Consider the following 57,671-nt stretch of genomic DNA (forward strand, 5'->3'; position numbering starts at 1 on the left):
TCATCGTGATGACTCCGTTCGAGGATTCGGTAGAAGGTTGACTCGAAGGATCACGCGGTGGCCGCACCCACGTCCACGACCGGGACGAGCTGGGCAACCGCGCTACACCACTCTAAGGGGCACTACTGCCGCCAGAGCCGACAACAGCCGACAAATGCTGACAAGAGCCGACAGGGCCGACAGGGCCGACAGGGTGGGCAGAGTGGGCAGACCGGGTCGATCACGCCGCGCCGGTCGGCCTGCTCAGGATGTCCGCCGGCGACGAACCCACCCGTTCGAGGAAGGCTGTCGCCTCGGGTCCGACAACGCTTCACGGCCACCCTCCGGGCCCGGCGCGCGTGAGCCGAGGCGATGATGAGACCGATCTCGCCGCCCGCCGCCCGACACCGGATGCAGCATCCCCGGCCCGGCGTGGCCGTCGATGTCCCAACGACATGCGCATCCCATCGTTTCACGTGGAACACGGGAACGTCGGTCCTGCACCGTAGACTGAGCGCAGCCACACAAAGGGAGAAGCGGGTGACCATATCGAGCGAGGAAGACCGACGTCGCGCTCTCATTGATGCGATTCCACAGGCGGACGAGAGCACGCCGCTGGCGGCACAGCTGGCCGAAGACGCTCGACGCCGCATCACCCTCTCCGGACAGCGCTTCCCAGCGCCGGAGCAGACTCGTGTCTTCACGATCGCGAACCAGAAGGGCGGCGTCGGGAAGACGACGACCTCCGTCAACCTGGCGGCGGCCCTCGCCACGGCAGGCCTCCAGGTGCTGGTGATCGACAACGATCCGCAGGGGAACGCCTCGACGGCGCTCGACATCGATCACCCCTCGGGAACGCCCTCCACCTACGACGTCCTCATCAACGACGCGCCGATGGCCGAGGTCGTCCAGAGAAACGAGCACATCGACAATCTCCACGTGGTGCCGTCCACGATCGACCTCTCCGGCGCCGAGATCGAACTCGTCTCCCTCGTCGCCCGGGAGAACAGGCTGCGGAACGCACTCGCCGAATACCTGCGCCACCGCTCCCGCATGGGGGAGCCACGCCTCGACTATGTATTCATCGACTGCCCGCCGAGCCTCGGACTGCTCACGGTCAACGCCTTCGTTGCCGCCCGTGAGGTGCTCATCCCGATCCAGACCGAGTACTACGCACTAGAGGGTTTGAGCCAACTGCTCAACAACATCGCCCTGATCCAGGCGCATCTCAACCCCGCACTGCACGTCTCGACGATCATCCTCACGATGTACGACGGTCGCACGAACCTCGCTCGCCAGGTCGTCGAGGAGGTGCGTGAGCACTTCCCGGGCGAGACGCTCCGCGCGACCATCCCGCGATCGGTGCGGATTTCCGAGGCGCCGGGCCACGGCCAGACCGTGCTCACCTACGACCCCGGATCCACGGGAGCGCTCGCGTACCTCGAGGCTGCCCGTGAGATCTGCCGGCGCTCGCACCCGCGAACGCCCGCCGGCGGCGCGCCGCACCCCACCGAAGGAGAAGCTCATGAGTGAACGCCGCAAGGCTCTCGGACGTGGCCTCGGCGCCCTCATCCCGACGGCGGGAGAACGGTCCTCCCAGGGTCGTCCGGTCGACGTGTTCTTCCCGGCGGCCCACCCGTATCCAACAGGCCCAGCGGAGCCGGCAGTCGCAGTGGACGCAGCGGACCCAGCAGACGCAGCGGACCCGACGGAACCGGTGGCCGCCACGGACCGGGCGGACCAGGCGGAGGTGGACCGGGCGAACCGGGCGAAGGTGGACCCGGCGACGGCGGACCGGGCGACGGCGGACCGGGCGACGGCGGACCGGGCGGACCAGGCGGTGAACGACGCGGGCTGGACAGGCCCCGCCCCCGAGGTCGCAGGACAGGTCGCGGGTCAGCGCGCAGGGGGCCCGATTCAGCGCAGGGAACCCACCGACACGACCGACCTTCGTGCCGTAGGGCCCGGCGGCATCACCACCGAAGCCCGTCGCGCTGCGACGGAGGGGGCCCTGGAGACCGGTGAGGACGCACTCACTGCTCTCGATGGGCAGGTCGCCGCATCGAGTGGCAAGCCCGGTGACGCCGAGGATGTGGACGGGGCCCTGCGGCCCGTTCCGGGTGCGACCTTCGCCCGAATCCCCATCGACGACATCGCACCGAACCGGGCACAGCCACGCACGGTCTTCGCCGAGGAGGAGCTCGTCGAGCTGTCGGCCTCGATCGCGGAGGTCGGCGTGCTCCAGCCGATCGTCGTGCGTCCCCGGCCCGATCCGCAGGACGGGGACGCCCCCTACGAACTCATCATGGGCGAGCGACGCTGGCGGGCCGCCCGTGAGGCCGGGCTGCCGGACATCCCGACGATCGTCCGTTCGACCACCGACGACGACCTCCTCCGAGACGCCCTGCTCGAGAACCTCCATCGGGTCCAGCTCAACCCACTCGAGGAGGCGGCCGCCTACCGGCAGCTGCTCGACGACTTCGGGTGCACCCACGAGGAGCTGTCGACCAGGATCGCCCGCTCCCGCCCCCAGATCTCCAATACGCTGCGGCTGCTGCGGCTTCCGCCGCTCGTGCAGCGCCGTGTCGCCGCGGGCGTCCTCTCCGCGGGCCACGCCCGTGCACTCCTCGGCCTGACGAATATGGCCGCGATGGAGCGCCTCGCGCAACGGATCGTGGCCGAGGGATTGAGCGTGCGTGCGACGGAGGAGGCGGTCGCCCTCGGCGAGGATCACGCGGAACCGGCGCGCCGTCGTCCGCGCGCGGGGGGGAGCAGCCCCGCCCTGGAGGATCTCGCCTCGCGCCTGGCCGACCGGCTCGACACGAAGGTCAAGGTCAACCTAGGGCAGCGTAAAGGCCGGATCTCGATCGAGTTCGCGTCGGTTCAAGACCTCAATCGGATCCTCGGTACCCTCGCACCGGAGGACCCGGGGATCTTCCGGGCCCCGGACGCAAGCGAGGCATAGCACCGCTCCGTGGAGCTCGGAACGGACACGACGGCCGGGCCACCCGATGCGGGTGGCCCGGCCGTCGTCGCGGGGGCCCGAGCGGGACGATCAGCCCAGGTAGGGCTCCAGTTCGGCGATGAGCTTCTTCTTCGGCTTGGCACCGATGATCGTGCCGGCGACCTCGCCACCCACGTAGACGTTCATCGTGGGGATCGAGATGACGCCGTACTTGCCGGCCGTGGCGGGATTCTCGTCGACGTTGAGCTTGAGGATGGTCAGGGAGTCCGCGTACTCGGCCGCCAACTCCTCGAGGATGGGTGCGATCTGGAGGCAGGGGCCGCACCAGGGCGCCCAGAAGTCGACGAGCACGGGCCCGGGAGCCGCGAGCACGTCCTGGTCGAAGGTGGCGTCGGTCGTTGCACCGAGAGTCATGAGATTCCTTCCGTGGCGAGCAGCGAGGCATCCGCCTCGGTCAGTGGGGGGTGATCGAGGGCGGCGAGGAACCGCTCCGCGTCCAGGGCCGCGGCACAGCCCGTGCCCGCGGCCGTGATGGCCTGGCGGTACTGGTCGTCGACGACGTCCCCGGCGGCGAACACGCCGGGCAGGTTCGTGCGGGTCGAGGGGTGGTCCACCGTGACGTAGCCCGCGGGGCTCAGGTCCACCTGACCCTGGACGAGCTCGGTGCGCGGCAGGTGCCCGATGGCCACGAACAGGCCGGTCGCATCGAGGTCACGCTCGGAACCGTCCACCGTGTCACGCAGGCGCACACCGCTCACCTTCTCCTCCCCGTGGATCGCGACGATCTCGCTGTTCCACGCGAAGGAGATCTTGGGGTCGTTCAACGCCCGCTCCGCCATGATCTTGGACGCCCGCAGCTCGTCGCGGCGGTGCACCACGGTGACGGACTCGCCGAATCGGGCGAGGAAGAGGGCCTCCTCCATGGCGGAGTCGCCACCGCCGGCGACGAGGATCGGCTGGTCCTTGAAGAAGAAGCCGTCGCACGTCGCACACCAGCTCACCCCGCGCCCGGACAGCCTCTTCTCGTCGGGCAGGCCGAGCTCCTTATAGGCCGATCCCATGGCGAGGATGACCGCGCGGGCGCGGATCTCCTCCTCGTCGGTGCGGATGACCTTGATCGGGCCGGCGAGATCGACGGACACGACGTCGTCATAACGGATGTCGGCCCCGAAACGCTCGGCCTGCTCCCGCATCTTCTCCATGAGGTCGGGTCCCATGATCCCGGTGGGAAATCCCGGGAAGTTCTCGACGTCGGTCGTGTTCATGAGGGCGCCGCCGGCGGTGATCGAGCCCGCGTACACCACCGGGTCCAGGCCGGCGCGAGCCGCATAGACCGCGGCGGTGTAGCCGGTGGGTCCGGAGCCGATGATGACGACGTTGCGAACGGTATCGGTCACTGTGAATTCCTTGCAGTCGGAAGGAGGGTCTGTCAGGGAGAACGACGGCGGGGCCCGCGGTGTTCCCCGGGGGTCAGCGCACCTGGACCTCGGCCAGTTCGATGCGGTTGCGCCCGTCGCTGTCGGCGACGGGAAGTTCGGTGAACCACAGGGAGATCGAATCGGTCTCCACGGGAGTGTCGAAGTCGAACACCGTCTCGGGACCGACCGGCCCCTCGGCCAACACGGTGCCCTCGTTCGGGGCGTCGGCGGAGGCGGCGCGGATCTGCACGTTCCCGCCCTTGCCCAGCACGTCGACGACGACCTCACTCACGGAGCTCGTACGGTCCAGTTCGACCGTGTAACCGAGCCCGGCCTTCATCCCGTAGGTCGGGCTGTTGTATCGGAGCGAGCGCCAGAAGGTGGAGCGGTCGTTGTCGTAGGCGTAATAGGCCAGGTCCTGGTTCTCCCCACCGGAGGCGGTCGGGTCGAACGTCACGCCGTCGACGATCCGGATCGGCTCAGCGGAGGAGGGGGACGGGGTGGTGGTCGGCAACGCTCCCGGCGCCGTCGCCCCCTCGCTCGGCTCCTCGCTCTGGCCCAGGGGCCAGGTGGGCGCCGGATCGGGTTCGGACGGGCCCGCGAACGGGTCGCGCAACGCGTTGATCGCCAGCACCACCCCGAAGACCAGCACGGCGAGCATGACGAGCAGGATGACTCCGCTCGACCGATGCCAGGGCCTGGACGGCGTGGCCTCGCCTGGGGTGTCGCGCGTTGCCGGGCTCGTGGGCCGGCCCGCGCGGGTGGCGGGGCCGTCGATGGTCGTCGGCGCCCCCGAGGCTCCCGAGGCCGGAGCCGACGAGCCGGGTACGGACGAGCCGGGTACGGACGAGCCGGGTACGGACGAGCCGGGCGCGAAATGACGGGTCGGCGCGGGACCGAGGCTCGAGACGCCCTCCTGCGGCCCCGGAGCGCCCCCGGTCCCGGCTGCCGACGGCGCGGCGGCTCCACCCCGTGCCCGGCCACCGGCGGCCTCGCCGCGCACGGACGAACGCGCAGGGACGCCCGCGGGCAGGTCCCAGCCGCCCGCGCCGGCAGGCTGCCCGGCGGCCTGGGTGGTTCGGGCGGCCTGTGTGGCCTGGGTGACCCGTGTGGTTCGGGTGGCCTGGTTGGCCTGGTTGGCCTGGTTGGCCCGTGTGGCCTGGTTGGCCTGGTTGGGCCGGGTGGCTTGGTTGGGCCGGTTGGCACGGCCGGACGGTTCGGCAGGTTCGGACGGCTCGGCAGGCTCAGCACGACCCTCCGATGCGCCTGTCGTGCCCGCGGAGCCCCTTGTTCCGACAGAGCCCGCAGAGCCCGTAGAGCCTGCGGAGCCCGCTGTGCCGGCCGGGCCCATGGTGCTCACAGTGCCCGGGCCGCGTCGACCGCCGGCTGCCGGGGCGAGGTCGTCGGCGGGCCCGCCGCCCGGAGCCGCGACCGAGGCGGTGTGGGTGCGGGGCCCGGCGTGTCGCGCGGGAACCGCACGCCCCGAGTCGTCGGCCTCGGCCGCATCGTCGCCCGCGAGGAGCTGATCGAAGGGCCGGTCGCCGGTGGCCGCGCCGGTCGGGTCGAGCTGCGGCACCCAGCGATCACCCGTGCGCGGGTGATCGCCGGGCACGTCGGGCTGGTCGGGCACCCCGGTGGGAACGGCGGCGAACTCCCCGGTCTGCGGATCCTCGGCGATGATCGTGCCGGCCGGGGCCACGGGAGCGGGCGAGGCCGCGCCCGGAGCCTCAATGCCCGGACGCTCAGGGCCGGTGATACCGCCACTGCTGTCGGTTCCGTCGGTACCGTCGGTACCAGTGGGGCCGTCGGTACCAGTGGGGCCGCCGATGCTGTCGGCGCCGCCACGAGCCTGGTTGCTGCCGGCCAGAACGGTGCTCGGGCCATCCTGCTCGCCGTGCTCAGCGAGCTCAGCGAGCTCAGTGTGCTCAGCGTGCCCTGCGCCGCCTGCGCCGCCCGAGCCGCCCGAGCCGCCAGCGCCGCCAGAGTCACTCGAGCCGCCCGAGCCGCTGGGGCTACTGGAGCCGCCCGAGCTGCGGGGACGCGGAAGTGCGGGGGGAGCCGGGGGGATCTGCGGCCAGGGAGCGAGTTCCTCGGCCACCGCGCCGGCGGTGAACGGGCCGTCTCCGTGCGGGCTGAACGTCACGGCGCACAGGGTGTCGAGTTCGGTGGGCACCTCGACGAGGTCGCCCAGGGGCGTCGGGATCCCCCCGGGTGTCGCCGCGACGGGCAGCGAACCCGCCCGGTCGGCCTCCCCGGGCCACGTGGCGGTGAGCGCGGCGTAGAGGAGCCGCACGAGGGCGACGGCGTCGGTCCGTGAATTCGCCACGGCATCCCCGGCGGTGATCCCGAGGCCGGCGCGCGCGAACCCGAGGCCCAGCACGCGGACCTGCCCTGTCGTGGTCACGCCGATCGAGGCCGGGCCGAGTGCGAGGTGATGGACCCCCCGTCGGCGCGCCGTCGCGAGGGCGGCGGCGGCCTCCCCGATGATCGCGCGGGCGTGGTCGACTGGGAGGGGACCATCGGCGAGCAGGTGGTCGAGACGGGAGCCGTCGAAGCACTCCGTGATCACGAACGCCCGGGTTCCGCCCTCGACGGGACTCGTGCCCACCCGGTGCACCCGCGGCAGCCGCGGATCGGTCACGAGGGCCGAGCGTCGCGCCGCGTTGAGCGCCTCCTCCTGATGACCCGGGGGAAGGAAGACGATCCGCACGTCCCGCGCGAGGATCTCGTCCTCCGCCAGCCAACCGGGCAGGGCCGAGCCGGCCTCGGCCTCGATCAGGCGGTACCGTTCGGCGATCACGTCACCAGGGCTGGGCGGGGGAAGGGTCACCGGTACACGTGCTCCTTGATCCGACTGGGGCGAGCGAGCCCCTCTGGGCCCGACGCCCATCGTACGCAACATTGCGGCCCCGGGCAGGCGCGAGAACACCGGCCCCAGGCGGCGGCCGAGGGGAGCGAGCACCCGGCCCACCCGGTCGAGCAGGGCCTGCAGCTCCCCGACCTGCAGCCGCTGCACGCACAGGAGGTAGAGGACCGCCATGAGGGTGCCGATGACGGCCACGCGGGCCACGGCCCCCGGGAACGAGGCCTGCGCCCCCCAGACCCACAGCAGCCCCCAGCCGGCCGCGACCGCGGGGATGACCGCGAGCACGAGGCGCAGATGCGTCCGGAGCACGCGGGCGCCGTCCAGACTCGGAAGCTTGCGCCGGAGCGCGAGATAGGCCACGAGCGCACCGAAGCCGTTCGAGACCGTCGTCGCGACGGCCGTGCCGACCACCCACCACTCCGGCTCGAGCAGCCACAGCGAGACGCCGCAGCCGAGCACGACGAGGAGCATCATCGGGATCTGGATCCGGAACAGCGAGCGGGTGTCCTCGTAGGCGTAGTACACCCGTTGGATCATCGTCCACGCCCCGATCGCCACGAGCCCGGCGGCGAAGGCCGCGACGATGTGACCGATCCAGCGCTGCTCCGCCCACGTGATCTGGCCGGCCGTGATCGCCGTGACGACGGGGATCGCGAGCACCATGAGCGCCGCGGTGGCGAACACGGTGAACACCGCGAGGGTGCGCAGCCCGAACGAGAGGTCGTCGCGGACCTTGGCCGCGGCACCCGCCGCCGCGTGATGGGACAGGCGGGTGAAGATGGCCGTGACGAGTGAGACGGTGATGAGCGACTGCGGGAGCATGAAGATCATGAACGCCGTGTCGTAGGAGCCGTTGCCCGGCAGGTTCGGGGAACCCGGCGGGACCTCCGTCGCGCCGGCCGCCATCGCCAGGTTGGAGATCGCCACGTAGCCGATCTGGCCGACCCCGAGGGCGGCGAAGGCCCACATCGCCACGCGGCTCGTGTTGCCCATGCCGACGCCCCGGAAGCGGAAGTCCGGCCGGTAGCGGAAGCCGCTGCGCCACAGCGGGATCACGAGCACGAGCGCCTGGGCGACCACCCCGAGCGTGGCCGTGCCGGCGAAGAGCAGCACACGTTCGGTGGTCCAGTCCTCGGGAACGTGCCCCGCCCCGGCGGAGTAGTGGCCGTAGATGACCAGGTACGCGCTCAGGCCGGCGATCGCGACCACGTTGTTGAGCACCGGCGCCCACATGTACGGCCCGAAGTTCCCGCGGGCGTTGAGCACCTGACCGAGCAGCGTGTACAAGCCGTAGAAGAACAGCTGCGGCATGCACAGGTAGGCGAAGGCGAGGGCGATCGGGCGCCACTGCGGATCGATCGAACCCGCATAGATCGTCAGCAGCACGGTCGCGCCGGCGGTGAGCAGGGCCGTGACCGCCAGCAGGGCGGTGCCCGCGAGGGTGAGCAGCCGGTTGACGAACGCGGTGCCGTCGCCGGAGCGCATGGCGCGCACGATCTGCGGCACGAGGATCGCGTTGAGAACGCCGCCGGCGATGAGCATGTAGATGATGTTCGGCAGCTTGTTCGCCACCGAGAACGCGTTCGCGGCCCCGCCGACCGAGGCGATCGCCGCGAGCAGGAGGATGCCGCGCACGAGCCCGAGGAGCCGCGAGACGAGGGTGCCGCTCGCCATCGCCGCCGCGGACCCGGCCAGACCGGACTTGCTCATGTGGATCTACCCCTCCCGGCGGCGGCGGCCGCGGCGAATCGTGCGCACGAGCCCGAACAGGAACAGTGCGAGGAGGCCTGCCGCCACGATCGCCGTGCCCGTGTCCTCCCAGTCGGCCCGGACCCGGATCGAGAAGCTGATCGGCTCGGCCACGTCGTGCCCCTGCGCATCGAGCACGTGGACGCTCACCCGGACGTTCCCATTGGCCACCGCGTGAACGGGCACCCGGACGGTGGCGGCCGCCTCGGCCGGGAGCCGGCCCGACACGCGCTCGTCGGCACGCAGCCGGGCGTCGCCGGGCTCGAGGCGCACCTCGACGGTCACGGCCTGCGGCAGGGAGTTGGCGATCGTGATCGGCACCTCGCCACCGCGGGAGATGAGGTTGATCGTGCTCGGGGTCTCCACGGTGATCGCGCTCGTGAGCCGCATCGCCCGCTCGTGCACCCCGGCGATGAGCTCCGTGCGGCGAGGGGGATCCTCGCGCCAGGAGGCCGCGGCCGCGCCGAGCAGCTCCGGCAGGTAGCCGCCGCTGAAGGACGCCGGATCGTCCGTGAGGGCGGCGATCGTCAGCACCCGATCGGCGTCCGCCGCGAGGCTGGCGATCTTGGCCGCGGTCAGCGCGCCCGCCGTGTCCACGGACGGCTCCGGGGCGGCGGTCGTGCCGTCGGGGCGCAGGCTCAGCGGCGTCTCGGTCTGATCGGTGAGGTCACGCGGGGTGAACCACGGCAGTTCCGCGAGGCCCGTGAGGTTCTCGGCCGCGCGGACCGCCTGGTCGGTGCTCAGGGCTCGCGGCAGCGTGAGCACGATCGGCACCTCCGGGGTGGCACGCACCGCGAGGGCACTGCGTGCGATGAGCTCCCGCTCGTCCTCCGCGGTGTGCGCGGTGAGAATCCCGGCGCTCAACGTGTAATTTCCGGTGAGGGAGGCCAGGTCGAGGCCCGGCGTGCTCGTGTAGGCCGAGGTGGACGTGCGGGTCGGGGTGCGCAGGATCTCGTCGTGCTCGGCCGCGAGGGCCTGCCGGGTGGGCTCGGACAGCTCCACGGCCGGCCACACGGTGCGGGGGATCGTGGCGAGGCCGGCCGCCTCGAACAGCGCGGCCGAGCGGTCGCCGCCGTGAGTCAGGAGGCGTTCACCGGCGACGGTGCCCTCGCCCAGGAGGGCCTCGTAGTCCGGGGCGCCGTAGCCGAGGTCGATCACCGGGCGGCCGGCGGCCACCTCGGTGACGGCCGCGGCGATCGCGGCCACCTCGAGCTCGGGCGGGGCGGGCGTCCCGGCCGGTGAGGTCGCGTCGGGGGCCGGCTCGGCAGACCCTGAGGATTCTGAGGGGTCTGTGGGTTCCGACGGGTTCGAGCCGGCGTCGGTGCTCACGTCCGTGGTGGACACCGCCACGGATTCGAGCAGCACCGGGTCGACCGCCCACGTCACCGGCGCGTCGTGCAGGGCACCGGTGACACCGCGGAGCCGTTCGGAGCTCGCCGCCGCGAGGGTGGTGTCGGACTCGAGCGCCCGGGACCATTCGCCGACGGTCGGCTGGAGCGGCGCGAGCGCGGTGAACGAGGCCGGGCTGCCCTCCGGGGCGTGGCTGGGGAACCAGGTCATGACCGACCGCGTGCCGGCATCGCCGAGGTTGGTCTCCGCCACGATCTCCACGCCGTGGGGGCCCCAGGTGGAGCCCTCGGTGAAGGGCGACTCGCCCTCGCCGAGCGTGACCTCGAACCGGGCGCGATCGTCGTCGGGATCGGAGAGGCGCAGGCGCGCGATCACCGCGATATTGGTGTTCGACTCGCCGTCGAGCCACCGGCTCAGGCCGTCGTCCGTGGGCACGTGGCGCTGCATCCGGACCCACACGACGGCCGACGTGAGCTCGTCGTCGGTGTTGTTGACGATGCGGCCCGAGAACGACAGCTCGTCGCCGGGGCGGATGACGGCCGGGGTGATCGCATCGAGCTCGACCTCGATCGGCGCCTCCCCGGCGGGATCGTCCGGGTCGCCGGGGTCGAGTGGGTCGCCGGGGCCGCCCGGGTCGCTCGGGCCGCCCGGGTCGCCGGGGCCGCCCGGGTCGAGTGGGGCCACGTGGTCGAGCGGCGGGGCGGCGTGGTTCGTCGGCGGGGCGGCCGCGGCGGGCGCGCACAGGAGGGCGAGCACCCCGATGAGGGCACCGCCGAGCCAGGACCGCACGGGTGTGGAACCGCTCACGACCGGCCGGTGAGCAGGTCCCGGGCGGTGGCCACGACCCGCCGCTCGTTGGGATAGGCGAGCCTCGCGGCGACGTCGGTCAGCGGGATCCAGGCGGCCTCCTCGGCCTCCTGGTCCGGATCCAGCTCGGTGGTGAGGGTCCCCCCGACGGCCGCGAGCAGGTAGTGGTGGACCACCTTGTGAACCCGCCGGTTCGTGCCTGCGAACCAATAGTCGATCGTCGCCAGATGGCGCAACACCTCGGCGTGGATCCCCGTCTCCTCGGCCACTTCCCGGATCGCCGCCTCCTCGGCGGTCTCCTCCCCCTCGAGGTGGCCCTTCGGCAGGCACCACTCGAGCCGCCCCGCCCGGTTCCGGCGCGCGATGACCGCCGCGAACCCCTCCCCGTCCTCGACCTTGACCACGACGCCGCCCGCGGAGGTCTCGTCGACGATCGGCAGCGTCGAGACCGCACGCCGGCGCGGCGGCACCGGGATCGGACTTCGCACCGGGGGTCCCGGGGTGGGCAGGGGGGCAGACATGGAAACACTGTAACGAGCCCACCCGATGATCGGGTGGACGTGGCTACGGAAGGGGGCTGCGTCGTCCATAGGCGTGGGCGTCGACCGCGCCCACCGGGCGCGATGTCACGCAGATTACGCCGCCGACCGGGGCGCCGCCCACCCATCGCGCGCGCGGGCATGGCACGCTTGGGGGTTGTGTCCGATAAGCGATCCCCCGCCGAGCGACCCGCCTCCGCCGAGGCCGCCACGTTGCTGCGTTCCGCCCTCCGCGTCTTCGCCGACTACTCGCCGGAGGTGCTCGATCTGGGACGACGTTTCGCCGCCGCCGGTCATGAGCTCGCCCTGGTCGGTGGTCCCGTGCGCGACGCCTTCCTCGGCCGCCGCTCGGGCGACCTCGACTTCGCCACCTCGGCCCGCCCGGAGGAGACCGAGGCGATCCTCGCCGACTGGGCGCACACGCATTGGGACATCGGGCGCGAGTTCGGCACGATCGGCGCGCGCAAGGGCGATGTGATCGTCGAGGTGACGACGTATCGCACCGAGGCCTACGACCCCGACTCCCGCAAGCCCGAGGTCGTCTACGGGGACACGCTCGCCGGCGACCTCTCGCGGCGCGACTTCACCGTGAACGCGATGGCGGTGCGGCTGCCGGACCTCGAGTTCGTCGACCCCTTCGGCGGGCTCGACGACCTCGCCGCGAAGGTGCTGCGCACGCCCGCCGGTGCCGACCAGTCCTTCGACGACGACCCGCTGCGGATGATGCGCGCGGCCCGATTCGTGGCCCAGCTCGGCTTCGAGGTGGCCGAGGACGTCATGACCGCGATGTCGGCGATGGCCGAGCGGCTCGAAATCGTCTCGGCGGAGCGGGTGCAGGCCGAACTGGTCAAGCTGCTCCTGGCCGCCCATCCGCGCAGCGGGCTCGAACTCATGGTCTACACCGGGCTGGCCGGGGTGGTGCTGCCGGAGCTGCCCGGAATGCAGTTGACCATCGACGAGCACCACCGGCACAAGGACGTCTACGAGCACACCCTCACCGTGCTCGACCAGGCGATCGACCTCGAGACCGGGCCGGCGGGGGCGGTGCCCGGGCCGGACCTGGTGCTGCGGCTCGCGGCGATCCTGCACGACGTGGGCAAGCCTGCGACCCGGCGGCACGAGCCCGGCGGGGGCGTGAGCTTCCACCACCACGAGGTCGTCGGCGCCAAGCTCGCGACGAAGCGGCTCAAGGCGCTGCGCTTCGACAAGGCGACCATCGCCGCCGTCTCCAAGCTCGTGTTCCTGCACCTGCGGTTCCACGGCTACGGGGAGGCGCGCTGGAGCGACGCGGCCGTGCGCCGCTACGTGACCGACGCCGGCGAGCAGCTCGAGCGGCTGCACCGGCTCACCCGCGCCGACTGCACCACCCGCAACCAGCGCAAGGCCGCCCGGCTCTCCCACGCCTACGACGACCTCGAGGGGCGCATCGCCGCGCTCGCCGAGCAGGAGGAGCTCGACGCGATCCGCCCGGATCTCGACGGGAACCAGATCATGGAGATCCTCGGTCTCGAACCCGGCCGGGCCGTCGGCCAGGCCTACCAGCACCTGCTCGCGCTGCGGATGGAGCACGGGCCGCTCGCGCCCGAGGCCGCGATCGCCGCGCTGCGGCAGTGGTGGGCCGAACAGCAGGACTGACCGGGCGGCTCGCGCGGGCGCTCCGCCCGGACGGCGGTCTCAGCGCTCCGGAATCGCCGCCGGCCGGTCGTGGGTGCGGCGGGTGCCGAGACCGTAGCCGGTCGCGATGAGCACGTACAGCCCGGCGAGCGGCAGGAAGGTCGCCCGCGACCAGCCCGTGTCGGGCAGCGCGAGCGCCGCGACGGCGGCGGCACCGGTGAACGCGGCGTTGTAGAACGTGTCGTAGAGGGTGAAGGCCCGGCCGCGGAACCGGTCGTGGGTATCGCGTTGGACGATCGTGTCGACGGCGATCTTCGCCCCCTGGGTCGAGAGCCCGAGCAGGAGCGCGGCCACGGCGATGACGGCGATCGTGGGGGTGGTGGCGATGAGCAGCTGGCTGACGATCCCGACGCCGAGGCACGTGATCACCCAGGCCGAGGGGCGCAGGAACTGGTGCGCGATCGGGGTGGCCACGATCGCCAGTCCGCCGCCGGCGAAGGAGATGCCCGAGAGGAGGCCGAACATGGCCAGGCCCGCGCTCGCGTCGCCCGGATCCACGAGCAGGTTGCGGGAGATGAGGATGAGCGCGATGAAGTTGACCCCGTAGATGAACCGGTGTGCGGCCATCGCCCCGAGCGCGAGTGCCGGGGTGCGCCGGGCCACGAGATAGCGGGCGCCGTCGACCAGGTCCCGCGTGGTCGCACCGAGCTGGCCGAGCACGGACAGTTCCGTGGCGGACCGGTCGGGGCCGAGCTCCCCGCGGTGCAGGCGCATCGCCGCGACCACGGCCGCGAGCATGAACGCCGCGGTGACGAGGAGGACCGTGGCGTCGTGCCAGGGTCCCGTGGGGGTGACGAGGTTGATCACCACCCCGAGGCCCGCTCCGGCGACCGCCGAGGCCCCGCCGAGGGTGGGGGTGAGGGAGTTGGCGATGAGGAGCTGATCGGCCGGGACCACCCGCGGCAGCCCGGCCGACAGTGCCGCGAGCAGGAACCGGTTCGTGGCCAGCGTGAGCAGGGCGAGCACGTAGATCGCGGGGCCGATCCCGCTCGTGACCATGATCGCGGCGATCGCCAGGGTGAGCACCACCCGCACCGAGTTCCCGATCGCGAGCACCTGCCGGCGGCTCCAGCGGTCGAGCAGCGGCCCGGCGAACGGGCCCACGATCGTGAACGGCAGCAGCATGACGGCGAAGGCCCCGGCCACCTGCGTGGCGGTGGCGAGGTTCTGCGGCGAGAAGAAGAACAGCGCGGCCAGGCCGATCTGGAACATGCCGTCGCCGCACTGGGAGAGCAGGCGCACGGTGAAGAGCTTGCGGAACCCCGCGTGCTGCACGAGCACCCGCAGATCGGCGACGATGCCCGTGCTGCGCCGGCGCACCGGGCCGGTGGACTCGGCCGACTCGGTGGGCTCGGAGGGCTGATCGCTCACGCGCCGAGACTACCCGGTGAGCCCCGCCGCCCCGGCTGGCCCGGCTGGCCCGTCGACCAGGGTGAATCCTGCACTCCTGTCGTCGACCAGGGTGTATCCCGCACTCGTCTCGTCGACCAGGGTGGAATCGCCGGAACCGTCGCCGATACCCGGGATTCCGCCCTGGTCGATGAGGGGAGGGGGCGGAATGAGGTGAGCGGTGATGGTCGCCGATCGATCGTGGGGCGGGGATGTCCACAGGCGTGCCCAGGATGCGCTGCTGCCCACAGGGTGGGCCGGTCGTCGATGCAGGATGAGGCTCGATGCCGTGTCCTGGGGAGATGACGAATACGGTTCCTCCGGAGGTGTTCCTCCTCGCCTGCTCTCAGGCGAATCTCGTGAGCACGCGCCAACTCCGCGCTCACGGGGTGAGTGAGCAGCATGTAGCCACCCGGGTTCGGCGCCGGGACTGGATCCGCGTGACGAACGGGGTCTACGACCTGAGATGTTCACCCGTCGAGCCGCACGACCACGACCATCGGCGCCACCGTGCCGCGTGGATCGGATTGCTGTCCCATCCGCTGGCGGTGGCCGTCGGGAACTGTGCGCTCATGCTCCACGGAATCGAGGGTCTCCCGCGAAGGATCGAGCCTGAGATCATCCTGCCCGCCGGCCACACGACCGGTAGCGCGGGGGTGCGGGTGCGGCAGTTCCGTCGGCCGGGCAACGTCGTGAAATTCCGAGGCCAGTGGATCGCCGAGCCGATCACCGCACTCGTCCAGGCGCTCCCGGAACTGCCCCGGGCGAATGCCTTGGCGGTGCTCGATTCAGCACTCCACCGAGAGATCATCACGAGCACCGACCTGGCTCGGATCGAGCGGCTCCTCACGGGGCGCCGGGGTGTCAGGGCGTTGCGGCCACTTCTCGGGCTCGCGGACGGGCGCGCCGAATCTCCGATGGAGAGCACCGCGCGGCTCGCGAGTATCGATGCGGGGCTACCGCACCCTCTGGTGCAGCTGCGGCTGCACGACGAGTCGGGTCGCCTCATCGCCCGCGGTGACCTCGGATGGGCCAAACGCACGAGCGGCTACGTGTTGACCGAGATCGACAGTCGCGAGTTCCACGACACCGCGGAGGCCCTCTTCTACGACCGGGCCCGACAGAACGCGATCGTGTTGAGCGGGGACCACACCCCGTTGCGCTTCCTCGCCCGCGACGTGTACGACGGGACGTTCGTGCGGGATGTCCGTCGCGCCCTCGTACGGTAGTTCGTCCATCCAGGGGTCGGCCGGGCGATCGGATCGTCCGTGGACCCGGCGGGACGCATTCGCCGGCTGGTCCGGTCCGACAGCCGTCGACCAGGGTCAAGTCCCGGAAATCAGCCGTGATCCCCGGGATTCCGCCCTGGTCGGCGGGGTGAGTGGGGGCTTGGCCCTGGTCGGCGGGGTGAGCCGGGGCTTGGCCCTGGTCGGCGGGAGAGGGGAGAAGCGTGGCCCGTCGGCCCGGCGGCCCGGCGGCCCGGCGGGAGGTCGACGACCGACGTCGTTATTGTGAGCCACTCAAAATAAATGCTATGGTGACGGCATGACAGATCATCCGGACCACGAGGCGGGCGAGCGCGACGCCGCCCGGTGGCGGGATGCGCTGCATGCCCAGGGCAAGCGGGTCACGAAGCAGCGGCTCGCCGTGCTCGCGGCCGCCCACGACCTGCCGCACGCGACCGCGGAGGCCCTGACCGCGCGGGTCCGGGAGCAGCTTCCGGACATCACGGCCCAGTCCGTCTACATCGTGCTCACCGACCTGACCGACGGGGGTCTGCTGCGCAAGCTCCACACCCCCGGCAACCCCGCGCGCTATGAGACCCGCGTGGGAGACAACCACCACCACATCATGTGCGTCGACTGCGGCCGCGTGAGCGATGTGGCCTGCGTGGTCGGGCACGCCCCGTGCCTCACCCCGGACGAGGACGGCGGCATGCGCCTCCTGGCCGCGGACGTGCTGTTCCAGGGGCTGTGCGCCGACTGCCAGGCGATCCGGGAGCGCGAGGGGCGCCCCCTCGATCTCGCCCCGGAGCGCGGGCCGGCCGCACCCGCCCGGGGCTGACCCGCCGGCCCGGACGCCGCTACGGGGGGCGGGCTGCGTCGTCCACACGCGCCGGCCGCGCCCCGGCGGCCACCCCAGACTCACCCGTGACTTCCAGACATCATCAGGATCCGAAGAGAACGAAGGAGAACCTCCATGGCTCATCCGACCACGACGACCGCCGGTGCCCCCGTCGGCAGCGACGCCCACTCCCTCTCCGTGGGGCCCGAGGGCCCCATCGCACTGCACGACGTGCACGTGGTGGAGAAGCTCGCGCAGTTCAACCGCGAGCGGGTGCCCGAGCGGGTCGTGCACGCCAAGGGCGCCGGCGCGTTGGGAACGTTCGTGACCACCGGCGACGTGTCCGCCTACACGCGGGCCGCGCTCTTCCAGCCCGGTGCCCGGACCGACCTGGCGATCCGCTTCTCCACGGTCGCCGGCGAGCAGGGCAGTCCCGACACGTGGCGCGACCCCCGCGGCTTCGCGATCAAGTTCTACACGTCCGAGGGCAACTACGACCTCGTCGGCAACAACACCCCGATCTTCTTCATCCGCGATGGCATCAAGTTCCCCGACTTCATCCACTCGCAGAAGCGGCTCCCCGGTTCGGGCCTGCGCAGCAACGACATGCAGTGGGACTTCTGGACCCTCTCGCCCGAGAGCGCGCACCAGGTGACCTGGCTCATGGGCGACCGCGGCCTGCCGAAGACCTGGCGCCACATGGACGGCTTCGGCTCGCACACGTACCAGTGGATCAACGCCGACGGCGAGCGGTTCTGGGTGAAGTACCACTTCAAGACCGCCCAGGGCAACGAGTTCCTCAGCCAGGACGAGGCCGACCGCATCGCCGGGGAGGACTCCGACTACCACCGCCGCGACCTGTACGAGGCGATCGAGCGGGGCGAGCACCCCAGCTGGACCTTGAGCGTGCAGATCATGCCGTATGAGGACGCGAAGGACTACCGGTTCAACCCCTTCGACGTGACGAAGGTCTGGCCGCACGCGGACTACCCGCTCCTCGAGGTCGGCACGATGACCCTCGACCGGAACCCGTCGAACTTCTTCGCCGAGATCGAGCAGCTCGCCACCTCCCCGGGCAACTTCGTGCCGGGCATCGCGGCCAGCCCCGACAAGATGCTGCTCACGCGGATCTTCTCCTACCCGGACGCGCAGCGGTACCGCGTGGGCACGAACTACAACCAGCTGCCCGTCAACGCCCCGAAGGCGCCGGTGCACAGCTACACCCAGGACGGGGCCATGCGCGCCGCCACGAACTCGGCGGCCACGCCGGTCTACGCCCCGAACTCGTTCGGTGGACCGGTGGCCGACCCCGTCGCCGCGGGCGAGGGCACCTGGGAGAGTGACGGCGCGCTCGTGCGGGCCGCCCACAGCCTCCACGCGGAGGACGGCGACTTCGTGCAGGCCGGCAACCTCGTGCGCACCGTGCTCGACGACGACGCCCGCGAGCGTCTCGTAGGCAACATCGCCGGGCATGTGGCCGGCGTCGTCTCGGACGAGATCCGCGAGCGAGCCTTCGGCTACTGGGAGAACGTCGACCTCGACCTCGGCGCCCGCGTGCGCAAGGCGGTCGACCAGCTCCGCCAGGGCTGACGCCCATCTGGACCCTCGGCTGGGGATGAGGACCGGGCGGGCCGCGCGCATGTGCGCGGCCCGCCCGATCGCATGCCGGGCCGACCTGAACCCGGGCCGACCTGAACCCGAACGGGCTCAGCCGAGCACCGTCAGCCGAGCACCGGGCCGGTCGCCAGGCCCCGCTCGGAGGCGGCCTTGTGCACGGCGTCGATCACCAGCCGCAGCGACGTGCGCTGGGTGGGGGTGCGCCGGTAGGCGACGGACACGGTGCGGGAGGCGGGCTCGGCCAGCGCCACGATGTCGACCCCGTCCGGCACCAGCCCGAGCGCCAGATCCGAGACGAGCGTGACCCCGAGTCCGCCGGCGACCATCGCCAGCGACGTCGACTGCTCCTGCGCCTCGTGCACGATCCGCGGATCGAAGCCGGCCTCCTGGCAGGCGATCCGCACGGCCTTGCCGAAGTGTGATCGGGGCCCGGCGAGGATCCAGGGCTGCTCCGCGAGGGCGTGCAGCGGGATCGAGTCGTCGGGGAAGAGCCCGGCCGGCACGGCCGCGTGCAGGCGCTCGACCGCCACGACCTCCCGCGCGAGCGCCGGATCCCACGGCGTCGGATACGTCGAGTAGTCGATGACGAACGAGAAGTCGAGATCGCCCTCGCGGACGGCGGCGGCGCTCTGCTCCGGTGGGAGGTCGACCGTGCGCACCTCGATCCCCGGGTAGGTGGCGGCGAGCGCGCTCAGCGCCCCGGGCAGGAGCCCGGACGCGACGGAGGCCCACACCCCGGCCGTGAGTCGGGCGGTCACCCCCTCCTGCGCGCGTTCGAGCGCGACGGCCACCCGCTCGGCCGAGGCGAGGATCTCCTCGGCATGCTCCACGAGCACCATCCCCAGATCCGTCAGCTGTACGCGCCGGCCCTGCCGCTCGAAGAGTCGCACCCCCACCTCCCGTTCGAGCTGCGCCAGCTGCTGGGAGACCGCCGACGGGCTGTAGTGCAGCGCGGTCGCCGCGGCCGTGACGGTGCCGCGGCGGGAGAGCTCCCGCAGCATCCGCAGCCGCCGCAACGACAGTTCCATCCCGCCATCGTAGGGACCTTCGCCCGCAATATTCAGGAAAACTGCACATCACCGTGCAGGTTCCGTAACTGGAACTTTCCGCATCCAGGGCGCATGGTGGAGGGACCAGGCCCTGAGCGGCCGTTGTTGTCGTCGGCGATTCGGCGTCATCCGGATCATCGGCGATCCACGGCGGCGGGGTCCACGGTCGGCCGCGCCGAAATAACCACGATGGAGGTGGATTTGCGATGACCACGCTACACGAACCGGTGAATGGATCGAACGTATCGGTCCCCGGGGCCCCGAGGGTGGTGCATAGCGATCGCCGCCCGGAGGCCGGTGAACCGCTGCGTCGCCTCACCTGGACCGATCCGGTCACCGGGGCCCGAGGCTACCTCGTGGTGCACACACTCGTCTCCGGTCTGGCCACCGGTGGCACGCGGATGCGACCCGGCTGCACGCTCTCGGAAGTCGAGGATCTCGCCCGCGGCATGGCGCTGAAGACGGCGGCCTTCGGGCTGCCCGTCGGCGGGGCCAAGGGAGGCATCGACTTCGACCCGAAGGATCCCCGGGCACTCGACGTGCTGTCGCGGTTCTGCCGACACATGCGTCCCTGGCTCGATGCGCACTGGGTCACGGCCGAGGATCTCGGTGTCACCCAGCCGCACCTCGACGCGGTGTTCGCACGACTCGGGCTCGGGCAGTCCTTCCACGCCGCGATCCGGCGCTCCTGGAACGAGCAGCGCACCCTGGCACGGGTCCAGGACGGCCTGCATGCCACGACCGCCGACGACCGGCTGGTGGCCGACGTCATCGGCGGGTACGGCGTGGCGCAGGCCTGCCTCGGTGCGGCCCGCGCCTGGAACTGGCGCACGGGTGCCACGACCGTCGCCGTTCAGGGGGTCGGCACCATGGGCGGCGGCACCGCCTGGTACCTCCACGAGGCCGGGATGAAGGTGGTGGCGATCGCCGACGCCGCCGGCACCCTCTATCGGAGCGGCGGACTCGACATCCCCGCGCTGCTCGACCTTCGGGACGACTACGCGGAGATCGATCGGACCCGCCTGCCCGCCGACGTCGAGTGCCTCCCCCGGGACGCGGTGATCGCCACCGACGCCGACATCCTCGTGCCGGCCGCCGTCTCGTATGCGATCCGGCCCGGCAACGTCGCCGACATCAAGGCGATGGTCGTGGTCGAGGCCGCGAACGCCGCCACCACCGACGAGGCCGAGGCGATGCTCACCGACCGCGGAATCCCCGTTCTGCCGGACTTCGTGGTGAACGCGGGCTCGGCCGCGTGGGCGTGGTGGCTGCTGCTCGGCCACGTCGGGGCCGACCCGGCCGACTCCTTCGACCGGCTGCGCACCGAGATGCAGGCGAAGGTCGCGCTCATGGTCCGCGAATGGACGACGGCACGCGCCCGTCCGCGTGAGACCGCCTGGGCGTTCGCTGCGGCCAACGCCCGCGCGCTCGCGGACGAGATCATCACGATCCCGTAGGGCCACGGGTGAGGTGGGAGCGGCTGTGGCCCGGGCGGCTGCCCGGCGGGCCGGGCCTCAGGTCGACCGCTTGACCTCGAGCCGGGCGGTGGCGTCCGCCAGGTGGGCCGCGAGGAGCGCCGTGACGTGCTCCGGCGGCTCGGTGCGGATCGCCTCCCGCAGTTCCTCGTGCTCGCGGACCTGGGTGCCGAGGTCGGCATACGTGGAGGACAGCTCGCCCAGGCACAGCCGGGTCTCGACGAGGAGGGTGCGCATGGCCCGCGCGAGCCGGGGGCTTCCCGCCACCTCGACGAGCGCCTCGTGGAAGGCCTGATCCCCGTCCGAGACCCCGGCCCCGTCGCCGGCGGCCGCGGCCGTGCGCATCGCCTCGACGCTCGCTGCGAGGGCGGCGTGGGCGGCGTCGCGGCGGTCGTGCAGGATCAGGTCGAGGGCCGCCTGCTCGATCGTGCCGCGGGTGCGGTAGACGTCGATCATGTCGGCGAGCGTCAGCCGGCTCACGAACACGCCCCTGTTGGCGATCGCGTGCAGGATGCCCTCCGAGACGAGACGCTGCATCGCCTCGCGCAACGGCCCGCGGGAGACCCCGAACCGGGTCGCGAGCTCCGCCTCCCCCAGCTGGGCACCCGGCTCGAGCCGGCCCGAGGCGATCGCCGCGCGCAGTTCGCCGGCGATGTGATCCACGGTCGAGACCCGCCGCGCCGGGGCGAGCTCAACGGTTCCCATGAGCCCGCTCCGTGCGAGCGGCGAACAGTGCGCCCAGGCCGCGCGCCACGGGTGCCTCGCGGCGCGGATCGGCGAGCCGCAGCCCCTCCCAGATCGTCACCTGGTTGGCCGTGAGCACGGGCTTGCCGAGCCGGGCCTCGAGTTCGCCGACGACGCCGAGGGTGCGCATCGCGGTATCGGGGACCAGGAGCGCCTCGGCATCCCGGTGGTCACGGGCGAGGGCGAGGGCGATGACGCGCTCGCGGCTCAGCGTGCCGACCTCCGCGGCCGTGTCGATCCCGGCCCCGGCGGCGGCGACGATCTCGATCCCCGCGGCCGTCAGGTAGTCCACGAAGAGGGCCGCGACGTCGTCGGGATAGCTCGCCGCGACCGCGACCCGGCTCACGCCGAGGGAGGCGGCCGCCGTGACGAACGCGAGCGAGGTGCTCGAGGCGGGGACACCCGCCGCCGCGGCCAGCTCCTCGACCTGCCGGAGCGCACCCTGCGGCCCGTAGACGAAGCTGCCCGACGTGCACGCCCACATGATCGAGTCGAGTCCGCGGGATGAGAGTTCGGCGGCGCCGCCGGCGAGCTTGTCGGGGCTGCCCAGGTCGAGCAGCTCCGGCACCGCGTGCAGGTCGGTGCCGTAGATGTGGGCCACGGGCAGGTGCACGCCCAGCAGCCGCTCCCCGAGGGGATAGTCGTCCTCGGCCGCGTGATCGGGATAGATCATGCCCGCGGTCAGGGCCGGTCGGGGCCGCCGGGAGCCGTGTGCCTCCTCGGCCGTTCGGGCCGCCGGGTCCGAGTGGCCTGGTGGGGGTGTAGGCGCCGGGGGATCCGAGGGTAGGTGGGTCTCCCGGGCAGCGCGGGCCTCTCGGGCCGCCAGTGCCTCGTGGGTCGGGTCGATCATGGTGTGGGGCCTCCTCTCCGAGTCCGGTCGTCGATCCGGGTGAGAGTCGCGCCGGGATCGACCGACAGGTCCTCGGCGGATGGGGTGGATGGGGTGGACGGGGGCACAGCCGGTTCGGTCGGCAGGGCCGGCGGGTCGATCCCCTCCTGGAACACGCCGCGCAGCCACCTGCCCGGTCCGACCATCGGCAGTCCGAGCCGGCCCAGGCAGGCCCAGACCGTCAGTTGATTCGCGGTGAGGACCGGCTTGCCGAGCCGGCGTTCGAGCGGGCTGATGATGTCGTAGGTGGGCAGATTCGTGCAGGAGACGAAGATCGCCTGCGACCCCGCGCAGTCGGCGGCCATGATGAGTTCGGCGACCGTGCGGTAGTTGACCTTCCAGATCCCGCCGCCCAGGCCGAGGTAGTTCGAGCGCAGCACTTCGACGCCCGCCTCGCCGAGGAAGGTCACGAGCCGATCCGTCAGCTCCGCGTCGTAGGGGGTGATGACCGAGATCCGGGTGAGCCCGAGTCGTCGGACCGCCTCGACGAGCGCACCCGAGGTGGTCACCGCGGCCGGCGCCCCGGCGGCGAGGATCGACTCCCGCAGCTGCGCCTCGTAGGCGAGACCGTGGATGAAGCTGCCGGAGCTGCACAGGTAGGCCACGACCTCGGGCTCGACCCCGAGCACGTCTCGGGTCGCGGCCTGCAGCGCCGCCCGCCCGGAGACCAGTTCGGCCATCTCCAGGCTCACGGGCACCGGCTCGTACGGGGTGCGGGCGAGGTGGAAGCTCACCTCGAGCGGGGCCCAACGCCACAACTCCCGCTCGAGCGCCAGGTCGAAGGGCGCGATGACGCCGATACCCCGCTGGGTCACGGGACCCTCGAACTCGGCACCGACGAGGTCGGCCGACTCCATGAGCACCACCGCCGATCGCAAGATTGTTGACAATCTAGGCGGGGCGCTTCTACGTTGTCAATATGCCGAATAAGCCGGTTGTCGCGATCCTTCACGACGGGCGTCCGCCGCCGCCCGGGCCACTCGCCCCGGTGACCGAACACGCCGAGGTCCGCCTCGTCGAGGCCGCCGGACTCGCACGCGCCCTGCACGGAGCCGACGTGCTGTTCGCCTACGACTTCTTCTCCCCCGCGATCCACGAGGCGTGGCACGCCGCCGATTCCCTCCGCTGGCTGCACGTGGCCTCGGCCGGGGTGGACGCGATGCTCGACCCGCAGGTGCGCGCGAGCGAGGTCGTGCTCACGAACTCGCGCGGGATCTTCGACCAGGCGATCGCGGAGTACGTGCTCGCCCAGATCCTCACCTTCGCCAAGGATCTGCGCGGCTCCTGGGCGCTGCAGCGCGATGAGCGCTGGCTGCACCGGGAATCGCAGCGAATCGCCGGCACCCGCGCCCTCGTCGTGGGAACCGGACCGATCGGCCGGGCGGTCGCGCGCCTGCTGGCCGCCGCCGGGATCCACGTGACCGGCGGCGGGCGCCGCGCCCGCGACCGCGACGCGGACTTCGGCACCGTGATCGACGTGACCGCCCCGGCCTCCTTCCACGCCGGACTCGCGGGCGCCGACTGGGTCGTGGCCATCGCCCCGCTCACCGAGCAGACCCGCGGCATGTTCGATGCCGCCGCGTTCGCCGCCATGGACCCGGCGGCCCGCTTCATCAACGTCGGCCGGGGGGAGCTCGCCCGCACGGACGACCTCGTGACCGCCCTGCGGGCCGGGGAGCTCGCCGGCGCCGCTCTCGATGTCGTCGACCCCGAGCCACCGCCCCCCGGACACCCGCTCTGGGAGCTGCCGGGCGTCGTCCTCACGCCTCACAACAGCGGCGACTTCATCGGCTGGCGCGACGAACTCGTGGGGGTGTTCGCCGAGAACTTCCGGCGGTGGACGGCGGGCCGGCCGCTGCGCAACGTGGTGGACAAGCACCTGGGATACGTACCGAGCACTGGAGGCTGACATGACCGACGAGCGCGCCGACCTGACCGAGCTGACCGCAGTGGAGCTCGTCGCGGCCTACGCCTCCGGCGAGGCCTCACCGCTGGAGGCGACCCGGGCCGTGCTCGACCGGATCTCCCGGGACGACGACGACCTCGACGCGTTCTGCCTCGTGGACCCGGAGGGCGCGCTCGAGGAGGCGGCACGCTCGGAGGCCCGGTGGCGCGAGGCACACCCGAAGGGTCTCCTCGACGGCGTGCCGATCTCGATCAAGGACATCTTCCTCACCGACGGCTGGCCCACGCTGCGAGGCTCGCGGGCCGTGGACCCGAATCAGCCGTGGCGGGTCGACTCCCCGGTCGCGGCGCGGCTGCGGGCCGACGGCATGGTGTTCGTGGGCAAGACCACGACCCCCGAGCTCGCCTGGAAGGCGGTGACCGACAGCCCGCTCACCGGGATCACGCGCAACCCCGCGGACCCGGCGCTCACGACGGGCGGGTCCTCCGGCGGGGCGGCGGCGGCGGTGGCGGCCGGGATGGGGCCGGTGGCCGTGGGTACCGACGGCGGCGGCAGCATCCGGATTCCCGCCTCGTTCTGCGGGATCGTCGGCTTCAAGCCGACCTACGGCCGGGTGCCGATGTTCCCGGCTAGCCCCTTCGGGCAGCTCGCGCACGCCGGGCCGATGACCCGCACCGTCGAGGACGCGGCGCTGCTCATGGACATCCTCTCGCTGCCCGACCACCGGGACCCGAATCAGCTCGCCCCGCCCCGGACCACGTTCCGCGGGGAGTTCAATCGCGAGGTCGCCGGCCTGCACGTGGCCTACTCGCGGGACCTGGGTTACGTGGAGGTCGACCCGGAGGTCGGTGCGATCATCGACGCGGTCGTCGCCCGGATCGACGAGGCCGGGCTGCACGTCGCGGTGGCCGACCCCGGATTCACCGATCCGCTCGAGCCGTTCGAGCAGCTGTGGGCGGCCGGGGCGGCGGCGTTGCTGCGCACGATGCCCGGCGTGCGCGAGACGATCGACCCCGCGCTCGGCCGGGTGTGGGACGACGGCGAGAAGCTGACCGCGGTGGAGTACGTGCAGGCCCGCGGCGTGGCGGCGCAGCTCGGGATCACCATGGGCACGTTCCACGAGGAGCACAACGTGCTGCTCACCCCGACGATGCCGATCCCGGCGTTCGAGGCCGGACACGACGTGCCACCCGGCAGCGGGCTGCGCAGCTGGCCGCAGTGGACGCCCTTCACCTACCCGTTCAACATGACCGGCCAGCCCGCGATCAGCGTGCCCGTGGGCACGACCGCCGCGGGGCTCCCGGTGGGCCTGCAGATCGTCGGGCCCCGGCACTCGGACGATCTCGTGCTCGCCGTGGCCCGGTTCGTGGAGTGGCTGCTGGCCGGCTGAGCGGGGAAACTCGTTGGTGTGCTGCACCGAATTCTTTCCCCGTCGGGCGCGCTGCGCGGGCGTGCCGCGGGGTGCGGGGAAACTCGTTGGTGCGCTGCACCGAATTCTTTCCCCGTCGGGCGTGCCGCGGGGTGCGGGGAAACTCGTTGGTGTGCTGCACCGAATTTGTTCCCCGCCGGCGGCCGGGAACGACGAGCGGGGAAACTCGTTGGTGTGCTGCACCGAATTGTTTCCCCGCGCGGGTCAGGCCCGGGCGATGAGCAGCCGCTCGCCGGCGAAGCCGTGGCGCCACAGGTCGTTGCCCGCCGCGGCCATGGCGGGCAGGCCCTCGGTGATCGTGGCGAACACGTTCCCGGGCACCCAGCCCACGTCGCCGTTGAGGAGCAGGTTGTTGCGGCCGTAGAAGAACGCGAGGTCGGTGGCCCCCTGCTCCGCGTGGGCCTCGGAGCCCTCGTCGTAGCCGTAGGCGGGGTTGCCGATCTCCCACGGCTCGAAGTCGAAGAGGCACACGTCGCCCGGGATCGGCGTCACGGTCGGATTCTCCCGGCGCGGGGCCGTACGCAGCCGGGGCAGCAGCGTGTACACCTCGTTGCGCGCGTACTTCGCGTGGAACGCGTCGCCGGCGGCGGGCAGAGCGTCCCAGACGGCCGCGCACGTGGCCGGTGCGACGTCGTCCAGAAGCTCGGCGCGGCAACCCACGCCGCGGCGCTCGAGGGTGAGCGTGATGAAGCGGGTCATGGGACTCCTCTCGGAGGGCTCAGATCGCGGCGAGCACGTCGGCCCAGATCGCCAGGCCCTCGTCGATCTGCTCGGCCGTGACGATCAGCGGCGGGATCATCCGCACGCAGTTCATGTACGCCCCGCAGGTGAGCAGGAGGAGCCCGGATCGGGCGGCGGCCTGCTGCGCGGCGGCGGCGCGGGCGGAGTCCGGCCGGCCGTCGGAGGTCACGAATTCGCTCGCCACGAGCAGCCCGAGCCCGCGCACGTCCCCGATGGAACCCGCGTCGTTCGTCGCCCGCGGCGCGAGGTCTCGGCACCCGGCGAGCAGCTGCGTGCCGCGCTCGGCGGCATTGGCCACGAGCCCCTCCTCCCGGATCACCTCGAGCGTGGCCACGGCGGCGGCGCAGGCCACGGCGTTGCCCCCGTAGGTGCCGCCCTGCGAACCGGGCCAGGCCTTCGCCATGAGCTCGGCCGGCGCCGCGATGCCCGAGAGCGGGAAGCCCGAGGCGAGCCCCTTGGCGATCGTGATGACGTCGGGGCGCACGTCGAAGTGTTCGTGGCCGAAGTAGCGGCCGGTGCGCCCGAAGCCGGTCTGGATCTCGTCGATCACGAGCAGGATCCCGTGCTCGTCCGCGCGTTCCCGCAGGCCCGCGAAGAATCGGGTGTTGCCCGGGATGTAGCCGCCCTCGCCCAGCACGGGCTCCACGACGAACGCCGCGGTCTCCGCCGGGGCGGTGAGGGTGGCGAAGAGGTAGTCGAGCTCGCGCAGCGCGAAGTCGGTGGCCTCCTCCTCGCTCCAGCCGTAGCGGTACGCGGTCGGGAAGGGCGCCACGTGCACTCCGGCCATGAGCGGGCTGAATCCGGCCGAGAACCGGGTGCCCGAGGTCGTCATCGAGGCGGTCGCGACCGTGCGCCCATGGAAGCCGCCGTGGAACACGATGACGTTCGGGCGGCCGGTGGCCTGGCGGGCGAGCCGCAGGGCCGCCTCGACCGCCTCGCTGCCGGAGTTGGCGAAGAAGAGGGAGTCGAGTCCGGGGGGGAGCACCTCGCCGAGCTTCTCGGTCAACTCCAGTAGCGGGCGGTGCATCACGGTGGTGTACTGGCCGTGGATGAGAGAGCCGACCTGGGCGCGCGCGGCCTCGACCACGTGCGGATGGCAGTGGCCGGTGCTCGTCACCCCGATGCCGGCGGTGAAGTCGAGGTAGCGGCGGCCGTCGACGTCGAACAGGTAGCTTCCCGCGCCGTGATCCACCGTCACGGGCGTGGCTTGGAGCAGCCGGGGCGAGAGCGCAGTCATCGGGGCCTCCCTCAGGGTGATCGACCGGTTGTCGGATTGTTGACAATACTTCTACGATGACGGATACGGCAAGGAGGTTCCACCATGACCGAGACCGAGGCGATCGCCTCCGTACCCACCGGGCTGTTCATCGACGGGCAGTGGCGCGAGACCGCGGCCACGATGCCGGTGGAGGACCCCTCGACCGGCGAGCCCCTGTGCGAGGTCGCGGATGCGAGCCCCGAGGAGGCCGCCGCCGCCCTCGACGCCGCGGCCGCCGCCCAGGCGGGGTGGGCCGCCACCGCCCCGCGCGAGCGCAGCGAGATCCTCCGCCGCGGCTATGAGCTGCTCGTGGCCGAGACGGACCGGCTCGCGCTCATCATGACCCTCGAGATGGGCAAGCCCCTGGCCGAGTCCCGGGGGGAGATCGCCTATGCCGCCGAGTTCTTCCGCTGGTTCGCCGAGGAGGCCGTGCGCATCGACGGCGGCTTCATGTCCGCCCCGGCCGGCGGGTCCCGCTTCCTCGTCTCCCGCGAGCCCGTGGGGCCGAGCATCCTCATCACCCCGTGGAACTTCCCGATGGCGATGGGCACCCGCAAGATCGGGCCCGCGATCGCCGCCGGCTGCACCTCGGTGATCAAGCCCGCCTCGCAGACGCCGCTGTCGACCCTCGCTCTCGCCGACATCCTCGTGCGCGCCGGGCTGCCCGCCGGCGTGGTGAACGTCGTGACCACGAGCCGTACCGACGAGGTCATGACCCCGATGATCCTCGACCCGCGCTCCCGCAAGCTCTCCTTCACCGGGTCGACGGCCGTGGGCAAGCACCTGCTCGCCCTCGCGGCGAAGACCGTCATGCGCACCTCGATGGAGCTCGGCGGGAACGCGCCCTTCCTCGTGTTCGCCGACGCCGACCTCGACGCCGCCGTCGACGGCGCCATGCTCGCGAAGATGCGCAACATCGGCCAGGCCTGCACCGCCGCGAACCGGATCCTCGTGGAGCGGTCGGTCGCCGAGGACTTCGCCGACCGGCTCATCGCCCGCATGGCCGCCCTGCCGATGGGGCGCGGGGTGGAGGAGGGGGTCGTGGTCGGCCCGCTCATCAACGCCGCCGCCGTGGACAAGGTCTCCGAGCTTGTGGACGACGCCCGCGGCCTGGGCGCGAGCGTTCGCCTCGGGGGTGAGCGAGTGGGCGGAGCGGGGCACTTCTATCCGGCGACCGTGCTCACGGGCGTGCCCGCCGGGGCGCAGATGGCGGGGACCGAGATCTTCGGGCCGGTGGCCGCCATCACCCCGTTCGACTCCGAGGAGGAGGGGATCGCGCTCGCGAACGACACGCCGTACGGGCTCGTGGCCTACCTGTTCACCCGGGATCTCGACCGCGCCCTGCGGGTGAGCGGCGCGCTCGAGTCCGGGATGGTCGGGGTGAACCAGGGGATCGTGTCGAATCCCGCGGCCCCGTTCGGCGGGGTGAAGGAGTCCGGCCTCGGCCGCGAGGGCGGATCCACCGGGATCGACGAGTTCCTCGAGGTCAAGTACACCGGCATCAAGATGTGAGCCGAGGTCCGGGCGGACCCCATCGAGTGGTATCGATGAATGCCCGCGGGGCGCCCTCAGAACAAGCCGAGCCGTTCAAGCAGGTCCGCGGCCGCCGCGATGATCGCCGCGGCGCTCTCGACGGCCTGGCTCGCCTCGTCGTTCGTGGCGTCATCGCCGGGGCGCTCAGGGTATTCGAGCTCGTTGCGTCGCCTCCGCAGGGCGCCGAACTGGCGGAAGCCCGGTCCGAACTGTGCGCGGACCGCTTGCTCGACGGCATAATGACCCCCCCTGGTCGTGGGGCGAAGTCCTTGCTGCGCGAGCAGTCCTGTCAACGCCTGGCGGGATGCGTCGTAGGCCAAGACGAATGCGGAGTCCGGATCGCGATGGATGGCCGACCGGGCGGTTTCCAACGTGATCGTGGCCTTCTGGAGCAGCCGATCGCCGTTGGCCGCGTCGCCGGTGAGCTTCTGTAGCTCCCCCGACCGCACGAGTGCGTCGATGTCCGACTCGCCGCGCTTCCAGCGGACCATCAGGCGCCCACCGACTCGGCGGCATCGCAGACGACGGTGAACGGTGATGCCTTGATCTGAGCGACGAGCGCATCGGCCGGATCCCGCCACTGCTTCGGTGAGCGGATGATGGGATTCACCTCGATGCCGAGACGGGCCTGGGCGCGGTCCGCGGCGTCGTAGAGATCCGCCCGGTCGACCTCGCCGACCACGAGAACATCGATGTCGCGTGGAGGGGGGCCGGTGTGGCCGGCGTAGCGGGCTGCCCATGACCCGAAGATCAGCACCTGCTCGGCACCCGGGATGACGAACTCTTCGGCGACGACGGCCTTGGGGCCGAAGGTGGCTTCGAGTAGTTGCGTGAGGGCGGGGGCGGCCGGGTGACTCGTGTTGGCCCGCACCAGGCGGTTGCGGCCCAGCGTGCGGCTGGTGATGAGCCCGGCCTCGTCGAGGCGAACCACCTCGCGATGGAGCGTGGACAGCGGCACGCCCAGCCGTGTCGCGAGGTCGCTCACGCCGTATTCCCGATCGGGGTGCAGCATGAGCCACATGAGCAGTTCCGCCTGGTGTTGCGACCGGAACACCGGAAGGAGGGCCGGGCTTTGGCTACGCATAAGTGGAAGATATATCCCATTTATGCGTAGCGTCAAGAGTGGAGCCATCGTGCACCGCCGGACTCCTCGCAGCGTCGAGCCGATGTCTACGACAGCGGGGACCGCCGGCCACCGGGGAGGTGGTCGGCGGTCCCCACTGCGGAGGTCGGGAGCTCAGCGCTCGATCTCGCCGCGGATGAAGGCCTCGACCTTCGCGCGCGCGGTCTGGTCGTCGTACTGCTCCGGCGGCGACTTCATGAAATAGGAGCTCGCGGAGAGGATCGGGCCGCCGACCCCGCGGTCCATCGCGATCTTCGCGGCGCGGAGCGCGTCGATGATGATGCCGGCCGAGTTCGGGGAGTCCCACACCTCGAGCTTGTACTCGAGGTTGAGGGGCACCTCGCCGAACGCGCGGCCCTCGAGGCGAACGTACGCCCACTTGCGGTCGTCGAGCCACTGCACGTAGTCGCTCGGGCCGATGTGCACGTTCTTCTCGCCCAGGTCGTGGGAGATGTTCGAGGTGACGGCCTGGGTCTTGGACACCTTCTTCGACTCGAGCCGGTCCCGCTCGAGCATGTTCTTGAAGTCCATGTTGCCGCCGATGTTGAGCTGGTACGTGCGGTCGAGCACGACGCCCCGCTCCTCGAACAGGCGGGCGAGCACCCGGTGGGTGATCGTGGCCCCGACCTGCGACTTGATGTCGTCGCCGACGATCGGGATCCCGGCCGCGGTGAACTTGTCGGCCCACTCCTTCGTGCCGGCGATGAAGACCGGCAGGGCGTTGACGAAGGCGACGCCCGCGTCGATGGCGGCCTGGGCGTAGAACTTGGCGGCGTCCTCCGAGCCCACCGGCAGGTAGCAGATGAGGACGTCGGCGCGGGCCTCCTTGAGGGCGGCCACGACGTCGACCGGGTCGGCGTCGGACTCGGTGATCGTCTCCCGGTAGTACTTGCCGAGCCCGTCGAGGGTCGCACCCCGCTGCACGGGCACCCCGAGCGGGGGCACGTCGGCGATCTTGATCGTGTTGTTCTCGCTCGTGTTGATGGCGTCGGAGAGGTCGAAGCCGACCTTCTTGGCGTCGACGTCGAACGCCGCGACGAACTCGATGTCGCGGATGTGGTAGTCCCCGAACTGAACATGCATGAGGCCCGGCACGGTCGTGGTGGGATCGGCATCGGCGTAGAAGTGCACGCCCTGAACCAGCGACGAGGCGCAGTTGCCTACACCCGCGATAGCGACGCGAATTGACATGGGTTCATGACTCCTTGGTTGACTCCGCCGAGGGGTCCCCCGGCGGTGTGGATGGGTTCGGTTCGTGTGGGTGGGCGGGGCCGCGCTGCTCGGCGGTGATGAGGTCCTCGAGCCAGCGCACCTCGCGGTCGAGCTTCTCCAGGCCGTAGCGGTGCATCTCCTGGGTGTAGGCGTCGCGGCGCTCGCGGGTCGTGGCCACGTGCTCGCGCAACGCCTCCCGGCGCGCCAGGATGCGGGCCCGGCGGCCCTCGAGGATGCGCAGCCGCGTGCTCGGGTCGACCTCCGCGAACAGGGAGAAGCGCACGTCGAAGTGCGCGTCCTCCGAGGCCGCGGCGTCGACGTGATGGAGCGTGGCGTCGAGGTGATCCTTGCCCTCGGCGGTGAGCTGGTAGACGATCCGGGCCCGCCGTCCGGCCAGCGCGTGCGGCAGCTCGTGGGAGTCGGCCCCCTCGATGAGGCCGCGGGCGAGCAGGGATTTGAGGGTGGGGTAGAGCGATCCGTAGGACAGGGTGCGCAGCGCACCCAGCGAGATGTTCAGCTGCTTGCGCAGCGCATAGCCGTGCATCGGCTCATCGCGCAGCTGGCCGAGGATGGCCAGCTCCAGCATCTCTCCACGGGTCCGCATGAGGTCCTTTCGATATATCGTATTGATATATCGAACTTGGTTGTCACGTCAAGTATCCACCCCGGTGCGGCGCACGGGCTCGAGGACGACGCCGCTGCTGCCCGTAGCCCGCTCCCCCGCCGCGGGTGGGCCGGTCTCGGGCGGCGCCGTCGAGGGGGAGCGAGCGGGGTCGATCGCCCACCGCCGAGGTGGGGGATCGTCCCCGCCATCGAGGGCGGGCGACCAGCGCAGCCGACGCGGGCGGGCGTCGTCCGGCGGGCGGGAGTGCGGTGACGCCGATCACAGGCGCGGCAGGGGCGGCGCGCAGGAACTGTGAAGGTCCGGGCGAGGGCCCTGTGTCGCCCAGGTGCGACATTCATACTTGGGCTCGAGTCCCGTCAGAGGAGGGGTGTCGCGCGTGTCAGATTCCAGACCACCACGCTGGGAGCCGGTCGGCTCCGGTTCCAAGCCCGCCCCGCCGACCCGGCGCAGCGCCCGGGAGCGGGCGGCCGCGGAGGCGAGCGGGCGTCGTCCCAAGGCCTCGCAGGGCGACGACGCACGGAAGGTCGGCTACAAGGGCCGCCCGTACCAGGAGCCGAATCGCTTCTGGAACTACCCGCGGCCGAACCGCGGCCCGCTCCGCCGCTGGCTGCCGAGCTGGCGGTTCCTGCTCGCGTCCGTGCTCACCCTCGGCGTGGTCGGGGTCGGCCTGTTCGCATTCGCCTACGTCACGATCGACGTGCCCGAGCCCGAGGACGTCGCGCTCGCCGAGGCGAGCACCGTGTACTACTCCGACGGCACCACCGAGATGGGTTCGTTCGCCTCGGTCAACCGCACGATCATCGACGCCGACGCCTTGCCCGACCACGTCGGCCAGGCCGTCGTGGCCAGCGAGGATCGCCGGTTCTATTCGAACTCCGGGGTCGACCCGGTGGGGATCGCCCGCGCCTTCGTCAACAACCTGCTCGGCAAGCCGCGCCAGGGCGCCTCCACGATCACCCAGCAGTACGTCGAGAACTTCTACACCGGGCGCACCGACGGCTATGCGGACAAGGCCCGCGAGGCGATCCTCGCGCTGAAGATCGACCGGCAGCAGTCCAAGGACGAGATCCTCGGCAACTATCTCAACACGATCTACTTCGGGCGCGGCGCCTATGGCATCGAGCAGGCGGCGCAGCGCTACTTCGGCAAGTCCGCCGTGGATCTGACCCTGTCCGAGTCGGCGATGATCGCCGGGGTCATCCCCGCGCCGAGCAACTGGGATCCGGCCCTCCATCCCGAGCAGGCCGAGGCACGCTGGAACCGCACCCTCGACTACATGGTCGACGAGGGGTTCATCACCCAGGCCGAACGGGAGGCGCAGACCTTCCCCGACACGATCGACCCCGACGAGCAGAAGAACAAGTTCGGCGGCCCCCAGGGCTACCTGCTCGATCTCGCCCGCTCCGAGCTGCTCGACCAGGGGGGGGTCACGGAGGCGGACGTGATGTCCGGCGGCCTGCGGATCGTCACGACCATCGATCCGGAGCTGCAGGAGGCCGCGGTCGCCGCGGCCGAGGACCTGCCCGACGACCACGCGCCGAACCTGCGGGTCGGCCTCGTGTCGATGGATCCGGCGACCGGCGCGATCCGCGCACTGTACGGCGGCCCGGACTACGTGGAGGAGCCGCGCAATGCGGCGACCCAGGCGCGGGCACAGGGCGGGTCGACCTTCAAGGTCTTCACCCTCGCGGCGGCCCTCGACCAGGGCATCCCGCTCGAGCAGCGCTTCCCCTCCTACAGCCCGATGACGATCGAGCCGTACGGCTACGAGGTGAGCAACTTCGACCACCGCGGCCACGGGAACATCAGCCTCCTGCAGGCCACGGAGGGCTCGGTCAACACCGTGTTCGCCCAGCTCAACGCGGAGGTCGGACCCGAGGCGACGGAGGAGATGGCCATCCGGCTCGGCCTGCCCGCGGACACCGCCGGGCTCGACCCGGTCATCTCCAACGTGCTCGGCAGCGCCTCCCCGCACGTGGTCGACATGGCCCGGGCGTACTCGACGATCGCCTCCGGCGGATTTCGGACGACGCCCCATATCGTCGCCGAGGTCACGGATTCCTCGCAGGCCGTTCGCTATACCGGCCCGACCGCGAAGACGTCGGTGCTCGATGCGCAGGTGGCCGCCGACACGACCTATGCGATGACCCAGGTGGTCCAGCAGGGCACGGGCCGCACGGCGAGCGAGATCGGCCGGCCCGCGGCCGGCAAGACCGGGTCGAGTCAGAACTACCGATCCGCGTGGTTCGTGGGCTTCGTGCCCCAGCTCACCACGGCGGTCGCGCTCTTCCAGCCCGGGGAGGACGGCACGGAGGAGGTCATCACCCCCTTCGGCGGAGTGAACCCGGTGGCGGGTGGAAGCTGGCCGGCGACCATCTGGACCGAGTACATGACGGCGGCCACGGACGGGATGCCGGTCGAGGACTTCCCCGAGCGCAGCGCGCCGGTCCGGCCGACGTACGCGCCCAAGCCCCAGCCCACGCAGCCGGCGACGGAGGAGCCGAGCGAGGAGCCGAGCGAGACCACCACGCCGAGCCCGACTCCGACGCCCAGCCCCACGCCGACGACACCGACTCCGACCCCGACGACGCCGCCACCTCCCACCCCCACCGGTCCGCCGAGCGGCGGCTCCGATGGAGAGTCCGGCGGCGGCTCGGACGGCGGCTCCGGTGGCGGTTCGGACGGCGGCTCCGGTGGTGGCTCCGGTGACTCCGACGGCGCCGGCTCGGGTGGTTCCGGCCAGGGTTCGGGCCAGGGTTCGGGCCAGGGTGGCCAGGGGTCGAGCCGGGGTGGCCAGGGCTCGGGTCAGGACGGCCGGGGCCTCGCGCTCCCGGGCCGGGGCGACGCCGGAGCCTGGTAGCGCGCGGACGTCCCGAGCCGGTCGCCACCGCCGCGGCCCGCCCGGCCCGTGCGTGGCCGAGCCCACAGTGGGCCTTCCGCCGCCCGTCCGGTAGCATGGCCGGGTTCCCCGTTTCGTTCTCATGCCCGGATTCGTGTCGCATCGCGGCCGAGGGGCGAGGCGGACGGGGCGCATCACCCTCCTGTCACGGAGAGACCGTGACCGATGTAGACCAGAGGAGGTGGGTGACACCTATGCGTCAGTATGAACTGATGGTCATTTTCAGCCCCGAGCTCGACGAGCGCACCGTGGCCCCGGCGATGGAGAAGTTCCTCACCGTGGTGACCGGCGACAGCACTCCGGGCAGCGTGGAGAAGGTGGATGTCTGGGGCAAGCGCCGCTTGGCCTACGAGATCGAGAAGAACACCGAGGGCGTGTACGTGCTCGTCGAGATGACCGCCACCCCCGAGCAGGCTCAGGAGCTCGACCGCCAGCTCGGACTCAACGAGACCGTGCTGCGCACCAAGCTCATCCGCCGCGGCGCCTGACGGCGTCGGGCCTCCCAGCAACCTTTCCGACCATCCCCTCCCGACCGGCTCATCGGTCGGCCACCAGCACGTGGCGAGCAATGGCGAGCACGTGACGACTAAGGAGTGACATGGCAGGCGAAACCACCATCACCGTGATCGGCAACCTCACCGCCGACCCGGAGCTGCGGTTCACCCCCTCGGGGGCTGCGGTCGCGAACTTCACCATCGCCTCCACGCCGCGGACGTTCGACCGCCAGTCGGGGGAGTGGAAGGACGCCGAGACCCTGTTCATGCGCTGCTCGATCTGGCGCGAGGCCGCGGAGAACGTGGCCGAGTCGCTGACGAAGGGGATGCGCGTCGTGGCCCAGGGCCGCCTCGTGCAGCGTTCCTTCGAGACCCGTGAGGGCGAGAAGCGCACCGTGGTCGAGATGCAGGTCGACGAGGTCGGCCCGTCGCTGCGGTACGCCTCCGCCAAGGTCACCCGGGCTCAGCGCTCCGGTGGCGGCGGTGGCGGCAACTTCGGTGGTGGCGGCGGCAACTTCGGCGGCGGCGGTGGGAACAGCGGCGGTGGCGGAGGCTACGGCGGAGGCAATGCAGGTGGCGGCGGCGGATTCGGTGGCGGCGCGGCCGCGACCGACGACCCGTGGGCCACGAGCGGCTCGAACTTCCCGGACGAGCCGCCCTTCTGACAGCTGTGCCCCGGGATGCCCGGGGCAATAAATGACCAAGGAGTACCACTATGGCGAAGGGAAACCCTCGCAAGCCCGTGATCAAGAAGGTCAAGCCGGTCAAGCGGCCTGTCCTCGAGGGCGCGATCGATTACAAGAACACGGCCATGCTGCGTAAGTTCATCTCCGACCGGGGCAAGATCCGCGCCCGCCGGGTCACGGGTGTGACCGTGCAGGAGCAGCGCCTCATCGCGAAGGCCGTGAAGAACGCCCGCGAGATGGCCCTGCTGCCCTACTCGAGCTCCGCTCGATAAGGAAAGGGAGAGACCATGGCTACCAAGCTCATCCTCACCCACGAGGTGTCCGGCCTCGGCGCCCCCGGCGACGTGGTCGAGGTCAAGGACGGCTACGCCCGCAACTACCTCATGCCCCGTGGCCTGGCCACCGGCTGGACCAAGGGTGCCCAGAAGCAGATCGACCAGATCACCGCGGCCCGCCGCAAGCGTGAGATCGCGACGATCGAGGGCGCCCAGGCGGCCCGCGACTCGCTCTCCCGCACCCGCGTGATCGTGCCGGTCCGCGCCGGTGAGAGCGGCCGCCTCTTCGGCGCCGTCACCACCTCCGACATCGCCACCGCGGTCAAGGCCGCCGGCGGCCCGAACGTCGACAAGCGCAAGATCGAGGTCAAGAACCCGATCAAGTCGCTCGGCGAGTACCAGGTGTCCGTTCGCCTGCACGCCGACGTGACCGCCACGATCGACATCCAGGTCGTGCCCGGGAAGTAGTCCCGCGCAGCCGACAGCGGCCCGGTCCCCAGTCCTGGGGGCCGGGCCGTTCGCCTATGGACGACGCAGCTCGCCCGATCTCTCTCCCTCACCCGCCCGCCCGGGTCGGGTTCCGCGGATCGTGTCACAACGTTCACACGGGGTCCCGCGCCTCTCCCGCGAAGCACCACGTGGTCCCGGCACGATGGAACCGGTCCGAGCAGGAGGGTGCGTGCGAGGAGGAGGCGCCGATGGTGGAGAGCGTGATGGGCGAGGCGGCCGAACGCAATCGCAATCGCATCATCCTCGTGGTGTGCCTCGTCGCGGTGCTGAGCCTCGGGAGCGCCGGCTACATGTGGTTCTCCTCGAGTACCGCCGCGTTCATGCGCCAGCACGTCTCCGACCGTGAGCCCGTCTCGGTCGAGGCGTACGACGACGTCGCCGGCGCGTGGCTCTCCGCCGGGGTCGACGACATGCTCATCGTCGTCGCAGGCATGCCCGATCTGCTCGGGGCGACGATCACGTTTCGAGCATGGGACGAGCAGTTCATCCTCCACCTGTGCGAGGTGGAGATTCCCCGGTTCATCGCGGAACGGCCCGAGAAGCCGCTCGCCCGCGTCACCTTCGACATCGAGGTTCCCGGCAGGGATCTGCCGCTGATGCACTATCCCCTACCGCTCGATTGCGAGACGCTGTCGGACTCGTTGAAGTCCGGCTGACCCGCGTCAGGCACCCAGCACCATCCAGTTCGTGCCCCGCGCCCGGACGCCGGTGGTCAGGGCGCGGGCGATCATGAACGCGCCCGCGAACGCGGCCCAGAGCCAGGCGAGGGCTCCGGGCCCGGTGGGCAGCGCCCACCAGACCAGCGCCGCGAACGGCAGGTACGCGACGAGGGTGACCACCCCGGCCCACGCGAGGAAGCGGCCATCGCCGGCGCCGATGAGCACCCCGTCGAGCACGAACACCCACCCGGCGATCGGCATCGCGACCCCGCACACGAGCAGCGCCCACGCCGCCTCGGCCTGCACGGCCGGATCGGCGGTGAACAGCGGCGTGATCAGCCACCCCGACCCGGCCACGAGCGCGCCGATCCCGATGCCGGCGAGCACGCCCCAGCGCAGCGCCCGGGAGGTGAGCCGGCGCACGATGCCCGCGTCCCCGGCCCCGAGGCTTGCGCCGATGAGGGCCTGGGCGGCGATGGCGAGCGCATCGAGGGCGAAGGCGGTCAGCCCCCAGATCGACAGCACGATCTGGTGCGCCGCGAGCGGCACGTCCCCGAGCCGCGTGGCCACGAGCACGGTGACGATCATCGCCCCCCGCAGGGTCACGGTGCGCACGAACAACGGCAGCCCGGCCCGGGCGCTCGCCAGGATCGCCGCCGGATGGGGCGCGAGCCGCACCCCGGGGAGGTCGCGGGCGCGGGTGAACACCTTGTACACGAGCCAGGCACCCATGCCGAGCTGGGTGGCCGCGGTGGCCAGGCCCGAGCCCGCGATGCCCATCCCCGCCCCGTACACGAGCGCCACCGAGCCGGCCGCGTTGACGATCGCCCCCGTGACGGCCGCGTGGAAGGGGGTGCGCGTGTCCTGCAGGCCGCGGAGCGTGCCGGTCGCGGCGAGCACGAGCAGCATCCCGGTGATGCCGGGTACGGACCAGCGCAGGTAGGCCACGGCATGGGGAACGATCTCGTCGGAGGCGCCGAGCGCCGTCACCAGTCCCGGGGCGAACGCGAGCCCGACGGCCGTGAGCACGAGCCCGAGGCCGAGCGCGAGCCACATGCCGTCGACCCCGAGCGAGACGCCCGCGGCCAGGTCCCCGGCGCCCTGCTTGCGCGCGACGGCGGCGGTCGTCGCGTAGGCGAGGAACACGCAGACCGCCACGACCGTGACGAGCAGGGTCGAGGCGAGCGAGAGGCCGGCGAGCTGGGCCGTGCCGAGGTGCCCGACGACCGCGGAGTCGATGAGCACGAACACGGGCTCGGCCACGAGGGCCCCGAGCGCGGGCCAGGCGAGCGCGAAGATCCGCCGGTCCACCGCCCGACCGACCGGTCCGGGCTCCGCCGACACCTCGTCGGCGTGTCGCGCGGGCGTGTCGTCCACCGATCTCCTCCCTCGTGGTTGTCCACAGCCCCCGCGGCACCTGTGGATGCGGTTCGGGTGTCCGATGCCGCGTGCGAGCGGGAGCGTGGGGACGGCGTATCGCCCGTCATTCTGCCATCTCACCGCCGTTCGGCGACTGTGGGTGCCGGCTCGTCCACCGGCTGGATCGCCGCGTCCGGTTCTGGCCGGGGGCGTCGTCCACAGGCCTGTCCACAGGGCGGGCGGCGTCCTCCACACCCGGGCGGGCCGTCGTCCACACGCGGGGCCGGGTTATCACCAGGCCGGGCTCGGGCGGGGCCCGGGCCGGTCGGCATGGGCGGTCGAAAGCGGATAACGTGCGCGGGAGGGGAACCCGGCAGCTGCCGGCCGGACCGATGTCGGAGCCGGGTGCGATCCTGATTCCATGCCGCGAACGAGAGCGGCCCGAGCAGAAGGCGAAGAGGAGTGCGGATGTCCACTGCGGAACTGGAAGCGGCGCCGACCACGGGGGTCGAGCGCACGCCGCCGCAGGATGTCGCGGCCGAGCAGAGCGTCCTCGGCGGGATGATGCTCTCCAAGGACGCGATCGCCGACGTCGTGGAGATCCTGCGCGGGTCGGACTTCTACCGGCCGGCGCACGAGATGATCTACGACGCGATCATCGACCTGTACGGCCGCGGGGAGCCGGCCGATGCGGTGACCGTCTCGGCCGAGCTGACCGACCGGGGCGAACTCACCCGGATCGGCGGCGCACCGTACCTGCACACGCTCATCTCCACCGTTCCGACGGCGGCCAACGCGGGCTTCTACGCGCGCATCGTGCAGGAGCGCTCGGTGCTGCGCCGGCTCGTCGACGCGGGCACCCGCATCGCCCAGCTCGGGTACGCCACCGACGGCGGTGACGTGGACGAGCTGGTCAACACGGCCCAGGCCGAGGTGTACGCCGTGACCGAACGGCGCACCTCGGAGGACTACGTGCCGCTGCGGGACGTCATCAACTCCACGATGGAGGAGATCGACGCGGCCTCGAACCGCGGTGAGGGCATGGTCGGGGTGCCCACGGGCTTCCGCGACCTGGACCAGCTCACCCACGGCCTCCACCCCGGTCAGATGGTCGTGGTCGCCGCCCGTCCCGCGGTCGGCAAGTCGACCCTCGGGCTCGACATCTGCCGTTCGGCCTCGATCCGGCACGGCATGGCCTCGGTCATCTTCTCCCTCGAGATGAGCCGCAACGAGATCTCGATGCGCATGCTCTCGGCGGAGTCGCAGGTGCCGTTGCAGAACATGCGCAAGGGCACGATGCGCGACGAGGACTGGACCAGGCTCGCGCGCACGATGAGCAAGGTGTCCGAGGCGCCGCTGTTCATCGACGATTCGCCGAACATGTCGCTCATGGAGATCCGGGCCAAGTGCCGCCGACTCAAGCAGCGGCACGATCTCAAGCTCGTCGTGATCGACTACCTGCAGCTCATGTCCTCGGGCAAGCGGGTCGAGAGCCGTCAGCAGGAGGTCTCCGAGTTCTCGCGCGCGATCAAGCTGCTCGCGAAGGAGATCGAGGTCCCGGTCATCGCGATCTCCCAGCTCAACCGCGGTAGCGAGCAGCGCACCGACCGCAAGCCGCAGATGAGCGACCTGCGCGAGTCGGGGTCGATCGAGCAGGACGCGGACATGATCATCCTCCTCCATCGTGAGGACATGTACGAGAAGGAGTCCCCCCGGGCCGGGGAGGCCGACCTCATCGTGGCGAAGCATCGGAACGGCCCGACGGCCACGGTGGCCGTCTCGTTCCAGGGCCACTACGCACGCTTCTTCGACATGGCCCAGTAGGAGAGCCGATGGGGGCGGGGTCGCGCATCCCACATCCTTGATCAGCCGCCCGGCGCATCGATGTGGTGCGAGGGCGGGTCGAGGCGTACGCACGCCCGGTGCGTGACGTCGCGAAACTGGGCGACCATCCAGTAGTCCCCCAGCGGGTGGTGGCGCCCGCGCGAGGCCACGTCAGGCCGGCACGGTCACGAACAGGCCCGGGATCGGGTTGGTGCTGAGCCGCGTCAGACGCAACCGGGTCTGATACTCCTCGAGGATCGTGAGCGCGGCCTGGTCGGTCTCGCCGTAGGGCTTGCCCGGGCCGGTGAACTTGTTCCGCAACACAGACGTGCCTGGGATGAAATAGTCATCCCAGGCACGGTGTGGTGGCTGCCGGTGCGCCATCGGCGGGGTGGCTCAGCGGCCGAGAACGTGACGACGGCCCAGCTCGCCGGCTTCCTCGATAGAGATCTCACCGCGGGCGAATCGTTCCCCGACCGCTAGCAGGTACGGGTCGGTGACCTCGTGGCCCGCGGCACCCAGAGCTGCGTCCGCGAACGCCAGCCGGTCGGCCGCCTCGGCCTCGGTGTAGCGCGTCGTCCTCCTGCTCGTGCTGGCCATCGCCAGCCCCTCTCGTCGACCCTCTGATTTTACCACCCGGCCCGGAAACGGGGCGGGTGAGGGGGAACGGTCGAGCGCACAGTCGAGATGACCGGCAGCGCACGGGGATCGCGGCGGCGGCGGGCCCCCGGCTACGCGCTGCACCCGGCCCGCAGGGCACGGGCCATCCCATAAGTCATCCGATCTCTGACGGCGCCAGCGCGGCCGGCGACGCTCCGCTCATGATCGCGACACGGGAGGGTCGAACGGGCGACGACCGCTACAAACCATCGCCCCTAGCTGCTACAGTCCTTCCTGGCAACGTGGACAAAGTGGTGCCGTACAAGCGCCGAGCGTCGATGCTCGGCGAAGGAGGAGAGTAATGCGACGAAGTATTAATCCGATGTTTGCGAGTGTGGCGGCGACCGCGGGCCTCGTGCTCGGCGGGATCGCCCTGCCGGCGCAGGCGTCGATCCCCACGGATGACCTGAACCCCGGCGAGGTCACCGGCGTGCCCGCGTCGGTGCCCTACAGCGACGAGGAGCGCGTCGCGGACTGGCAGGAACTCCAGTTCGGGCTGTTCCTGCACTGGGGCGTCTACTCGATGTTCGAGGGCATCTACGAGGGCGAAGTCCAGACCATCGGCTATCCCGAGCAGATCAAGGCGTGGATGGACATCCCGGACGAGGCCTACCTCGCCGAGGCCGCGCAGATGACCGCCGAGAACTGGGACGCCGACGCCGTGTGCCAGACCGCCGCGGATCTGGGCATGAAGTACGTGAAGATCACCACGAAGCACCACGACGGCTTCGCGATGTGGGACACGGAGACGACCGATTACAACGTCGTGGAGCAGACCGCCTTCGGACAGGACCCGATCGCCCAGCTCGCCGAGGCGTGCAACGAACGCGACATCGAGCTCGGCTTCTACTTCTCGATCATCGACTGGACTCAGCACGAGGCGGAGCCGTACCAGAACCGCAACCCGATCCCCGAGTCGATGATGCCGCTCATCAAGGACCAGCTGACCGAGCTGCTGACGAACTACGGCCCGATCTCCGAGCTCTGGTTCGACATGGGCGGCCCCACGGCCGACCAGTCGGAACGGATGGTGCAGTGGGTCAACGAGCTCCAGCCGAACACGGTGATCAACTCCCGCGTCTGGAACGACAAGGGCGACTTCGAGGTCGGCGGCGACAACCGGGTGCACTCCGACCTGCGCACCGGGCCCTGGGAGTCGATCCTGTCGATCTTCCCCGCGTGCTGGGGCTACTGCTCCACGTACAAGGCGGACCGGTCCGACTCGAACATCCTGCCCAAGAGCCAGGAGGCGATCACCTCGCTCGTGACCGTGATCTCCGGCGGCGGCCAGTTCGCCTACAACATCGGCCCCAAGGGCGACGGCTCGTTCGACCCGTTCGACCAGCAGGTGCTCGACAACATCGGCGACTGGATGGACCGCCACCCGAGCGCGATCACCGGGGCGCACGCGACCTGGTTCGACGTGCCCGACTGGGGACGGGTCACCGCGAACGGCTCCGATCTCTACCTGTTCGTGCCCTCCGCCGAGTGGGAGGCGGGCCGGGTGATCGGCCTGTCGGGCCTGGCGAACGGGGTCGAGGCGGTCACGATCGACGGCACCGAGACCACGCTCGAGGCGGAGCGCGCGGGCCTGGACCTTCGCGTCACCCTCGCCGGCGACGCGCCGGATGAGCTCATGTCGGTGATCAAGGTGTCGCTCGACGGCGAGGCCCGGATCGTCCCGACGGAGACGGTCGCGCTCGCCGACGGTGCGGCGGAGATCACCGGCGACGACGTCGTCGGTCGGCTCAGCCCGAAGGGCAACGGCTTCACCGACCTCGACGGCTACGTGCTCAACGAGCGCGCCACGCCGGTGATGCTCACGCTGGACATCTCGGCCGACGAGGTCACCCCGGAGGAGGAGTACCGCGTCACCTTCGGCGACCGCAGCGTCGTGCTCACGGGCACGGAGCTGGTCGAGGCCTCGATCACGGACCTCCCGCTCGAGGCCGGTGCGGTGGGCCGGGTCCGGATCGACTACGCCGATCCCGACTACTACGCCGACGGCCTCGACCTGGCCGGCGTCACCATTGCGGTGACCGCCGAATCGCCGAGCGTCACGCCCGCGGACGTGACCTTCACCGACGAGCCGGGGACGGAGGACGACACGATCACCGTTCCCGCCGTCGAGGGCGTGGTGTACCTGATCGACGGCGAGGTCGTCGACGCCGGCACGCACCCCGGTGAGGGAACCGTGACGGTCACCGCGGCCGCCGCGGACGGCTACGTGCTCGCCGAGGGCGCCGCGACCGAGTGGAGCCACGAGTTCAGCACCGAGCCGGGCGAGCAGCCCACGGACGAGCCGACCGGCGAGCCCACGGACAAGCCGACCGATGAGCCCACGGACGGCGCCACCGAGGACCCGACCGGGGACCCGACCCAGGCTCCGACCGCTCCGGGAACCGGCCTTCCCGACACCGGGGCCGACGTGGGTGTCTACACCGCCCTGGCCGCAGCGCTGCTGCTGGCCGGCGCGGCCGCAGCCCTCGTGGCGCGTCGCCGGCGCGCCTGATCCGCACCACGACGGGGCCGGATCTCCCACGCGGGAGGTCCGGCCCCGTCGCATGCAGCGGGCGATGGCGGCCGCAACGCGCCGTTCCGGCGGCCACCCCGCCACGGAGACCTTCGAACGTGCACGAGGATGCCCGATCGGGCACGAACGGGGCCCACCACTGCCCGAAGGTCTCGAATCCGTCTCAACTGGAGACGGGCATCACATCCGGACGTCGTTCCCGCTAGTGTGAGAAGGGCTGAGAGGCAGCAGGGCCGCACACTTCATCGCCCAGGCGGGGCACGGCGACGGCCGAGCAGCGCCGGCCCGCACCCATGGGGTGGAGCCCTGGGTGGAAGGAGTGCGATGAGTTCAGCCCGCGTCGGCGTCGGAAGCCGAATCCGCGCTGTGCCGCACCTCCAGTTCGCCGAGGATCTCATCACCGGCCCGCTCGAGTCCTCCGCCCTCGTCGTGCTGCGCGCCCCCCGCGGCTACGGCAAGACCAGCCTCCTCGGCGCCTGGCTCGACTCCGGGCACCTCGCGGGCGACTCCGGACGCCGGGTCGTCTACCTCTCGCTCGCGCCCGGCACGGCCACGGCCACCGGATTCTGGCGCGCGGTGCTCGGGGCACTCGAGCCGGAGGGGGCGATCACGGGCGACGGGCCACCGGTCCGGGCGGCGCTCTCCGCGGCGCTGTCCGCCTCCGCGCGCCCGCTGACGATCGTGCTCGACCACCTGCACCACGTCGACACCTCGGTCGACGCGGAGATCGATGCCGGGCTGCTCGAACTGCTGGACCAGCACCCCGACCTCAACCTCGTGGTGGCGACCCGGACGCTGCGCAACCTCGAGGTCACCGGCCTCATGTCCATGCCGACCCGGCTCATCGGCCCCGGCGATCTCAAGCTCGACCGGGTGCGCTCGGAGACGCTCGCGATCGCCCTGGGAACGCGGCTCCCGGCGGCCACGATCGATCGGCTCGTGACGATGACCGACGGCTGGCCGGCACTCGTGCGCACCACCCTCGCCCACGGCACGGACGACGAGGGCGCCCTCGACCGGGATCCGACCGTCGCCGCCGCATTCGTGCACCGGGTCATCGACGACTTCGGTGACGACCGCATTCGCGAGTTCCTCTATCGCACCTGCCTGCTCGGCTCCTTCACGCTCGATCGAGCCCAGGGCCTCGTGGGTCACGGCGACGCCCTCGGGCTGCTGCGCCCGCTCCACCACGCGGGCCTGCTGCACGAGGAGGTCCCGAACACCTACAGCTACACCCCCGCCGTGCGGGAGGCGCTCGAGCGCCTCGCCCGGGAGCACCGACCGGAACTGGTCAAGGAGGTGCATCGGCACCTCCTCGAGGCCGGCGCGCCGACGGTCGATCCCGCCCGCGCGCTCCACCACGCGGTCCTCGCGGAGGAATGGGAGGTGGGCCTCGACCTGGTCGAACGGTACTGGAACCGGCTCGTGACCCAGGGCCCGCACGCACTCATCGCATCCGCGCGCGCGTTCCCCGGGCAGTACGTCGCGGCGAGCGCCCGCCTCCGGGTGGCGCTGACGGACCTGGAGGGCGGCGTCGTCTCCACCCTGTCCGGGCAGGAGTGGTCGTGGCCCTGGCCCGCGGTCGACGATCCGGACGGCCTGACCCTCACGAGCCGCGCCGACCGGCAGCGCCGTCCGCTCGAACAGGACGAGTCGGTCGCACTCCTGCAGTGGGCGATCGCGGCGTTGTTCAGCGGCGACCTGCACGCCGCGACCTATGCGTGCAATCGCGCCCGCAACCGCGGCCTGAGCGATCCCGGCCCGGTGGCCGCGCTGGCGACCATGGGCCTCGCGGTCCTGCATCTCTTCCAGGGCGAGCTCGTGCAGGGCCGGCGGCTGCTCGAGGATCCCGTGCTCACCGCCTTCCTCGACGGCGAGGGTCCCGGGCCCGAGGACGACCGGGTCTGGGGCGAGGTCATGTCGAACGGGAGCCGGCAGCATCGCATCGCCGCCGGCACGGCCGCGGGAATCGTCGACCGGGGCGTCCGCCTGGCGCGCGCGATGGCGGCGGTCGATTCGGGCAGCCCGGACTGCGCCCGGCTCGTGGGGGAGCTGGCCGAACCCGTCTACCGCGATCTCGTCTGGATGCTCACGGTGAGCGTCCGCGCCCGGTACGCCACGCTGTCGGGCGATCCGAGGCTCGTGCTCGACGCGGCGAACGAACTGCGCTCGGCCCTGCGCTACATCGCGGCGGGCACCCTCCCGGAGGCCATCCTCGTCCACGACCTCGTGGACGTCCTGCTGCGCGCGGGAATGGTCGGCGTGGCCCGCGATCTCGACCACCGGACCGGCAAGTCTCCCCTTGCCCTGCTCGGCCGCGCGAAGCTGGCGGTCGCGGAGCGCAACTACCACCAGGCGATCGTGCTGTGCGAATCGATCGGTTCCTGGCTCGCGCTCTGGCCGCGGCTCGCCCTCGAACGGGACGTCGTGCTCGCCGGCGCCTATCACGCGGTCGGCCGCGGCCAGGAGGCGGCCGAGCTGTTCGCCCTCACGGTCCACTCGGCCCAGGTGCATGGGCTGACCCGCCCGTTCGGGCTGCTGCCCCGCTACGTGTTCGATGCGCTCGCGGGCGCCGACCGGCAGGCCCAGCTGCTGTGGCCGGATCCGCGCACCCGGACGACCGCCGACGTGAGCGACGAGGCCCCGGCCCCCGCCTTCACCGATCGGGAGGCCCAGGTCCTGCGGGCGCTCATCGATCACGGTGGGCCGGTGGCGATCGCTCACCACCTCGGGCTCTCCACGAACACCGCCAAGACGCACGTGCGGAACATCTACAAGAAGCTGGGCGTGAGCAATCGGGTCGAGGCGCTGCGTGCGGCCGACCGGCTCCTCACGGGGTGATGACATGCGGCCGAATGGCGGGATCACCCCGATGGCTCCGGGAGTCGCGACGAAGCAGCGGAGCCCGATGAGTCCGACGATCGGGCGGTGCGAGAGCCTGGCACAGTAGGTCGGCGGGTTTCGCCGAGAGTTCGACGATGTGACGGATCCGTGGGAGGTGGGAGAGGTGGTGCCGGACTCCTCCGTTCTCCCGCGCGTTCCGGCCTGGTTCGAGCCGGCGCCGGCGGCCCTGGCGGCCCTGGCCGGCGCCGCCGAGACCGTGCTCGTGCAGGCACCCCCCGGCTTCGGCAAGACGGGCACGGTCGCGACCTGGCTCGCGGCCGAGCCCGGCCGGTTGTGGGCCTGGGTCGATGTGGACCTCGAGCCGGGGGTCGAGCGATTCCTCGCGGACGTCCGCGCCCGGCTCGAGCGGATCCGCGAGTTCAGCAGCGTCGTGACGGATCCGGATGCCGCTGCGGGCGCGGCTCGCGTGACGCTCGTGATCGATCGCCTCGACCGGCTTCCTATGGACGGCGACGCCCGCCTCGCGGAACTCGCCCGGGCGGCGGGGGCCCAGCTCGTGATCATCGCCCGCCGGTCGCGCGCCCTGCGCTCCTTCCGCGAGTCCTGCGCCCGGATCACGCTCGTCGACGAGGAGCATCTGCGCCTCGGCTCGGCGCAGGTGCACGCGATCGCGGGATCCCTCGACCGGGGCCTGCGCCCGGGGCAGGCGGACGCGCTCGTGGCACGCACGCGGGGGTGGCCGGGGGCCGTGATCGCGGCCCTGCGGGATGCGCAGTTGCCACCGCCCGAACCCACGCCGTGGCGACCCGGGGCGATCCTGCTGGGCTACGCGCAGACCATCCTGCTCGACCCGGAGTTCCACCGGCAGTCCGACCTGCTGCGCCTGCTCAGCGTGGTCGGCGACGTGACCGACGATCTCGTCGCCGACGTCCTCGGGCCGGCCCCGGGGACCCTGGCGGCGTTCTCGAACGAGGGCCCCGTCGCGCTCGAGCGCGCCGGCGACGCCTGGCGGCTCGGACCGGTCCTGGCGCCGGCGCTGGCGGACCTGTACGAGCGCATGGAGCCGGCGGCGATCCGCCGCGTCAACGCGCGCCTGCATGTGCACTATGCCGGCCGGGGCGACCTCGGCCGCGCGCTCACCCAGGCGATCCTCAGCGCCGACGCCGACCTCCTGCGCGAGTTCGTGGAGGCCCATTGGTCCGAACTGGCCGTGCTGGCACCGGGCCGGCTCGAGCGCGCCCTCGGGATGCTCGGGCCGGTGTCGGACCTGACACGGTTCCTCGCCGCCGAGGTGATCGGCGAGGCGGGAATGCGCCGCGGCCGGCGCGGACTCGTCGATGGCACGTTCCTCCTGCCCGGCTCCGCCCCGGACCCCGGGGAGGGGATCGCCGGCGGCGCGGCCGACCTCGGGCCGTGGCGGCTGCGCTGGGCCTGGGCGCAGTTCTTCGCGCGCCGGCACCTGGGGGCCGCCGATGCGTTCTGGCGGCTCAGCGGGCATCCCGATCCACGGCTGCGGGGTGAGGCGTGGAGCGGGCTCGCGCTGTGCCTCCTGCACCGCGGCTTCGTTCGGGCCGCCCGGGACTGGTGGATCGCCGGTGACGGCCCGGGTGGCAGGGAGCCTGCCACGGCGACGGCCCGGGCCTGCGACTGGCTCGTGCGCCGGCTCCTCTTCGACGAGGGCCGGCCGGTCGAGGATCGGGTGCCGGGCCCGCCGGGCGACCTCGCGGACCTGCCCCCCGCGACCGCCGACCTCGGCGCATATATCGAACTGCTCGTGCTGCTGCCGACGCGGCGGGCCAGCTCCACCGAGGAGGATCTCGATCACGCCGCCGAGCGGTGCGCGCGGGCGGCCGCGCAGAGTCCGACGCTGCGGACGGCGATCACCATGACGTATGTTCACCGGCTCGTCACCATGGGTCGCCTCGCCCGCGCCCGGGAGGTGCTCGCCGATACGAGCGACATGGCCGGCTGGGACATGTCGGCGAAGGCATGGATCGACTGGCTCGAGGGCAACCTCGTGGGCGTGCTGCGGATCACGGGCGCGAGCCTGCCGGGGGCGGGGCTCGTCGACGAGGAGACCCGCCTCAACCCGCGCCTGCACGCGCAGCTGCTCGTGCTCGATGCGCTCGGCTCCGCCCGGCTCGGTCGCGCCGACCGGGCGACGAACATGCTCGACGCGGCCCTCGAGCTGACCCGCGAGTCGGGGTACTGGCGGGCCTGGAGCTACGTGCCCCCGAGCGAGATCGCGCGCCTCGTCGAGCTGCTGCCCGCGCTCGCGGACGTGTTCGACGGCGCGCCCGTCGGCGCCCCGGGACCGGAGCCGCTGCGGGGGATGGTGCGGCTGTCCCCGCGGGAACTGGACGTGCTGCGGCAGTGGTCCCAGGACCACACGGTGGCCGAGATAGCCGATCGCCTATTCGTGAGCGTGAATTCCGTCAAGAGTCACCTGAGGTCCATTTATAAGAAATTGAATGTCACGGGCCGGGGCGACGCATTGGAGCGTGCCAGGCAGCTGGCGCTCATTCCCTGACCGCGGCCGGTGCTCGGTCATCCGATGTTCGGTGCGCCTCAAGGATATCACCCGCGATACTATTGTATTCACCCGCATCTCACCCTCGATCATCGAATAATCCACCCCGGGGTGACGGGTCGAAGGTCCTGTGCGCTCGAATTGAACACCACCGCTCCAATAGGCTGAATCCATTCCGATTCCGTCCCGGGAGTAATCGTGCATACCTCCGCCTTCCGTCATGCCGCCAGCCCTGTCCGACCCAGACGGAGAAGCAGGCTCGTGGCCGCCACCGTGAGTGGCTGCCTGGCCCTGCTCACGGGGCCGATCGCGGCCTTCGCGACGACCGGAGGCGCCGGCGAGGCGGGCGGGAACGCCGCTGAGCGGGAGCCCGCGCGGCTGACGATCGTGAGCGATGCGACCGGCGCGATCGGGGCGGGCGAGGCGCCCTCGTTCTCGTACGGGTCGACCTCCGACGTCGCCGGCTCCTCGTGGGGCGAGGGGTTCACGCTCGCCCCGACGCCGGAGGATCCGGACGAGCTCACGGGCGCACTCCTTCCCGGTGAGGCCGTGACGGTCGAGGCGGAGCTGCCGCAGGGATGGATCCTCGACGACCTCACGTGCACCGGCGGCGACGACGTCACGGTCGGGGCCACGAGCGTGACGGTCACGTCGGCGTCCGACGTCTCCTGCACGTTCACGAACGCGCCGGTGGCCACGACCGGTGAGGCCGATCCAGCCGATCCAGCCGACCCCGCCGATCCCGATGCCGGCATCCCGGCGGTCCCCGATGCCGCCGAGACCGAGCCCGCGGATGAACCCGAGCCCGCGGACGAGCCCGAGCCCGCGGACGAGCCTGCATCGGCGGCCCGGCCGAGCTCCGCCGACGTTCACCCGGCCGACGTTCACCCGGCCGACATGCAGCCGATGGCCGTCGGGGAGGCGCCGGTCTGCTCGAGCGGCTACGTCTACTCGGTCTACGGGGGCGGCGACCTGGTCCAGATCGACCCGTCCGGCGCCGTGTCCACGATGGGCAGCTGGAGCTCCTTCGTCGACGGCCCGGGCGGAAGCGTCAACGGCCTGGCGATCGGCGACGGCGGCACCGTCGTCTACGCCTTCATGCGATTCAGCAGCGACACCGCCGAGGACCCGCTGAGCAACGCGACCGTGCTCCGCTACCTTCCGGCGACGGATGCGTGGGAGTCGCTCGGCACCCTCAACTCGAACACGACCCAGCAGCTGATCGCCGGCGCGGTCGACCTCGCCAGCGGCGACTACTTCTTCGGCGGATACGACTCCTCGAACAACTTCCAGCTGTGGCGCTACGACGTCGGGACCGGCCTGTTCGACAAGGTGGGCTACTTCGTCAGCGGGCTCGTCGGCGCGAACGGCGACATGGCCTTCGACGCGCACGGCAACCTGTTCGTCATTGCCAGCGACGACGACGGCAACGTCACCGAGTTCATGATCACCGCCGCCACCCTCGCGGCGGCCGACGGCAACGCGCTCGACCTCTCACAGACCCACGCGTTCGACGTCGGCGGGGTCGCCGTCAACGGCGTGGCCTTCGACGCGGACGGATCCATCTACCTCGGCTCCGACACGACCGTGTACAAGTACGACCCCACGACCTGGACGTCCCTCGGCACGCACACCGGCAACCTGGTCGACAGCACCGACCTCGCGAGCTGCAACTCCCCGGGAACGATCACCGTGCGCAAGGACATCACGCTCCGCGCTGCCAGCGCGGACCAGTTCAGGCTGACGCTCGAGCGCGACGCGGTCACGGTCGCGACCGAGGACACGAGCGGAACCACGACCGGGCTCCAGCCCACCCAGATCGGGCCGGTGCCCGCGATCTCCGGGGCGGACTACTCCTTCTCCGAAGCGATCATCGCCTTCCCCGGTTCCTCGCAGATGAGCGCCTACACCTCGAGCTGGGAATGCGAGGCGGGCGGTTCGGTCATCGCCACGGGCACGGGCACGGCGGGAGTGGTCACGATCCCACCCCCACTCTCCGGCGACGAGGGCGCGCACGTCGTGTGCACCTTCACGAATGCGCCGAAGACGAACCCGATCGAGTTCACCAAGCGCTGGCAGGGAGCAATCGCCGGGGACACCGCCGAGCTGAGCATGAGCGGCTTCGCACTCGTCGACGCGACGACGGCGACCTCGACGGCAGACGGCACGAACCCGCAGCACGACACGGTCAACGTGGCGACGGGTGCGGCGGCCTACGGCTCCTCGGTCACGCTGGCGGAGAACATCGGCCACGGGGCGGACCCTGCCCAGGGGTCCTACAACGCCACGTACACGTGCACCCAGGGTGGCGTCACGGTGGCCGTGGCGGCCCAGACCTTCGTGATGCCGTTCACCGACGGGACGGTCGAGTGCGTCGTCACGAACACGCCCCGCACGGGCAACATCGTCGTGACGAAGAAGTGGGTCGTGCAGGATTCCGCCGGCAACGTCGTGGAGACCTATGACATCCCGGCAGACGCGTCGACGCTGCCCGCGGGCCTGCATGCGCAGCTGACCCTCGACGGCCAGAACCGGGCCTGGGGCGCGAACGACTCGCGGACCATCGGCTCGGTCGTGACGATCGACGAGGTGGCCACGCTCGACGGCGACGCCCTGCCCGGGTGCTCGATCCTCGAACCCCCCGTGCTCACGTTCGAGGGCACGGTCGTCACCTTCGCGCCGACCCCCGGTGAGGACTACGGGCTTCCCTTCGACGCGACCGTGGCCGCGGGGACGAGCCGGTTCCACATCACGAACACGATCGAGTGCACGCAGTCCCTCAGCCTCGTCAAGCAGGTCGACGTGGGCGCGGTCACGGCGGACACCTGGACGCTGAGCGCGACGAAGCCCGACGGCAGCGCGGCGCTCGAGGGCCCGAGCGGCACGTACTCGCCGACCACCCCGGTCACCGCCGCCGTGACGGCCACCGTGCCGTACGCGCTCGCCGAGGCCGGCGGCCCCGCGACCTACGTCCCCGACGGCGGATGGGTCTGCGCCACGAGCGACTCGGAGGCGGTCGCGGTCACGGACGGCGCGGTCGAGGTCCCCCTCGGGGCCGACGTGACCTGCACGATCACGAACACGACCGCGCTGCTCACCGTGCTCAAGCACATCGACGGCAGCTCGGACCTCAGCCCGTCCGATTGGGACCTCACCGCCACCCCGGATGCCGGCGTCGCGGGGCTGACCCCGACGACGGTTCCGGGCGCCGACGGCGCCGCGACCGATCCGAACGCGGCCAGCACCTTCGAGGTGCGCCCCGGGCACGGCTACTCGCTCGCCGAGGCCCTGGCCGCCGGGCATGAGGACACGGCGTACCTGCAGCTCGCGCTGCAGCACTGGGACGGCGCCGAGTGGGTCGACGTCGACGCCGACACGGTGAGCGTCGAGGCCGGGGCACACGACGTGTACCGATTCGTCAACGCCGGCGTGACGGCGATCTCGCTGCCGCTCACCGGTGGCCTGGGCACGGACCTGTTCCTGGCGCTCGGCGCCCTGGGACTGATCGCCGCAGTGGCCCTGGCCGGCTGGCAGCACCGACGGACCACGAGGATGCGACGCGCATGAGGCGATGACCACCACCACGCAAGATGTTCGGCCGAGGAATCGGCGCGGGACTTACATCGATTGGAGCAGGAGAGACATGACAATCCAGACAACGGGTGGGCGTCTGCGCGGCATCGCCGCCGCCACGGGCGCGATGGCCCTCGGCGCGATGGGAATGGTCGCGCTCGCGGCCCCCGCATCCGCCGCCATACCGAACTTCCCCGACGGGCCCTACTCGGTCACCGTGCACAAGTACGCCCAGCCCGACGACGCGACCGGCCTGCCCAACGACGGCACGGAGATCACGACGGGGCTCACCGGTCTCGAAGCGCTCGACGGCGTCACCTACACGATCGCCGAGGTGTCGGGCATCGACCTGACCACCGCGGCCGGCTGGCAGCTGACCGAGCACCTGTCCGTCGATGCGACCGGCGCCGTCGTCGACGACGCGACGCCCGCGACCATCTATACGACGAGCGTGGTCGACACGCAGGTGACCGCCGCCGGCGGCGTGGCGGCCTTCACTGGCCTCGACCTCGGTGTCTACCTCGTCTCGGAGACCGACGCCGGCGCGAACAACATCACCCAGCTCGCCGACCCGTTCCTCGTCACCGTGCCGTTCCCCAACGAGAACGCGTGGCTGACCGACGTGCACGTGTACCCGAAGAACCCGGTCACCGACATCACCAAGGAGGTCGACGACTCCGGTGCCCACGGGCTCGGCGACACCGTCGTGTGGCCCATCACCGCCGGGGTGCCGAACATCCCGGACGGGCAGAGCCTCGACAGCTTCGAGATCACGGACGACCTCGACACCCGCCTCGACTACCAGAGCGCGACCGTCACCCTGACGGCCGCGGACGACACGACCGACGTGCCCCTCGCGACCGGCGACTACACGCTCGTCAACACCGGGCAGAACGTCACCCTCGAGTTCACGACGGCCGGCATCGCGGTGCTCGCCGCCAACCAGGGCGGCACCGTGACCCTGACGATCGACACGACCGTCAACTCCGTCGGCGACGGCACGATCGCGAACGCCGGCATCCTCTACGTCAACGACTCCGACCACGACCACGGTTTCGAGAGCGAGACCCCCAAGACCACGTGGGGCTCGATCAACCTGCTCAAGACCGACGCCGCCGATCCGGGCAACCCGCTCGAGGGCGCCGAGTTCCAGGTGTACCTGACCGAGGCCGACGCGGCCGCCGGCACGAACCCCGTGAGCGTGGGCGGCGTGACGACCTTCGTCTCCGACGCGAGCGGCGCCGTGACGATCGAGGGCCTCAAGTCCCAGGAGAACGGCACGGGAGCCAACCTCACCTACTACGTGGTCGAGACACAGGCGCCCGCCGGCTACACGATCGCGGCCGACTACTCCGCCGCCGAGTCCGGGGTCGCCTTCACCGTGCTCCCGGGCACGACCACGAACGCCACGGTCACCGTGGAGAACCCGCAGGTGCCCCCCTTCGAGCTGCCGCTGACCGGGAGCTCCGGCACGGCCCTGTTCATCGGCGGCGGCCTCGCGCTCATCGCCCTCGCGATCGGCGCGGCGATCGTGATCGGCCGGCGCAAGTCGCACGCCGGGTCCAACCTGTGACCGAGCGAGCCTGACGCACCGACACGGAGCGTGATGGTGGGAGGTGCCGGCCGGCGCCTCCCACCATCCGTCGGTTCGGCGCCCGAACCGACTCGTCCCTCACCCATCCGACCCAGTGCGCCGTGGCAGGAGGCCCGATGACGATGCTCATGACGCCGCCGCAGCCGCCGGCGCCGCCGAGACGCCGCCGGTGGCGTCTGCCCAAGCTCGCCCTCGGCGTCGCGTTCACGGCCCTCGTGGGACTCGCGGTGCTGCTGTATCCGAGCGCGGCCAGCTGGTACTCCGCGGTGCTCCAGGCCCGAGAGGTCGACGGCTATCAGCAGGAGGTGACGGCGATCGGCCCGGTCGGGCGGGAGAAGGTGCTCGCCGAGGCGCGCTCCTACAACTCGGCCCTGCGCAGCGGCGCCGTCGTGGCCGCGAACGAACGGCTGCCCTTCGCGCACACGAGCGCGCCCACGACGGTCGACTACGACGACCTGCTCGCCGCCGACGCGCACGGACTCATGGCCCGCCTGACCATCCCCGCGATCGACGTGGACCTGCCGATCTACCACGGCACGAGCGAGCGGGTGCTCGAGGAGGGGATCGGCCACCTCGAGGGAACGGCCCTACCCGTCGGGGGCGAGGGCACCCACTCCGTGCTCACCGGTCACCGCGGCCTCGCGACCGCGACCCTGTTCACGCATCTCGACCGCGTGCAGGTCGGCGACCGGTTCCAGATCTACGTCTTCGGTGACGTGCTCACCTACGAGGTCACCAGCACCATCGTGGTCGAACCCGACGAGACCGAATCGCTCAACCCCGTGCCCGGAGCGGACCAGGTCACCCTCGTCACGTGCACGCCGCTGGGAATCAACAGCCAGCGCATCCTCGTCACCGGCGAACGCATCCTCCCGACGCCACCGGCCGATGTGCGGGCGGCGGCCGTGGACGCGCCCGGCCCGGGCTTTCCGTGGTGGGCGGCCGGTCTCGGCGGCGCCGTCCTCATCCTCGGCGGCTACGTCCAGCGATCCGGCCGGCCCCGGGTGCCACGGCAGGACGGCCCGCCTTCAGCTCCCCTTCCCGATTCCACCGGTGCCGCGATCGACCGAGCCCGGTGAACACGGCAGGCACCAATCCCGCCCGGCCTGCCGGGGAAGGGTGAGACGGCGGCGGGGTACTTCGGATACCCCGCCGCCGGCGCCCCGGCGCGGCCCCGCCGCGAACCCGTCGCGCGGCGGTGAACGAGACGGCGAGGGAGGCTGCGTCGTCCGTACGCCTCATCGGCCGCCGAAGCGTGCACGCACGGCGCGCAGGTACGTGCGCGGCCCGACCTGGCGCACGCGGAGCGAGGCGACCTCGACGGCGGTGCGGACGGCGGCCTCCAGGTCGGCGCCCAGCGTGAGCGCGGTCACGAGCGCGCCGTGGAAGGCATCGCCCGCGCCGAGGGTGTCGCGCACCGCCACCCGCGGGACCTCGACGCGGCCCGAGCCGCGCGCGTCCACCCAGGTCACGGGGCCGGCGCCGGCGGTGATGACGACGCCGCGGGCGCCCAGGGCGAGGAGCGCGTCCGGGACCGAGTCGCCGGTCGCGGTGCGGAAGTCGGCGGAGCAGGCGACCACGTCGGCGTGCGGGATGAGCTCGGCGAAGATCGGCCGCCGGCGCCCCGCGTCGAGCACGACCGTGGCCCCGCACTCCCGGGCCCGGGCCAGGACGTCCCGCTGCAGGTCGGGGTGGTGGCCGTCGAGGAGCACGACCCGCGGACTCGGCTCGGCATCAAGGTCCGGCGCGATGGTGTGGGTACTGCCGGCGTCGGTGGAGACGACGGAGCGCTCGCCGGTGGCGTCGTCGACGAGCACCGCGGAGACGGACATCTCGTGCCTCGGGCCGGCGTCGAGGAGCCGCACGCCGTTGGCCTCGAGGTCGTGGCGGGCCAGCGCCCCGACCGGCCCGGCGCCGATCGCCGTGATGAGCAGCGGGGACCGGCCCATCGCGGCGGCCACGACCGCGGCGTTGGCGGCCGGTCCGCCGGCCGCGAGATCCTGGCGCAGGGCCGTGATCTTCTCGTTCGGTGCCGGCGGGCGGTCGGCCCGATGCACGAGGTCGACCGTCGTGAGGCCGGCGAACCAGCAGGTCGTGTTCACTTCTTCTCGCATTCTGTTCGGCGTGTGCCACACTTGCGCTGACGTCGAGACGGGCAGGAGGCCGCGATGGCCGGAAGGAGCCGGGAGGCGGTCCGCCCTTGCCGATCCTGCCAGGAGTCCTCCGGCCGCGGGGCGCCGCGGGCCATCACGGATCGTCGGGGCTGACATGGTCCGTATCCGCGACGTCGCCGGCCACGCGGGCGTCTCCACCGCGACGGTCTCGCGCGTGCTCAACGGCAAGCAGGTGCGCGCGGACCTGGCCGAGGCGGTGCACGCGGCCGTGGCCGAGCTCGGTTACGTGCCCGACCGCACCGCCCGCTCGCTGCGCACCGGGACCACGCCGGTCATCGCGCTCGTCGTGCCCGATATCGCCAACCCGTTCTTCACCTCGCTCGCCCGGGTCGTCGAGGACGTGGCCGCCGCGGCCGGCTACTCCGTGGTGCTGTGCAACACCGACGACGTGGCCGCCAAGGAGCGCGGCTACCTCGAGATCGCCCTGCGCCAGCGGATGGCCGGCGTCATCCTCGCCCCCGCCGACGCGAGCCCCGACCTGGGCGCGCTGCTCGCGGCCGGGCGGGCGGTCGTCGTGATCGATCGGGACGTGCCGGAGGCCGTCGACCGGATCGCCTTCGACAACGAGGGCCTCGGGCGGCGGGCCACCGAGGCGCTGCTGCGGCGCGGCTTCACGGACATCGCCTGCATCACCGGGCCCGAGTCCACGAGCACCG

At 71.7% G+C, this 57,671-nt stretch carries 44 protein-coding genes (1 of these 44 running past the window's edge); 24 read left to right on the plus strand and 20 right to left on the minus strand.

The features are described 5' to 3' along the window. The first annotated feature begins 519 nt into the window (after positions 1 to 519). Both GCG21_RS12530 and GCG21_RS12535 read left to right on the plus strand, forming a co-directional pair. Positions 520 to 1,512 (plus strand): ParA family protein, encoded by a 993-nt coding sequence (locus tag GCG21_RS12530; protein ID WP_370517505.1) that lies wholly within the window; start codon positions 520 to 522, stop codon positions 1,510 to 1,512. Beyond that, the gene (locus GCG21_RS12535; RefSeq protein ID WP_152910033.1) at positions 1,505 to 2,944 is read left to right on the plus strand and encodes a ParB/RepB/Spo0J family partition protein; all 1,440 of its coding nucleotides are present in this window, start codon (positions 1,505 to 1,507) and stop codon (positions 2,942 to 2,944) included. Before GCG21_RS12530 ends, GCG21_RS12535 begins: the two co-directional genes overlap by 8 nt. A 90-nt stretch (positions 2,945 to 3,034) precedes the next feature. Here the strand turns inward: GCG21_RS12535 and trxA are convergent, their stop codons facing one another. The 5 genes from trxA to GCG21_RS12560 all read right to left on the minus strand — a co-directional run bounded on the left by trxA (position 3,035) and on the right by GCG21_RS12560 (position 11,655). Then, on the minus strand, positions 3,035 to 3,358 hold the full coding sequence (trxA, locus tag GCG21_RS12540) for a thioredoxin (RefSeq protein WP_152910034.1): 324 nt from the start codon (positions 3,356 to 3,358) through the stop codon (positions 3,035 to 3,037). Beyond that, entirely contained in the window at positions 3,355 to 4,341 is a 987-nt protein-coding gene (gene trxB, locus GCG21_RS12545) for a thioredoxin-disulfide reductase (RefSeq protein WP_153879082.1), read from the minus strand. The genes trxA and trxB overlap by 4 nt, the downstream gene beginning before the upstream one ends. A gap of 73 nt (positions 4,342 to 4,414) precedes the next feature. Further along, positions 4,415 to 8,938 (minus strand): murein biosynthesis integral membrane protein MurJ, encoded by a 4,524-nt coding sequence (gene murJ / locus GCG21_RS17120; protein ID WP_152910035.1) that lies wholly within the window; start codon positions 8,936 to 8,938, stop codon positions 4,415 to 4,417. Between the two features lie 6 nt (positions 8,939 to 8,944). After that, positions 8,945 to 11,134 (minus strand): DUF6049 family protein, encoded by a 2,190-nt coding sequence (locus GCG21_RS12555; protein WP_152910036.1) that lies wholly within the window; start codon positions 11,132 to 11,134, stop codon positions 8,945 to 8,947. Beyond that, a complete protein-coding gene (locus GCG21_RS12560) occupies positions 11,131 to 11,655 on the minus strand; it encodes an NUDIX hydrolase (RefSeq protein ID WP_152910037.1) in 525 nt (174 codons plus the stop codon). The genes GCG21_RS12555 and GCG21_RS12560 overlap by 4 nt, the downstream gene beginning before the upstream one ends. Positions 11,656 to 11,814: 159 nt before the next feature. Between GCG21_RS12560 and GCG21_RS12565 the strand changes: the two genes are divergently transcribed. After that, the gene (locus GCG21_RS12565; RefSeq protein ID WP_152910038.1) at positions 11,815 to 13,308 is read left to right on the plus strand and encodes a CCA tRNA nucleotidyltransferase; all 1,494 of its coding nucleotides are present in this window, start codon (positions 11,815 to 11,817) and stop codon (positions 13,306 to 13,308) included. A gap of 39 nt (positions 13,309 to 13,347) precedes the next feature. On the opposite strand, the gene GCG21_RS12570 is transcribed toward GCG21_RS12565, so the two are convergent. Continuing rightward, positions 13,348 to 14,718, minus strand: a complete 1,371-nt coding sequence (locus GCG21_RS12570; RefSeq protein WP_228760019.1) for an MFS transporter — start codon at positions 14,716 to 14,718, stop codon at positions 13,348 to 13,350. Positions 14,719 to 15,038: 320 nt separating this feature from the next. On the opposite strand from GCG21_RS12570, the gene GCG21_RS12575 reads away from it, so the two are divergent. The 3 genes from GCG21_RS12575 to GCG21_RS12585 all read left to right on the plus strand — a co-directional run bounded on the left by GCG21_RS12575 (position 15,039) and on the right by GCG21_RS12585 (position 18,390). Beyond that, the gene (locus GCG21_RS12575) at positions 15,039 to 15,965 is read left to right on the plus strand and encodes a type IV toxin-antitoxin system AbiEi family antitoxin domain-containing protein (RefSeq protein ID WP_370517506.1); all 927 of its coding nucleotides are present in this window, start codon (positions 15,039 to 15,041) and stop codon (positions 15,963 to 15,965) included. 316 nt (positions 15,966 to 16,281) lie between these two features. Then, positions 16,282 to 16,800 carry a Fur family transcriptional regulator gene (locus tag GCG21_RS12580; RefSeq protein WP_152910040.1) on the plus strand — a complete coding sequence of 173 codons (519 nt, stop codon included), beginning with the start codon at positions 16,282 to 16,284 and terminating at the stop codon, positions 16,798 to 16,800. A 135-nt stretch (positions 16,801 to 16,935) separates the two neighbouring features. Then, positions 16,936 to 18,390, plus strand: coding sequence for a catalase (locus tag GCG21_RS12585; RefSeq protein WP_152910041.1), 1,455 nt, complete (start codon positions 16,936 to 16,938; stop codon positions 18,388 to 18,390). A 131-nt stretch (positions 18,391 to 18,521) separates the two neighbouring features. Here the strand turns inward: GCG21_RS12585 and GCG21_RS12590 are convergent, their stop codons facing one another. Next, positions 18,522 to 19,445 (minus strand): LysR family transcriptional regulator, encoded by a 924-nt coding sequence (locus GCG21_RS12590; protein ID WP_152910042.1) that lies wholly within the window; start codon positions 19,443 to 19,445, stop codon positions 18,522 to 18,524. 227 nt (positions 19,446 to 19,672) lie between these two features. Here GCG21_RS12590 and GCG21_RS12595 point away from each other — a divergent pair, with 227 nt between their 5' ends. Then, a complete protein-coding gene (locus tag GCG21_RS12595) occupies positions 19,673 to 20,923 on the plus strand; it encodes a Glu/Leu/Phe/Val dehydrogenase (protein ID WP_152910043.1) in 1,251 nt (416 codons plus the stop codon). A 57-nt stretch (positions 20,924 to 20,980) separates the two neighbouring features. On the opposite strand, the gene GCG21_RS12600 is transcribed toward GCG21_RS12595, so the two are convergent. From GCG21_RS12600 to GCG21_RS12610, 3 genes are read right to left on the minus strand one after another with little or no spacing between them, the layout of a single operon-like run. Next, on the minus strand, positions 20,981 to 21,646 hold the full coding sequence (locus tag GCG21_RS12600; protein ID WP_152910044.1) for a GntR family transcriptional regulator: 666 nt from the start codon (positions 21,644 to 21,646) through the stop codon (positions 20,981 to 20,983). Continuing rightward, positions 21,633 to 22,535 (minus strand): maleate cis-trans isomerase, encoded by a 903-nt coding sequence (locus GCG21_RS12605; RefSeq protein ID WP_227993766.1) that lies wholly within the window; start codon positions 22,533 to 22,535, stop codon positions 21,633 to 21,635. Before GCG21_RS12605 ends, GCG21_RS12600 begins: the two co-directional genes overlap by 14 nt. Further along, the gene (locus GCG21_RS12610; RefSeq protein ID WP_227993773.1) at positions 22,532 to 23,452 is read right to left on the minus strand and encodes a hypothetical protein; all 921 of its coding nucleotides are present in this window, start codon (positions 23,450 to 23,452) and stop codon (positions 22,532 to 22,534) included. Before GCG21_RS12610 ends, GCG21_RS12605 begins: the two co-directional genes overlap by 4 nt. A 110-nt stretch (positions 23,453 to 23,562) precedes the next feature. Between GCG21_RS12610 and GCG21_RS12615 the strand changes: the two genes are divergently transcribed. Then, a complete protein-coding gene (locus GCG21_RS12615; protein ID WP_370517507.1) occupies positions 23,563 to 24,483 on the plus strand; it encodes a D-2-hydroxyacid dehydrogenase in 921 nt (306 codons plus the stop codon). Between the two features lies 1 nt (position 24,484). After that, complete coding sequence (locus tag GCG21_RS12620) at positions 24,485 to 25,870, plus strand: amidase (RefSeq protein WP_152910046.1); 1,386 nt, start codon at positions 24,485 to 24,487, stop codon at positions 25,868 to 25,870. Between the two features lie 243 nt (positions 25,871 to 26,113). Here the strand turns inward: GCG21_RS12620 and GCG21_RS12625 are convergent, their stop codons facing one another. Both GCG21_RS12625 and GCG21_RS12630 read right to left on the minus strand, forming a co-directional pair. Further along, positions 26,114 to 26,608, minus strand: a complete 495-nt coding sequence (locus GCG21_RS12625; protein WP_152910047.1) for a DUF3830 family protein — start codon at positions 26,606 to 26,608, stop codon at positions 26,114 to 26,116. 19 nt (positions 26,609 to 26,627) lie between these two features. After that, positions 26,628 to 27,887, minus strand: coding sequence for an aspartate aminotransferase family protein (locus tag GCG21_RS12630; protein ID WP_152910048.1), 1,260 nt, complete (start codon positions 27,885 to 27,887; stop codon positions 26,628 to 26,630). A gap of 84 nt (positions 27,888 to 27,971) precedes the next feature. Here GCG21_RS12630 and GCG21_RS12635 point away from each other — a divergent pair, with 84 nt between their 5' ends. Further along, complete coding sequence (locus GCG21_RS12635) at positions 27,972 to 29,420, plus strand: NAD-dependent succinate-semialdehyde dehydrogenase (protein WP_152910049.1); 1,449 nt, start codon at positions 27,972 to 27,974, stop codon at positions 29,418 to 29,420. Positions 29,421 to 29,476: 56 nt separating this feature from the next. Here GCG21_RS12635 and GCG21_RS12640 read toward each other — a convergent pair whose 3' ends face one another. The 4 genes from GCG21_RS12640 to GCG21_RS12655 form a co-directional block, all read right to left on the minus strand. Then, on the minus strand, positions 29,477 to 29,932 hold the full coding sequence (locus tag GCG21_RS12640) for a hypothetical protein (RefSeq protein WP_152910050.1): 456 nt from the start codon (positions 29,930 to 29,932) through the stop codon (positions 29,477 to 29,479). Continuing rightward, positions 29,932 to 30,426 (minus strand): ArsR family transcriptional regulator, encoded by a 495-nt coding sequence (locus tag GCG21_RS12645; RefSeq protein ID WP_227993775.1) that lies wholly within the window; start codon positions 30,424 to 30,426, stop codon positions 29,932 to 29,934. Before GCG21_RS12645 ends, GCG21_RS12640 begins: the two co-directional genes overlap by 1 nt. Positions 30,427 to 30,678: 252 nt before the next feature. Then, positions 30,679 to 31,755 (minus strand): inositol-3-phosphate synthase, encoded by a 1,077-nt coding sequence (locus GCG21_RS12650; protein WP_152910052.1) that lies wholly within the window; start codon positions 31,753 to 31,755, stop codon positions 30,679 to 30,681. A 4-nt stretch (positions 31,756 to 31,759) separates the two neighbouring features. Beyond that, positions 31,760 to 32,362 carry a PadR family transcriptional regulator gene (locus GCG21_RS12655; RefSeq protein ID WP_227993777.1) on the minus strand — a complete coding sequence of 201 codons (603 nt, stop codon included), beginning with the start codon at positions 32,360 to 32,362 and terminating at the stop codon, positions 31,760 to 31,762. Positions 32,363 to 32,777: 415 nt separating this feature from the next. On the opposite strand from GCG21_RS12655, the gene GCG21_RS12660 reads away from it, so the two are divergent. The 6 genes from GCG21_RS12660 to GCG21_RS12685 all read left to right on the plus strand — a co-directional run bounded on the left by GCG21_RS12660 (position 32,778) and on the right by GCG21_RS12685 (position 37,921). Continuing rightward, on the plus strand, positions 32,778 to 35,261 hold the full coding sequence (locus GCG21_RS12660; RefSeq protein ID WP_152910054.1) for a transglycosylase domain-containing protein: 2,484 nt from the start codon (positions 32,778 to 32,780) through the stop codon (positions 35,259 to 35,261). Positions 35,262 to 35,494: 233 nt separating this feature from the next. Further along, positions 35,495 to 35,788: a 30S ribosomal protein S6 gene (gene rpsF, locus GCG21_RS12665; protein ID WP_152910055.1), complete on the plus strand. Its 294-nt coding sequence runs from the start codon at positions 35,495 to 35,497 to the stop codon at positions 35,786 to 35,788. 110 nt (positions 35,789 to 35,898) lie between these two features. Continuing rightward, a complete protein-coding gene (locus GCG21_RS12670) occupies positions 35,899 to 36,459 on the plus strand; it encodes a single-stranded DNA-binding protein (protein ID WP_152910056.1) in 561 nt (186 codons plus the stop codon). 50 nt (positions 36,460 to 36,509) lie between these two features. Then, positions 36,510 to 36,752 (plus strand): 30S ribosomal protein S18, encoded by a 243-nt coding sequence (gene rpsR / locus GCG21_RS12675; protein WP_152910057.1) that lies wholly within the window; start codon positions 36,510 to 36,512, stop codon positions 36,750 to 36,752. A gap of 15 nt (positions 36,753 to 36,767) precedes the next feature. Next, positions 36,768 to 37,223 carry a 50S ribosomal protein L9 gene (gene rplI / locus GCG21_RS12680; protein ID WP_152910058.1) on the plus strand — a complete coding sequence of 152 codons (456 nt, stop codon included), beginning with the start codon at positions 36,768 to 36,770 and terminating at the stop codon, positions 37,221 to 37,223. A gap of 230 nt (positions 37,224 to 37,453) precedes the next feature. Further along, complete coding sequence (locus GCG21_RS12685; RefSeq protein ID WP_152910059.1) at positions 37,454 to 37,921, plus strand: hypothetical protein; 468 nt, start codon at positions 37,454 to 37,456, stop codon at positions 37,919 to 37,921. A 6-nt stretch (positions 37,922 to 37,927) separates the two neighbouring features. On the opposite strand, the gene GCG21_RS12690 is transcribed toward GCG21_RS12685, so the two are convergent. Then, positions 37,928 to 39,301: an MATE family efflux transporter gene (locus GCG21_RS12690; RefSeq protein WP_370517508.1), complete on the minus strand. Its 1,374-nt coding sequence runs from the start codon at positions 39,299 to 39,301 to the stop codon at positions 37,928 to 37,930. Between the two features lie 450 nt (positions 39,302 to 39,751). Between GCG21_RS12690 and dnaB the strand changes: the two genes are divergently transcribed. Beyond that, entirely contained in the window at positions 39,752 to 41,107 is a 1,356-nt protein-coding gene (gene dnaB, locus GCG21_RS12695) for a replicative DNA helicase (protein ID WP_152910060.1), read from the plus strand. Positions 41,108 to 41,278: 171 nt separating this feature from the next. On the opposite strand, the gene GCG21_RS16320 is transcribed toward dnaB, so the two are convergent. Next, on the minus strand, positions 41,279 to 41,431 hold the full coding sequence (locus tag GCG21_RS16320) for a hypothetical protein (RefSeq protein WP_194165081.1): 153 nt from the start codon (positions 41,429 to 41,431) through the stop codon (positions 41,279 to 41,281). Positions 41,432 to 41,503: 72 nt separating this feature from the next. After that, positions 41,504 to 41,707 carry a hypothetical protein gene (locus GCG21_RS12705; RefSeq protein ID WP_152910061.1) on the minus strand — a complete coding sequence of 68 codons (204 nt, stop codon included), beginning with the start codon at positions 41,705 to 41,707 and terminating at the stop codon, positions 41,504 to 41,506. Between the two features lie 382 nt (positions 41,708 to 42,089). On the opposite strand from GCG21_RS12705, the gene GCG21_RS12710 reads away from it, so the two are divergent. From GCG21_RS12710 to GCG21_RS12735, 6 genes are all read left to right on the plus strand, one after another. Then, positions 42,090 to 44,279 (plus strand): alpha-L-fucosidase, encoded by a 2,190-nt coding sequence (locus GCG21_RS12710; RefSeq protein ID WP_194165082.1) that lies wholly within the window; start codon positions 42,090 to 42,092, stop codon positions 44,277 to 44,279. A gap of 345 nt (positions 44,280 to 44,624) precedes the next feature. After that, positions 44,625 to 47,141, plus strand: coding sequence for a LuxR C-terminal-related transcriptional regulator (locus GCG21_RS12715; protein ID WP_152910063.1), 2,517 nt, complete (start codon positions 44,625 to 44,627; stop codon positions 47,139 to 47,141). Between the two features lie 139 nt (positions 47,142 to 47,280). Further along, entirely contained in the window at positions 47,281 to 49,674 is a 2,394-nt protein-coding gene (locus tag GCG21_RS17335) for a LuxR family transcriptional regulator (RefSeq protein WP_152910064.1), read from the plus strand. A 261-nt stretch (positions 49,675 to 49,935) separates the two neighbouring features. Further along, positions 49,936 to 53,241, plus strand: a complete 3,306-nt coding sequence (locus GCG21_RS17340; RefSeq protein WP_152910065.1) for a hypothetical protein — start codon at positions 49,936 to 49,938, stop codon at positions 53,239 to 53,241. A gap of 76 nt (positions 53,242 to 53,317) precedes the next feature. Further along, on the plus strand, positions 53,318 to 54,820 hold the full coding sequence (locus tag GCG21_RS12730) for a SpaH/EbpB family LPXTG-anchored major pilin (protein WP_194165083.1): 1,503 nt from the start codon (positions 53,318 to 53,320) through the stop codon (positions 54,818 to 54,820). 137 nt (positions 54,821 to 54,957) lie between these two features. Further along, positions 54,958 to 55,920, plus strand: a complete 963-nt coding sequence (locus tag GCG21_RS12735) for a class C sortase (protein ID WP_227993778.1) — start codon at positions 54,958 to 54,960, stop codon at positions 55,918 to 55,920. 159 nt (positions 55,921 to 56,079) lie between these two features. On the opposite strand, the gene GCG21_RS12740 is transcribed toward GCG21_RS12735, so the two are convergent. Then, on the minus strand, positions 56,080 to 56,955 hold the full coding sequence (locus GCG21_RS12740) for a carbohydrate kinase family protein (RefSeq protein WP_152910067.1): 876 nt from the start codon (positions 56,953 to 56,955) through the stop codon (positions 56,080 to 56,082). Positions 56,956 to 57,109: 154 nt separating this feature from the next. Between GCG21_RS12740 and GCG21_RS12745 the strand changes: the two genes are divergently transcribed. Continuing rightward, on the plus strand, positions 57,110 to 57,671 hold the 5' portion of the coding sequence (locus GCG21_RS12745) for a LacI family DNA-binding transcriptional regulator (protein ID WP_152910068.1). The gene runs 389 nt beyond the window's last position; 562 of the gene's 951 nt are visible here — the first part of the coding sequence; the start codon lies at positions 57,110 to 57,112; the stop codon falls past the right edge of the window.

Source organism: Pseudactinotalea sp. HY160, from assembly GCF_009372055.1.
Classification (GTDB): Bacteria; Actinomycetota; Actinomycetes; order Actinomycetales; family Beutenbergiaceae; genus HY158.

Coding starts and splice junctions, on each gene's coding strand:
- GCG21_RS12715 (WP_152910063.1), top strand. CDS start 44,625: ATGAGTTCAGCCCGCGTCGGCGTCGGAAGCCGAATCCGCGCTGTGCCG.
- GCG21_RS12650 (WP_152910052.1), bottom strand. CDS start 31,755: ATGTCAATTCGCGTCGCTATCGCGGGTGTAGGCAACTGCGCCTCGTCG.
- GCG21_RS12620 (WP_152910046.1), top strand. CDS start 24,485: ATGACCGACGAGCGCGCCGACCTGACCGAGCTGACCGCAGTGGAGCTC.
- GCG21_RS12735 (WP_227993778.1), top strand. CDS start 54,958: ATGACGATGCTCATGACGCCGCCGCAGCCGCCGGCGCCGCCGAGACGC.
- GCG21_RS12710 (WP_194165082.1), top strand. CDS start 42,090: ATGTTTGCGAGTGTGGCGGCGACCGCGGGCCTCGTGCTCGGCGGGATC.
- GCG21_RS12740 (WP_152910067.1), bottom strand. CDS start 56,955: ATGCGAGAAGAAGTGAACACGACCTGCTGGTTCGCCGGCCTCACGACG.
- GCG21_RS12585 (WP_152910041.1), top strand. CDS start 16,936: ATGGCTCATCCGACCACGACGACCGCCGGTGCCCCCGTCGGCAGCGAC.
- GCG21_RS12630 (WP_152910048.1), bottom strand. CDS start 27,887: ATGACTGCGCTCTCGCCCCGGCTGCTCCAAGCCACGCCCGTGACGGTG.
- GCG21_RS12565 (WP_152910038.1), top strand. CDS start 11,815: ATGGCACGCTTGGGGGTTGTGTCCGATAAGCGATCCCCCGCCGAGCGA.
- GCG21_RS12635 (WP_152910049.1), top strand. CDS start 27,972: ATGACCGAGACCGAGGCGATCGCCTCCGTACCCACCGGGCTGTTCATC.
- GCG21_RS12575 (WP_370517506.1), top strand. CDS start 15,039: ATGACGAATACGGTTCCTCCGGAGGTGTTCCTCCTCGCCTGCTCTCAG.
- rplI (WP_152910058.1), top strand. CDS start 36,768: ATGGCTACCAAGCTCATCCTCACCCACGAGGTGTCCGGCCTCGGCGCC.
- GCG21_RS12730 (WP_194165083.1), top strand. CDS start 53,318: ATGACAATCCAGACAACGGGTGGGCGTCTGCGCGGCATCGCCGCCGCC.
- GCG21_RS12580 (WP_152910040.1), top strand. CDS start 16,282: ATGACAGATCATCCGGACCACGAGGCGGGCGAGCGCGACGCCGCCCGG.
- rpsF (WP_152910055.1), top strand. CDS start 35,495: ATGCGTCAGTATGAACTGATGGTCATTTTCAGCCCCGAGCTCGACGAG.
- GCG21_RS12705 (WP_152910061.1), bottom strand. CDS start 41,707: ATGGCCAGCACGAGCAGGAGGACGACGCGCTACACCGAGGCCGAGGCG.
- trxA (WP_152910034.1), bottom strand. CDS start 3,358: ATGACTCTCGGTGCAACGACCGACGCCACCTTCGACCAGGACGTGCTC.
- GCG21_RS12560 (WP_152910037.1), bottom strand. CDS start 11,655: ATGTCTGCCCCCCTGCCCACCCCGGGACCCCCGGTGCGAAGTCCGATC.
- rpsR (WP_152910057.1), top strand. CDS start 36,510: ATGGCGAAGGGAAACCCTCGCAAGCCCGTGATCAAGAAGGTCAAGCCG.
- GCG21_RS12655 (WP_227993777.1), bottom strand. CDS start 32,362: ATGCTGGAGCTGGCCATCCTCGGCCAGCTGCGCGATGAGCCGATGCAC.
- GCG21_RS12670 (WP_152910056.1), top strand. CDS start 35,899: ATGGCAGGCGAAACCACCATCACCGTGATCGGCAACCTCACCGCCGAC.
- GCG21_RS12640 (WP_152910050.1), bottom strand. CDS start 29,932: ATGGTCCGCTGGAAGCGCGGCGAGTCGGACATCGACGCACTCGTGCGG.
- GCG21_RS12625 (WP_152910047.1), bottom strand. CDS start 26,608: ATGACCCGCTTCATCACGCTCACCCTCGAGCGCCGCGGCGTGGGTTGC.
- dnaB (WP_152910060.1), top strand. CDS start 39,752: ATGTCCACTGCGGAACTGGAAGCGGCGCCGACCACGGGGGTCGAGCGC.
- GCG21_RS12590 (WP_152910042.1), bottom strand. CDS start 19,445: ATGGAACTGTCGTTGCGGCGGCTGCGGATGCTGCGGGAGCTCTCCCGC.
- murJ (WP_152910035.1), bottom strand. CDS start 8,938: ATGAGCAAGTCCGGTCTGGCCGGGTCCGCGGCGGCGATGGCGAGCGGC.
- GCG21_RS12595 (WP_152910043.1), top strand. CDS start 19,673: ATGACCACGCTACACGAACCGGTGAATGGATCGAACGTATCGGTCCCC.
- GCG21_RS12535 (WP_152910033.1), top strand. CDS start 1,505: ATGAGTGAACGCCGCAAGGCTCTCGGACGTGGCCTCGGCGCCCTCATC.
- GCG21_RS12605 (WP_227993766.1), bottom strand. CDS start 22,535: ATGATCGACCCGACCCACGAGGCACTGGCGGCCCGAGAGGCCCGCGCT.
- GCG21_RS12600 (WP_152910044.1), bottom strand. CDS start 21,646: ATGGGAACCGTTGAGCTCGCCCCGGCGCGGCGGGTCTCGACCGTGGAT.
- GCG21_RS12685 (WP_152910059.1), top strand. CDS start 37,454: ATGGTGGAGAGCGTGATGGGCGAGGCGGCCGAACGCAATCGCAATCGC.